At 71.1% G+C, this 57,671-nt stretch carries 45 protein-coding genes, 1 tRNA gene and 1 pseudogene (1 of these 47 running past the window's edge); 38 read left to right on the top strand and 9 right to left on the bottom strand.

Annotation, left to right across the window (positions count from 1 at the left end):
- The 19 genes from ACIQCJ_RS30145 to ACIQCJ_RS30055 all read left to right on the top strand — a co-directional run.
- Positions 1-795, top strand: partial view of a response regulator transcription factor gene (locus ACIQCJ_RS30145; protein ID WP_355337063.1) — the 3' portion only. 3 nt of this gene lie to the left of the window's left edge; 795 of the gene's 798 nt are visible here — the last part of the coding sequence; the start codon falls outside the window, past its left edge; it ends in the stop codon at positions 793-795.
- The gene (locus tag ACIQCJ_RS30140) at positions 792-1,700 is read left to right on the top strand and encodes a hypothetical protein (RefSeq protein WP_402713112.1); all 909 of its coding nucleotides are present in this window, start codon (positions 792-794) and stop codon (positions 1,698-1,700) included. The genes ACIQCJ_RS30145 and ACIQCJ_RS30140 overlap by 4 nt, the downstream gene beginning before the upstream one ends.
- Before the next feature lie 62 nt (positions 1,701-1,762).
- Complete coding sequence (locus tag ACIQCJ_RS30135) at positions 1,763-2,092, top strand: TcmI family type II polyketide cyclase (RefSeq protein ID WP_355337067.1); 330 nt, start codon at positions 1,763-1,765, stop codon at positions 2,090-2,092.
- A 61-nt stretch (positions 2,093-2,153) separates the two neighbouring features.
- Positions 2,154-3,410 carry a beta-ketoacyl synthase gene (locus ACIQCJ_RS30130; protein ID WP_188280342.1) on the top strand — a complete coding sequence of 419 codons (1,257 nt, stop codon included), beginning with the start codon at positions 2,154-2,156 and terminating at the stop codon, positions 3,408-3,410.
- Positions 3,407-4,714 (top strand): ketosynthase chain-length factor, encoded by a 1,308-nt coding sequence (locus ACIQCJ_RS30125; RefSeq protein ID WP_402713111.1) that lies wholly within the window; start codon positions 3,407-3,409, stop codon positions 4,712-4,714. Before ACIQCJ_RS30130 ends, ACIQCJ_RS30125 begins: the two co-directional genes overlap by 4 nt.
- A gap of 44 nt (positions 4,715-4,758) precedes the next feature.
- Positions 4,759-5,028, top strand: a complete 270-nt coding sequence (locus tag ACIQCJ_RS30120; protein WP_355337071.1) for an acyl carrier protein — start codon at positions 4,759-4,761, stop codon at positions 5,026-5,028.
- 232 nt (positions 5,029-5,260) lie between these two features.
- Positions 5,261-6,046: a 3-oxoacyl-ACP reductase FabG gene (gene fabG / locus ACIQCJ_RS30115; RefSeq protein ID WP_188280345.1), complete on the top strand. Its 786-nt coding sequence runs from the start codon at positions 5,261-5,263 to the stop codon at positions 6,044-6,046.
- A gap of 54 nt (positions 6,047-6,100) precedes the next feature.
- Complete coding sequence (locus ACIQCJ_RS30110) at positions 6,101-7,048, top strand: aromatase/cyclase (RefSeq protein WP_402713110.1); 948 nt, start codon at positions 6,101-6,103, stop codon at positions 7,046-7,048.
- Between the two features lies 1 nt (position 7,049).
- Positions 7,050-10,403, top strand: coding sequence for an FAD-dependent monooxygenase (locus ACIQCJ_RS30105; protein WP_402713109.1), 3,354 nt, complete (start codon positions 7,050-7,052; stop codon positions 10,401-10,403).
- A 79-nt stretch (positions 10,404-10,482) separates the two neighbouring features.
- Positions 10,483-11,163, top strand: coding sequence for a nitroreductase/quinone reductase family protein (locus tag ACIQCJ_RS30100; protein WP_355337078.1), 681 nt, complete (start codon positions 10,483-10,485; stop codon positions 11,161-11,163).
- Entirely contained in the window at positions 11,160-11,402 is a 243-nt protein-coding gene (locus ACIQCJ_RS30095; RefSeq protein WP_355337080.1) for a hypothetical protein, read from the top strand. The genes ACIQCJ_RS30100 and ACIQCJ_RS30095 overlap by 4 nt, the downstream gene beginning before the upstream one ends.
- A gap of 50 nt (positions 11,403-11,452) precedes the next feature.
- Positions 11,453-12,268: a dienelactone hydrolase family protein gene (locus ACIQCJ_RS30090; protein WP_355337082.1), complete on the top strand. Its 816-nt coding sequence runs from the start codon at positions 11,453-11,455 to the stop codon at positions 12,266-12,268.
- A 174-nt stretch (positions 12,269-12,442) separates the two neighbouring features.
- Positions 12,443-14,104 (top strand): DHA2 family efflux MFS transporter permease subunit, encoded by a 1,662-nt coding sequence (locus ACIQCJ_RS30085; RefSeq protein ID WP_391046837.1) that lies wholly within the window; start codon positions 12,443-12,445, stop codon positions 14,102-14,104.
- A gap of 421 nt (positions 14,105-14,525) precedes the next feature.
- The gene (locus tag ACIQCJ_RS30080) at positions 14,526-16,223 is read left to right on the top strand and encodes an NAD(P)/FAD-dependent oxidoreductase (protein WP_402713108.1); all 1,698 of its coding nucleotides are present in this window, start codon (positions 14,526-14,528) and stop codon (positions 16,221-16,223) included.
- A 43-nt stretch (positions 16,224-16,266) separates the two neighbouring features.
- Positions 16,267-17,775: an FAD-binding protein gene (locus tag ACIQCJ_RS30075; RefSeq protein ID WP_355337088.1), complete on the top strand. Its 1,509-nt coding sequence runs from the start codon at positions 16,267-16,269 to the stop codon at positions 17,773-17,775.
- A gap of 151 nt (positions 17,776-17,926) precedes the next feature.
- Positions 17,927-19,294 (top strand): cation:proton antiporter, encoded by a 1,368-nt coding sequence (locus ACIQCJ_RS30070; RefSeq protein WP_401853513.1) that lies wholly within the window; start codon positions 17,927-17,929, stop codon positions 19,292-19,294.
- Positions 19,291-19,839, top strand: a complete 549-nt coding sequence (locus ACIQCJ_RS30065) for a flavin reductase (RefSeq protein ID WP_391046827.1) — start codon at positions 19,291-19,293, stop codon at positions 19,837-19,839. Before ACIQCJ_RS30070 ends, ACIQCJ_RS30065 begins: the two co-directional genes overlap by 4 nt.
- Positions 19,840-19,906: 67 nt before the next feature.
- Positions 19,907-20,281 carry an antibiotic biosynthesis monooxygenase family protein gene (locus ACIQCJ_RS30060; RefSeq protein ID WP_355337094.1) on the top strand — a complete coding sequence of 125 codons (375 nt, stop codon included), beginning with the start codon at positions 19,907-19,909 and terminating at the stop codon, positions 20,279-20,281.
- A 47-nt stretch (positions 20,282-20,328) separates the two neighbouring features.
- Positions 20,329-21,816: a cation:proton antiporter gene (locus ACIQCJ_RS30055; RefSeq protein ID WP_391046824.1), complete on the top strand. Its 1,488-nt coding sequence runs from the start codon at positions 20,329-20,331 to the stop codon at positions 21,814-21,816.
- Between the two features lie 38 nt (positions 21,817-21,854).
- On the opposite strand, the gene sigJ is transcribed toward ACIQCJ_RS30055, so the two are convergent.
- Positions 21,855-22,928 (bottom strand): RNA polymerase sigma factor SigJ, encoded by a 1,074-nt coding sequence (gene sigJ / locus ACIQCJ_RS30050; RefSeq protein ID WP_402713107.1) that lies wholly within the window; start codon positions 22,926-22,928, stop codon positions 21,855-21,857.
- Between the two features lie 171 nt (positions 22,929-23,099).
- Between sigJ and ACIQCJ_RS30045 the strand changes: the two genes are divergently transcribed.
- Both ACIQCJ_RS30045 and ACIQCJ_RS30040 read left to right on the top strand, forming a co-directional pair.
- Positions 23,100-23,519 (top strand): nitroreductase family deazaflavin-dependent oxidoreductase, encoded by a 420-nt coding sequence (locus tag ACIQCJ_RS30045; RefSeq protein WP_355337100.1) that lies wholly within the window; start codon positions 23,100-23,102, stop codon positions 23,517-23,519.
- Positions 23,520-23,558: 39 nt separating this feature from the next.
- The gene (locus tag ACIQCJ_RS30040) at positions 23,559-23,918 is read left to right on the top strand and encodes a hypothetical protein (RefSeq protein ID WP_402713106.1); all 360 of its coding nucleotides are present in this window, start codon (positions 23,559-23,561) and stop codon (positions 23,916-23,918) included.
- 68 nt (positions 23,919-23,986) lie between these two features.
- Here ACIQCJ_RS30040 and ACIQCJ_RS30035 read toward each other — a convergent pair whose 3' ends face one another.
- Positions 23,987-24,478, bottom strand: a complete 492-nt coding sequence (locus ACIQCJ_RS30035) for a MarR family transcriptional regulator (protein WP_355337104.1) — start codon at positions 24,476-24,478, stop codon at positions 23,987-23,989.
- A 574-nt stretch (positions 24,479-25,052) separates the two neighbouring features.
- On the opposite strand from ACIQCJ_RS30035, the gene pstC reads away from it, so the two are divergent.
- The 7 genes from pstC to ACIQCJ_RS30000 all read left to right on the top strand — a co-directional run bounded on the left by pstC (position 25,053) and on the right by ACIQCJ_RS30000 (position 36,610).
- Positions 25,053-26,078 (top strand): phosphate ABC transporter permease subunit PstC, encoded by a 1,026-nt coding sequence (gene pstC, locus ACIQCJ_RS30030; protein WP_355337106.1) that lies wholly within the window; start codon positions 25,053-25,055, stop codon positions 26,076-26,078.
- 4 nt (positions 26,079-26,082) lie between these two features.
- Positions 26,083-27,396 (top strand): phosphate ABC transporter permease PstA, encoded by a 1,314-nt coding sequence (pstA, locus tag ACIQCJ_RS30025; RefSeq protein WP_391160452.1) that lies wholly within the window; start codon positions 26,083-26,085, stop codon positions 27,394-27,396.
- Positions 27,396-29,192, top strand: coding sequence for a phosphate ABC transporter substrate-binding protein PstS (locus ACIQCJ_RS30020; protein WP_402713105.1), 1,797 nt, complete (start codon positions 27,396-27,398; stop codon positions 29,190-29,192). The genes pstA and ACIQCJ_RS30020 overlap by 1 nt, the downstream gene beginning before the upstream one ends.
- Complete coding sequence (locus ACIQCJ_RS30015) at positions 29,189-31,945, top strand: hypothetical protein (protein ID WP_402713104.1); 2,757 nt, start codon at positions 29,189-29,191, stop codon at positions 31,943-31,945. The genes ACIQCJ_RS30020 and ACIQCJ_RS30015 overlap by 4 nt, the downstream gene beginning before the upstream one ends.
- 193 nt (positions 31,946-32,138) lie before the next feature.
- A complete protein-coding gene (locus ACIQCJ_RS30010) occupies positions 32,139-34,391 on the top strand; it encodes an Ig-like domain repeat protein (RefSeq protein ID WP_402713103.1) in 2,253 nt (750 codons plus the stop codon).
- Positions 34,392-34,710: 319 nt separating this feature from the next.
- Entirely contained in the window at positions 34,711-35,709 is a 999-nt protein-coding gene (locus ACIQCJ_RS30005; RefSeq protein ID WP_401715603.1) for a sortase, read from the top strand.
- A gap of 109 nt (positions 35,710-35,818) precedes the next feature.
- The gene (locus ACIQCJ_RS30000) at positions 35,819-36,610 is read left to right on the top strand and encodes an ATP-binding cassette domain-containing protein (RefSeq protein WP_391047183.1); all 792 of its coding nucleotides are present in this window, start codon (positions 35,819-35,821) and stop codon (positions 36,608-36,610) included.
- A 167-nt stretch (positions 36,611-36,777) separates the two neighbouring features.
- On the opposite strand, the gene ACIQCJ_RS29995 is transcribed toward ACIQCJ_RS30000, so the two are convergent.
- The 3 genes from ACIQCJ_RS29995 to ACIQCJ_RS29985 form a co-directional block, all read right to left on the bottom strand.
- A complete protein-coding gene (locus ACIQCJ_RS29995) occupies positions 36,778-38,235 on the bottom strand; it encodes an aldehyde dehydrogenase family protein (RefSeq protein ID WP_401715601.1) in 1,458 nt (485 codons plus the stop codon).
- 41 nt (positions 38,236-38,276) lie between these two features.
- The gene (locus ACIQCJ_RS29990; RefSeq protein WP_402713102.1) at positions 38,277-39,656 is read right to left on the bottom strand and encodes an MFS transporter; all 1,380 of its coding nucleotides are present in this window, start codon (positions 39,654-39,656) and stop codon (positions 38,277-38,279) included.
- Positions 39,657-39,848: 192 nt separating this feature from the next.
- Complete coding sequence (locus ACIQCJ_RS29985) at positions 39,849-40,673, bottom strand: nuclear transport factor 2 family protein (protein WP_402713101.1); 825 nt, start codon at positions 40,671-40,673, stop codon at positions 39,849-39,851.
- Positions 40,674-40,803: 130 nt separating this feature from the next.
- Here ACIQCJ_RS29985 and ACIQCJ_RS29980 point away from each other — a divergent pair, with 130 nt between their 5' ends.
- Positions 40,804-42,993: an ATP-binding protein gene (locus tag ACIQCJ_RS29980; RefSeq protein ID WP_402713100.1), complete on the top strand. Its 2,190-nt coding sequence runs from the start codon at positions 40,804-40,806 to the stop codon at positions 42,991-42,993.
- A 130-nt stretch (positions 42,994-43,123) separates the two neighbouring features.
- On the opposite strand, the gene ACIQCJ_RS29975 is transcribed toward ACIQCJ_RS29980, so the two are convergent.
- Both ACIQCJ_RS29975 and ACIQCJ_RS29970 read right to left on the bottom strand, forming a co-directional pair.
- Complete coding sequence (locus tag ACIQCJ_RS29975) at positions 43,124-44,029, bottom strand: NADP-dependent oxidoreductase (protein ID WP_355337125.1); 906 nt, start codon at positions 44,027-44,029, stop codon at positions 43,124-43,126.
- Positions 44,030-44,248: 219 nt separating this feature from the next.
- The gene (locus tag ACIQCJ_RS29970; protein WP_402713099.1) at positions 44,249-44,890 is read right to left on the bottom strand and encodes a TetR/AcrR family transcriptional regulator; all 642 of its coding nucleotides are present in this window, start codon (positions 44,888-44,890) and stop codon (positions 44,249-44,251) included.
- A gap of 183 nt (positions 44,891-45,073) precedes the next feature.
- Here ACIQCJ_RS29970 and ACIQCJ_RS29965 point away from each other — a divergent pair, with 183 nt between their 5' ends.
- Positions 45,074-45,811 carry an SDR family oxidoreductase gene (locus tag ACIQCJ_RS29965; protein ID WP_402713098.1) on the top strand — a complete coding sequence of 246 codons (738 nt, stop codon included), beginning with the start codon at positions 45,074-45,076 and terminating at the stop codon, positions 45,809-45,811.
- A 255-nt stretch (positions 45,812-46,066) separates the two neighbouring features.
- On the opposite strand, the gene ACIQCJ_RS29960 is transcribed toward ACIQCJ_RS29965, so the two are convergent.
- Positions 46,067-46,139 (bottom strand) — tRNA-Arg (locus tag ACIQCJ_RS29960).
- A 339-nt stretch (positions 46,140-46,478) separates the two neighbouring features.
- On the opposite strand from ACIQCJ_RS29960, the gene ACIQCJ_RS29955 reads away from it, so the two are divergent.
- The 4 genes from ACIQCJ_RS29955 to ACIQCJ_RS29940 all read left to right on the top strand — a co-directional run bounded on the left by ACIQCJ_RS29955 (position 46,479) and on the right by ACIQCJ_RS29940 (position 52,397).
- Positions 46,479-48,176, top strand: a complete 1,698-nt coding sequence (locus ACIQCJ_RS29955) for a dynamin family protein (RefSeq protein WP_402713192.1) — start codon at positions 46,479-46,481, stop codon at positions 48,174-48,176.
- A 5-nt stretch (positions 48,177-48,181) separates the two neighbouring features.
- On the top strand, positions 48,182-50,068 hold the full coding sequence (locus tag ACIQCJ_RS29950; protein WP_402713097.1) for a dynamin family protein: 1,887 nt from the start codon (positions 48,182-48,184) through the stop codon (positions 50,066-50,068).
- Between the two features lie 125 nt (positions 50,069-50,193).
- Positions 50,194-50,718, top strand: coding sequence for a single-stranded DNA-binding protein (ssb, locus tag ACIQCJ_RS29945; RefSeq protein WP_402713096.1), 525 nt, complete (start codon positions 50,194-50,196; stop codon positions 50,716-50,718).
- 248 nt (positions 50,719-50,966) lie between these two features.
- Positions 50,967-52,397 (top strand): LAETG motif-containing sortase-dependent surface protein, encoded by a 1,431-nt coding sequence (locus ACIQCJ_RS29940; RefSeq protein ID WP_402713095.1) that lies wholly within the window; start codon positions 50,967-50,969, stop codon positions 52,395-52,397.
- Positions 52,398-52,708: 311 nt separating this feature from the next.
- On the opposite strand, the pseudogene ACIQCJ_RS29935 reads toward ACIQCJ_RS29940, so the two are convergent.
- A pseudogene (locus ACIQCJ_RS29935) lies at positions 52,709-53,824 on the bottom strand (tyrosine-type recombinase/integrase).
- A 159-nt stretch (positions 53,825-53,983) separates the two neighbouring features.
- Here ACIQCJ_RS29935 and ACIQCJ_RS29930 point away from each other — a divergent pair.
- From ACIQCJ_RS29930 to ACIQCJ_RS29915, 4 genes are all read left to right on the top strand, one after another.
- Entirely contained in the window at positions 53,984-54,292 is a 309-nt protein-coding gene (locus tag ACIQCJ_RS29930) for a transposase (protein WP_402713094.1), read from the top strand.
- A 502-nt stretch (positions 54,293-54,794) separates the two neighbouring features.
- Positions 54,795-56,459 (top strand): energy-dependent translational throttle protein EttA, encoded by a 1,665-nt coding sequence (ettA, locus tag ACIQCJ_RS29925; protein ID WP_355337137.1) that lies wholly within the window; start codon positions 54,795-54,797, stop codon positions 56,457-56,459.
- Between the two features lie 16 nt (positions 56,460-56,475).
- Positions 56,476-56,895, top strand: a complete 420-nt coding sequence (locus tag ACIQCJ_RS29920) for a thioesterase family protein (protein WP_355337139.1) — start codon at positions 56,476-56,478, stop codon at positions 56,893-56,895.
- Positions 56,892-57,575 (top strand): hypothetical protein, encoded by a 684-nt coding sequence (locus ACIQCJ_RS29915; protein ID WP_402713093.1) that lies wholly within the window; start codon positions 56,892-56,894, stop codon positions 57,573-57,575. Before ACIQCJ_RS29920 ends, ACIQCJ_RS29915 begins: the two co-directional genes overlap by 4 nt.
- Positions 57,576-57,671: the final 96 nt, after the last annotated feature.

Raw genomic sequence — 57,671 nt, 5'->3', positions numbered from 1 at the left:
AGCCGGATAGACCTTCTGAAGCCTCATATACCAGCCCCACGTGCGTCCGCAAACGTCAATCGCACCGAGATACGTACCGCATCGCCGGTACGGGGAGTGCCGGGGCCGTCCGTGAGCTGGCGGGTACTTGTGGTGGAACCTCATGCAGACGACGCCGAATCCCTGGTCAGGGGGTTACGGCGGCACGGACACGAGGTCGCGTCGGTCGGCACGGGCGGCGCGGCACTCCAGACGTACGAGGACGCGGACCTGGTCCTGCTCGACCTCGACCTGCCCGACCTGGACGGACTCGAGGTCTGCCGGAGCATCCGGTCGGTCTGCGACGTGGCGGTCATCGCCGTCACCGCGCGCGGCACCGAACTCGACCGGGTGCTCGGCCTCCAGGCAGGCGCCGACGACTACCTCGTCAAGCCGTACGGCTTCCGCGAGTTGATGGCCCGGATGGACGCGGTCATGCGCCGCGCCCGCCCGGAACCCGCCTCCGCGCGGGTCATCTCCTGCGGACCGCTGCGGATCGACGCCGGATCGCGCGAAGTGCGGCTCGGCGGACGGCATATAGATGTGACCCGTAAGGAATTCGACGTGCTCTACCTGCTGGCCTCGCACCCGGACATCGTCATCACCCGGAAGCGGCTCATGCAGCAGGTGTGGGGTGACTCGTGGTCCCGGCGGACCGTCGACACCCATGTCAGCAGCCTGCGGACGAAGCTGGGCGCCAAGGAGTGGATCGTCACCGTCCGCGGTGTCGGATTCCGGCTCGGTCTGGGGCTCGAACGGTCCGGGTCCTCCGCATGAGCCGCGCGGCCGTGCGGTGCGAAGGACACGAATGCGGTACGCGGCAGGCCGAGCCCCGCGACGGGGGCCGGCACCCTGGCCGTCCGGTCGGCGGGAACCGGCTGTGCGCCGCCTGCCACCGTCGGCTGACCACCGGCATCGGCATGCTCCCCGAGCTGTACCGGGACTGCGAGCGGGTGCTGGGCGGCGCCGCGGCCAAGGGGCTGCGCGAACGCACCAGCGGCGGCCCGCTGCCCGGCATGCCGTTCAACCCGGCGGCGGCCGAGACACGCGCCGCGATCCTCGGGGTGCTCGGCTCCTGGAGCGGCCTGATCGCCCAGCAGCGCGGGCTCGTACCGCCCGAGCGGTCCGTCGGCACCCTGTCGGTGTTCCTGCTGCGGCACGCCGACTGGCTGGCCGGGCACCCGGCCGTCGCCGAGGCAACCCGCGAGGTGGCCCGGCTGGTCAGCAGGGCCCGCCGCGTCGCCCACCCCGAGCAGGTCCGCCGGATCGCGCTCGGCGACTGCGTCGAACCCGGCTGCGAGGGGCGGCTGTCCGCCGTCGTACGCGTCGGGGCGACGGCCGCGCACCCGGCCGTGCAGTGCGACGCCCAGGCCGGGCACACCTGGGCCGGGCCCCAACTCACCCATCTGCGCCGCCTGATGCCCGCCGAGGACACGGCCCCGGGCACAGCGGCCGACACCTCCGCCGGTCCCGCCGCCGTCACCCCCGCCGTCGCCGAGCGCTGGCTCACCGCCGCCGACATCTCGCGGCTGTGGAGCACCCCGGTCGGCACGGTCTACCGGCTGGCCAGCGAGCAGAGCTGGCGCCGCAGGCACGGCTCGGGCCGCACCTACTACTCGGAGGCCGACGCACACGCGTGCTTCAGCCGCCGCGCCGAGCGATCTGCCGAACGATCCCGCTAGGACGGCCTGTTTCGACGACCAGCGGACGACCCCTCCATCACTCCCATCACCAGGAGCGAACGATGCACAGCACGTTGATAGTCGCGCGCATGCTGCCGCAGTCCGCGGAGGACGTGGCCCGGATCTTCGGGGAATTCGACCAGACCGGGATGCCCGACCTGATGGGCACCCGTCGACGGGAGCTCTTCTCCTACAACGGCCTCTACTTCCACCTCCAGGACTTCGACACGGAGGCCGGTAACACGACCATCGAACAGACCAAGGACCACCCGCTCTTTGTGCAGGTCAGCGCCGACCTGAAGCCGCACATCGAGGCCTACAACCCGGCGACCTGGCGGTCGCCGAAGGACGCGATGGCCACGCGTTTCTATCACTGGGCCAAGTCCGAGTGACGGACCTGATCTCAAGCCTGTCCTCAAGAATTCACGAAATTCCGAAGGGAGCGGCGTCCACATGGGACGGCGAGTGGTGATAACCGGCATTGGGGTCGTGGCGCCGGGGGGTGTCGGCGTGAAGGACTTCTGGAGTCTGCTGAGCGACGGCCGAACCGCGACCAGAGGCATCACGTTTTTCGATCCCGCCCCGTTCCGTTCCCGCGTCGCGGCCGAGGTCGATTTCGACCCGGAGGCACTGGGACTGAGCCCGCAGGAGATCCGCCGCATGGACCGCGCCGCGCAGTTCGCGGTGGTCACGGCCGCGGAGGCGCTCGCGGGCAGCGGACTGGAGATGTCCGACCTGGACCCGTACCGGACCGGGGTGACCGTCGGCAGCGCCGTCGGCGCGACGATGGGCCTGGACCAGGAGTACCGCGTCACCAGTGACGGCGGGCGTCTCGACCTCAACGACCACCGGTACGCGGTACCGCATCTGTACGACTTCTTCGTGCCCAGCTCCTTCGCCAGCGAAGTGGCCTGGTCCACCGGGGCCGAGGGCCCGGCGACGGTGGTCTCCACCGGCTGCACCTCCGGCCTGGACTCGGTGGGCTACGCGACCGAGCTGATCCGCGAGGGCAGCGTCGACGTGATGATCGCGGGCGCCACCGACGCCCCGATCTCCCCGATCACCGTGGCCTGCTTCGACGCCATCAAGGCCACCACCTCGCGCAACGACGACCCCGAGCACGCCTCGCGGCCGTTCGACAACTCCCGCAACGGCTTCGTCCTCGGCGAGGGTTCCGCGATGTTCGTGCTGGAGGAGTACGAGGCGGCCAAGGCGCGCGGCGCGCACATCTACTGCGAGATCGCCGGGTACGCCACCCGCTCCAACGCCTTCCACATGACGGGTCTGCGGCCCGAGGGCCTGGAGATGGCCGAGGCCATCAGGACGGCCCTGGACGAGGCGCGGATGAACCCCGACGAGATCGACTACGTCAACGCGCACGGCTCGGGCACCAAGCAGAACGACCGCCACGAGACCGCCGCCGTCAAGCGCACGCTGGGCGACCACGCGTACCGGACGCCGATGAGCTCCATCAAGTCGATGGTCGGGCACTCGCTCGGCGCCATCGGCTCGATCGAGATCGCCGCGTCCGCGCTGGCCATCGAGAACAACCTGGTCCCGCCGACGGCCAATCTGCACGAGCCGGACCCGCAGTGCGACCTGGACTACGTACCGCTCAAGGCCAGGGAGTGGACCACCGACGCCGTGCTCAGCGTCGGCAGCGGCTTCGGCGGCTTCCAGAGCGCGATGGTGCTGCGGAGGGCGGCATGACCACTTCCGAAGGCACGGCCGCTTCCGCGGACACGACCGCTTCCACGGGCCCGGCCGCTTCCGAAAGTACGGCCGCCTCCTCTGGCGCCGCCAGTTCCGTCGTCGTCACCGGTATCGGCGTCACCGCGCCCAACGGCCTGGGCACCGAGGAGTTCTGGGCCGCGACGCTCGCGGGGAAGAGCGGCATCGGACCCGTCCAGCGGTTCGACGCCACCGGCTACCCCGCCAAACTCGCCGGTGAGGTACCGGGCTTCGTCGCCACGGACTACCTGCCGAGCCGGCTGATCCCGCAGACCGACCACATGACCAGGCTCGCCCTGGTCGCGGCCGACTGGGCGCTGGCCGACGCGGGCGTGAAGCTCGACGAGTGGAAACAGTTCGACATGGGCGTCATCACCGCCAGCTCCTCCGGCGGTTTCGAATTCGGCCAGAACGAACTCCAGAAGCTGTGGTCCAAGGGCGGCCAGCACGTCAGCGCGTACCAGTCCTTCGCCTGGTTCTACGCGGTCAACACCGGCCAGATCTCCATCCGCAACGGCATGCAGGGCCCCAGCGGGGTCGTCGTCTCCGACCAGGCGGGCGGCCTCGACGCGCTCGCGCAGGCCAGGCGGCAGATCCGCAAGGGCACCCGGCTGATCGTCTCCGGCGGCGTCGACGGCTCGATCTGCCCCTGGGGCTGGATCGCGCAGGTCGCCGCGGGACGGCTCACCGACAGCGACGACCCGGACAAGGCGTACCGGCCCTTCGCCGCGGACGCCGACGGCTATGTGCCCGGCGAGGGCGGCGCGTTGCTGATCCTGGAGGACGCCGGGTCCGCGCGGGAGCGCGGCGCCAAGGTCTACGGGGAGATCGCCGGATACGCCTCGACCTTCGACCCCAGGCCCGGCAGCGGCCGGGAGCCCGGTCTGCGGCGGGCCGTCGAGGCGGCGCTGGCCGACGCGGGCCTGACGGCGGGCGACATCGACGTCGTCTTCGCCGACGCGGCGGCCGTCCCCGAACTGGACCGCGCGGAGGCCCACGCGATCACCGCGGTCTTCGGACCGCGCGGCGTGCCGGTCACCGCGCCCAAGACGATGACCGGACGGCTCTACTCAGGAGCCGCGTCGCTCGACACGGCCGCCGCGCTGCTGTCGATCAGGGACGGGGTCATCCCGCCCACCACCCATGTCGCCCCCGCCCCCGAGTACGACCTCGACCTGGTGGTCGACCGGCCCAGGACCGCGCCGGTGAACGCCGCGCTGGTGCTGGCCAGGGGCTACGGCGGCTTCAACTCGGCGATGGTCGTGCGCGGAGCAGCCCGGTGACGGGCCCGCGCACCGCCGTCGCCACACCTCAGGAAGGGACCGAGATGGCCGGACCGGAACTCACGATCGAAGACCTCAAGCGCATCCTCCGGGAAGCCGCGGGCGAGAGCGAGGGCATCGACCTGGACGGCGACATCCTCGACCAGACCTTCGAGGACCTCGGCTACGACTCGCTGGCGCTGCTGGAGACCGGCAGCCGGATCGAGCGCGAGCACGGGATCGAGCTGGAGGACACCTCCATCACCGTCGTCGAGACGCCGCGGGCGCTGCTCGCCGTCGTCAACGAGCAACTCGCCGCGGAACACGCGGCCTGACGCTCCCCCCACCCGGTGCCGCCGCCGTGCTCCAAAGGCGCGGCGGCGGCACCCCCAGCCCACACCCCCAGCCCACACCCCCAGCCCACACCCCCAGCCCCCACGTACAGCGCACCCGTCCAGCCCACACGCCCAGACCACACGTACAGCGCACATGAACGCAGCACTTGAAGAGCGCACGTGAACGCAGCACATGTACGCAGCCGAGCGGTACCGAGTCGGAGGAGCAGTCATGTCGGCAGAGGGACAGCGGGTCGCTCTCGTCACCGGGGCCACCAGCGGAATCGGGCTCGCCGTCACCAGGGCGCTGGCCGCACAGGGACACCAGGTGTTCATCTGCGCGCGGACGCCCGAGAGCGTGGAAGTGACCGTCAAGGAACTACGGGACGAGGGCCTGGACGTCGACGGCACCGCCTGCGACGTCAAGTCGGGCGACGACATCAAGGCGTTCGTGCTCGCCGCCGTGGAGCGGTACGGGCCGGTCGACGTCCTGGTCAACAACGCGGGCCGCAGCGGCGGCGGCGTCACCGCCGACATCGACGACGAGCTGTGGTTCGACGTCGTCAACACCAACCTCAACAGCGTCTTCCTGATGACGCGCGAGGTGCTCAACACCGGCGGCATGCGGTACCGCGACCGCGGCCGGATCATCAACATCGCCTCCACCGCCGGGAAGCAGGGCGTGGTGCTCGGCGCCCCGTACTCCGCCTCCAAGCACGGCGTCGTCGGCTTCACCAAGGCCCTGGGCAACGAGCTGGCGCCGACCGGGATCACGGTCAACGCGGTCTGCCCCGGCTACGTCGAGACGCCGATGGCCGCGCGGGTCCGGCAGGGCTACGCGGCGGCCTACTCGACCACCGAGGGCGAGATCCTCCAGAAGTTCCAGTCGAAGATCCCGCTCGGCCGCTACTCCACGCCCGAGGAGGTCGCGGGCCTGGTCGGCTACCTGGCCACCGACACCGCGGCGTCGATCACCGCGCAGGCCATCAACGTGTGCGGCGGCCTCGGCAACTTCTGATCCGCCGCCACCGACCCCGTCCTACGACGTCCGACTCGCGTGAGGGGAACGAGAATGACGCAGACTGGCCACCGCGAGGTGGAGCACGAGATCACGGTGAACGCCCCGGCCGCCGCGGTGTACCGGCTGATCGCCGAGGTGGAGAACTGGCCGCGGATCTTCCCGCCGACCGTTTTCGTCGACCATGTGGAGCGCTCGGAGAACGAGGAGCGCATCCGCATCTGGGCCACCGCCAACGGCGCGGCCAAGAACTGGACGTCGCGCCGCGTCCTGGACCCGGGGGCGCTGCGGATCGAATTCCGCCAGGAGGTCTCGGCGCCGCCGGTCGCGGCGATGGGCGGCACCTGGGTGATCGAGCCCGTGTCCGACACCGAGTCGCGGGTGCGGCTGCTGCACGACTACCGCGCCATCGACGACAAGCCGGACGATCTCGCCTGGATCGACGAGGCCGTGGACCGCAACAGCCGCTCCGAGCTGGCCGCGCTCAAGACCAACGTCGAACTGGTCGTCGGCTCCGCGGACGAACTCCTGCTGTCCTTCGCCGACACCGTCCACATCGACGGATCGGCCAAGGACGTCTACGACTTCATCAACGAGGCGCAGCTCTGGAAGGAGCGGCTGCCGCACGTGGCGCGGGTCTCGCTGGAAGAGGAGACGCCGGGACTGCAGATCCTGGAGATGGACACCCTCACCAAGGACGGCTCCTCGCACACCACCAAGTCGGTGCGCGTGACCTTCCCGCACAGCAGGATCGTCTACAAGCAGATCACCCTGCCCGCGCTGATGACGCTGCACACCGGCTACTGGCTGTTCGAGGAGGAGGGCGACGGCGTCGCCGCCACCTCCCAGCACACCGTGGTGATCAACACCGCGAACATCACCAAGATCCTCGGCCCGGACGCCGGGGTCGCCGAGGCGCGCGCCTTCGTGCAGAACGCGCTGAGCACCAACAGCCGGGCCACCCTGGGCCACGCCAAGGACTACGCCGAGGGCCGGCGCTGAGATGGACACCGACGTCATCATCGTCGGCGCGGGGCCTGTCGGCCTGATGCTGGCCGGTGAACTCCGGCTCGGCGGAGCCCGGGTGACGGTTCTGGAGCGGCTCGCCGCCCCCACCACCGAGTCCCGGGCGTCGACCCTGCACGCCCGCACCATGGAACTCCTCGACCAGCGCGGCCTGTTGGAGACGCTGGGCACGCCGCCCAACGAGCCGATGGGCCACTTCGGCGGTCTGCCGCTCGACCTGAGCGAGCCGACCACCCGCTACCCCGGCCAGTGGAAGGTCCCGCAGGCCCGGGTCGAGGAGCTGCTCGCGGAGTGGGCCACGGGGCTGGGCGCGGAGGTCAGGCGCGAGCACGAACTGCTCGGCCTGACCACGGGCGACGGCGGCGACGAAGGTGACGTGGGCGCGGAAGGCGTGGAGGTCGAGGTCGCCACCCCGGACGGTGTCACCCGTCTCACCGCCGGCTATCTGGTCGGCTGTGACGGCGAGGAGAGCACCGTACGGCGGCTGGCGGGCTTCGACTTCCCCGGCTCCGACGCCACCAAGGAGCTGCTGCGCTGCGACGTGCTGGGGCTCGACATCCCCAACCGCCGCTTCCAGCGGCTCCCGAACGGGGTGGCCATCGCGGCCACCCGCGACGGCGTCACCCGCGTCATGGTGCACGAGTTCGGCCGCGAGGTGCGGCCGAGGACCGCGGAACCCGAGTACGCCGAGATCGCGGCCGTGTGGGCCAGGGTCACCGGCGAGGACATCACCCACGGCACCCCGACCTGGCTGAACGCCTTCGGCAACACCAGCCGCCAGGCGGCCTCGTACCGCCGGGGCCGGGTGCTGCTCGCCGGGGACGCCGCCCACCGGCAGATGCCGGTCGGCGGCCAGGCGCTCAACCTCGGGCTCCAGGACGCGGCCAACCTCGGCTGGAAGCTGGCCGCGCGGGTCACCGGGCGCGCGCCCGACGGGCTGCTGGACACGTACCACACCGAGCGGCACGCGGTCGGGCGGCGGGTGCTGGCCAACATCGAGGCGCAGACCGTCATCCTCTTCGGCGGTCCCGAGACCGGGGCGGTCCGCGGCACCGCCGCCGAACTCCTCACCCGCACCTCGGTCGTCCGCGGCCACCTCGCCGGCATGATCAGCGGCCTCGACATCCGCTACGGCGATCCCGACACCGACACTCTCCCCGACGCGGCCGGTGAGTTGACCGGCCGCCGCGTGCCCCACATCGCGCTGACGACCGCGGACGGGCCCACCGGCACCACCGAGCTGCTGCGGCCCGGCCGCGGTGTGCTGCTCGACCTGTCGGGCGACACCAGGCGCCGGGCCACGCTGGGCAGGGCCGCCGAGGGCTGGGCGGGCCGGGTCGACGTGGTGTCGGCGCGCCCGGTGCCCGGCACGCTCCTCGACGGGCAGAAGACCGTACTGCTGCGGCCCGACGGACACATCGCCTGGTCGGCGCCGCGCGCGGCCGACCCGGCTCCGGCGCTGCGGCGCTGGTTCGGCGCCGAGGACGTCCCCCGGGTCCCCGTCACGCCGATCGCGGCTCCACGGAAGGGCGTTGCGGAGACGGCGGCGCCCCAGGCAACCGCGCCCCAGGCAACCGCCCCTCAGGCAACTGCCCCTCAGGCAACCGCCCCCAAGGCGAGCGCCGTAAAGGCAGCCGCACCGAGACCGGCCGCACCGAGACCGGCCGCTCCGAAGCCGCCCGTCCGCACCTGTGACGTCCTGATCGTCGGCGCGGGTCTGGCCGGTTCGGTGAGCGCGGCGATCCTCGCCCGGCAGGGCAAGAGCGTCGTGCTGGTCGACTCCCAGACGCATCCGCGGATGGCCATCGGCGAGTCGATGACCCCGCAGCTCATCGAGTGGCTGCACATCCTCGCCGTACGGTTCGACCTGCCCGAACTGCTGCATCTGCTGGACCACCGGTCGGTCACCGAGCACATCGGCCCGACCCACGGGAAGAAGCAGAGCTTCGGCTTCGTCAAGCACGACAAGGGCCAGGAACCGGACCCGCGGGAGACGACGATGTTCGTCATCCCCAAGGCGCTCACCCAGGCCAGCCACCTGTTCCGGCAGGACACCGACGCGTACTACTTCCACGTCGCGGCCAAGTACGGCGCCACGACGCGGCAGCACTGGCGGCTGTCCGACCTGGACTTCGACGACGACGGCGTCACCGTCACCGGGCAGAACGGCGAGGTCTTCAGGGCCCGCTACCTCATCGACGCCAGCGGCCACCGGTCGCTGCTCGCCGAGAAGTTCGGCCTGCGGGAGCAGCCCGCGCGCTTCAAGCACCACTCGCGGTCGCTGTTCACGCACTACATCGGCGTCAAGCCGTTCGACGACGTCAGCCACCACCCGGAGAGCCTGCGACCGCCCAAGAACGCGCCCTGGAGCGGCGGTACGCTCCACCACCTGATCGAACGCGGCTGGTTCTGGATCATCCCGTTCAACAACCACAAGGGCGCGGCCAATCCGGTCACCAGCGTCGGCCTCACCATGGACGAGCGGGTCTACCCGCGCCCCCGTGACATCAGCCCCGAGCAGGAGTTCACCCGCTTCCTCGACCAGTACCCGGCGGTGAAGCGGCAGTTCGAGGGCGCCACGCGGGTGCGCGAGTGGGTCTCCACCGACCGGCTCCAGTACAGCTCGAAGGAGTCGATCGGCTACCGCTGGTGCCTGATGTCGCACGCGGCCGGCTTCCTCGATCCGCTGTTCTCGCGCGGCCTGTCCAACACCTTCGAGGTCGTCCACTCGCTCATGACCCGGCTGCTGCCCGCCCTGGACGACGACGACTTCGCGGTCGAACGCTTCGGTTACGTCGACCGGTTGGAGCGCGGCCTGCTGCACTACAACGACGAGCTGGTGAACAGCGCGTACATCTCCTTCGGCCACTTCCGGCTGTGGAACGCGGTGTTCCGGGTCTGGGGCGGCTTCGCCACTCCCGGTGTGATGCGGCTGGCCCGCGCGCGGATCAACTTCACCCTCACCGGCGACCCCGCGCACCTGGACGCGCTGGAGGACGCGCCGTATCCGGGCCTGTGGTGGCCGGAGCCCGCCGTCCGGGAGATCGTCGACCTCACCGCGGAGACCTGCGAGAAGTACGAGGCCGGGCAGATCGACGGCGACCGCGCCGCGGACATCATCTTCGACCGGCTCCGGCGCTGCGAGCTGCTGAACCCGGCCTTCGGCTGGCGCGACCCCGAGGACACCCGGCTGATCACCCCGACCACGGCGACGATGGCGAAGTTCATGTACTGGGCCGTGCGCACGGCCCCGCCGCAGATGCGGGACCTCGGCTCCGCCCTGCTGTCCGGCACGGTCCGCGCGGGTGTCAAGGGCAAGAAGGTTCTCTGAACAGACGGCCTTGCGACGAAGCGACGCGTTCCGACACAGAAGTCCTGAGAACACCGGATCTCGCGAAAGGGCACCACACATGCAGACCACCCCGAAGCCCATGGAGGACTCGATGGCCGAGCCGATGGGTGACACCTCGGTGATCCAGGACACCGAGGCGCTGTCGTCCTTCAGGACGACGCGTCCCGACCAGGGTCTGGACGCGGGCCCGATCACGCGGGCCTTCATGCGCGTCAACGTCTACATCTACTCCAAGCCGCCGAAGAAGGTGCAGAAGTCGCTCAGCAAGGGCGCGCTCAACGTGCACATCTGGCTGTACGAGCGGTCCAACGGCCGCATCGGCGGCAAGATGGGCAACCTCGACGCGCTGCTGCTGCACACGCTGGGCCGCAAGACCGGCAAGGAGCGTGTCGTGCCGGTCGGTTACATCTACGAGCGCGGCTTCTTCTACGCGGTCGCCGTGCCCGGCCACTTCGACATCCCCGGCGGCCCCAAGGGCCTGCACCCGGCCTGGTACCTCAACTTGAAGGCCACGCCCGAGGTGACCATCAACATCGGCCGCGAGCAGATCGTCGCCCTCGCCGAGACCCTGTCGGGCCCCGAGCGGGACCGGATCTGGGCGAAGTACTCCGAAGTCCTGCCGTTCATCAACGAGTTCCAGAACCGGGCCAGTCGCCTGCTCCCGGTGGTGAAGTTCACCCCGAAGGACATGCTGGCGGCGGTGGCGCCGTCGGACGGCGAGACGGACGCCGTACGGTGAGCGCCGCCGGGCCGCGGGCGGGTCGGTCCGGGCCGCCCGCCGCGCGGGGAGCGAGCCCGCTGCGGACGGCGGTCACGGTCGGTACGCTGGCCGCCAACTTCCTCGCCGTCACCAAGAAGATCCGCAGGGCGAACGGGTCGCCGCACGCCATCGACCACATCGACCTGATCGCGAGCATCACCACCTTCGTCGTCCTCGCCGTCCGGGCGCGGCAGGGACGGGAGTCCGGGGGCGGCTGACCGCCCGTCCGCCCGCCCGGGCCGAAGAACCGTCTGAAGGAGAACCCCTCGTGACCGGTACCGCACCGACCTCTGATCTCACCGGCTGGCGCGCGGCCCCGTTCACGGGAGCCGGGCTCACCCACGACGTGTACGAGAAGGGCGCGGGGCCGGGAGTGGTGCTCGTCCCGGAGATTCCGGGCATGACGCCCGAGGTGCTGGGCCTGGCGGACCACCTGGTCGACCAGGGCTTCACCGTGGCGATGCCGTCGCTGTTCGGACGGCCCGGACGTAAGAACTCCACGCCCTACACGCTGTCCACCGTCGCCAAGCTGTGCGTGTCCGCCGAATTCCGGGCCTTCGCCGTCGACGCGCGGCGGCCGGTCGCGGACTACCTCAGGGCGCTGGTACGGGATCTGGCCGCGCGAACCCCCGGGCCCGGTGTCGGCATCGTCGGCATGTGCTTCACCGGCGGGTTCGCGCTGGCCGCCGCGGTGGAGGACGTGGTGCTCGCGCCGGTCGTCGCCCAGCCCGCGGTGCCGTTCCCGGTCAGCGCCAAGCGGTCCGCGGACCCCGGCCTCTCGCGGGGCGAGCTGGACACGGTGGTGAGCCGTACCAAGAACAGCGGACTGTGCGTGCTGGGCATGCGCTTCAGCGGGGACAGCGCGTCCCCGCGGGCCAGGTTCGACACCCTGCGGCGCAGTCTGGGCGACGCCTTCGAGGTGATCGAACTGGACTCCTCGAAGGGCAACGAGGGCGGCTTCCCCAAGGGAGCCCACCCCGTACTGACCGAGGAGATGCGCGAGATCCCCGGACACCCGGCGTACGCCGCGCGGGAGCGGGTCGTGAGCTTCCTGCGGGAGCGTCTGGCGCCCGCGGCCCTCTAGGGCCCGTCCGGCGGACCGGCCCCCGCGGCCGGGACTCGCGGACCTCCTCGGTGACGGTTGCGTCTCGACCGCCCCACCGATGTCACACCCACGGCCCCCGCTCACCTCTTGGGGGGCAAGGGGCTGTGGGTCGTGCAACGCCGTGCGGCCCGACGCGCGCGGCAAGGAGGAACCGTGAACAAATGGCGTGGTAATCCGTGGGTCATTCTGGCGATCCTGTCCTTCGGATTCTTCATGACCCTGCTCGACCTGACGATCGTGAACATCGCGATCCCCGACATGGTGGACAGCCTCGACGCGTCCCTCGACCAGATCCTGTGGGTCGTCAACGCGTACACCCTCGGGCTCGCCGTCCTGCTGATCACCGCCGGCCGGCTCGGTGACCTCGTCGGCAAGAAGAACCTGTTCATCGCGGGTGTGGCGCTGTTCACCCTGGCGAGTCTCGCCTGCGGACTCTCCCAGTCCCCGACCCAGCTCATCATCTTCCGGGCGATCCAGGGCATCGGCGCGGCACTGCTGCTGCCGCAGACCCTGTCCATGATCGCGGACGTGTTCCCCGACGAGAAGCGCGGTGTCGCGCTCGGCATCTGGGGCACGGTCGCGGGCCTGGCGTCGGTCGCGGGACCGAGCCTGGGCGGCCTGCTGGTCACCAAGCTCAACTGGCGCTGGATCTTCTACGTCAACGTGCCGATCGGTGTGCTGGCGATCATCGCCTCGTTCATGTTCATGCCGTCCGCGGCGCGTACGGTGCGGCACCGCTTCGACATCCCCGGCGTCGTCCTGACCACCATCGCCCTGTTCCTGCTCGCCTTCGGTCTGATCGAGGGCCAGAAGTACAGTTGGAACGGCGCGATCTGGGGCACGATCGCGGCCGGTGTCGTGGTGCTGGCGATCTTCCTGGTCTACCAGCGCGGTCAGCAGGACAACGAGCCGCTGGTGCCGTTCGTGCTGTTCAAGGACCGTAACTTCTCGGTGGTCAACTTCGTCGGTATCGCCGTCTCGTTCGGCGTCGTCGGCCTGCTGCTGCCGCTGACCATCTACCTCCAGTCGGTGCTCGGCTTCAGCGCGCTGAAGGCCGGTGGCGTGCTGGTGCCGATGGCGGTCGGCTCGATGCTCACCGCCGGGCCCTCCGGTGTGCTGGCCGAGAAGTTCGGCGGCAAGTACATCCTGATGGGCGGTCTGCTCGCGTACATCGGCGGTGTCTTCTGGATCGTGCGGACCGTCGAGGTCGGCCAGAGCTGGACCGGGCTGATCGCGCCGGTCGTGATCGTGGGCGCCGGTATGGGCTGCACCTTCACGCCGATGGCCACCGAGGTCATGCGCAATGTGCCGCCCAAGCTCACCGGCGCCGCGTCCGGCGTCAACAACGCGCTGCGGCAGGTCGGTTCGGTCATGGCGGGCGCCGTCATCGGCGCGGTGCTCCAGAACCAGCTCGCCTCCTCCCTCAAGGACCAGGCGGCGCAGCGCGCGGGCGCCGTGCCGTCCGACTACCGCGCCGGTTTTCTGAAGAACTTCGACAACGCGGGCAAGCACCTCGAGGTCGGCGGCCAGTCGAGCAGCGCCATGAAGTTCCCGTCGAACGTGCCCGCCGACATCGCCCACCGCATCCAGGACACCGCCGCGGCGGTCTTCGGGCACGGCTTCGTCGACGCCATGAAGCCGACCATGTACGTGCCGATGGCCGTGCTGTTCGTCGGTGTGATCGCCTGCCTGATCATCGTCGGGCCGAAGAAGTCGGCCACGCCGGAGTCGGGTGCGGCCGTTCCCGGTCAGACGGACGGCGCGGGGTCTCCCGCGGCGGATTCGGCGGCCGATTCCGGAGCCGCCCACCGGTAGGCCGCCCCTCGGGAAAGCCGTCCATCGGCAAGCTCCCGCGGTTCTCCGAGTAGCCCTTTAGGGAGGGGTGAGTTGCCCTTTAGGGAGGGGTCGGGAGAGTCCGGACAATAACACCGGCGGCACTCGCGTCACTTCCGGTACACCATTACCGGGGTTGACACCGAGTGTCGCCGCGTGTCACGCTTTATTGGGCAGTAGAAGTATGCCCAATTGCGGTTTGACGCCGGCGGACCACCGCCGCGACGCCGCCGCGTCTCACATCTTGGTCACCTCTTCTCGATCGCCGGGCCGACCCATCGGGGTCGGCCCGGCGATTGTTTTGCACGCCCTTTTTCAGATGCCCGCGTGTGCCCTGGGAATTCGGCCACACACCCGTCGTTGATTCTCCGCGCCGTCCGCGCCGGAGAGAGAGGGGCGCTCCGTGCCCAGCAAAGCCAAGGAATCCGTTCCGGTGAACAGCGCCTCCAAGACGCAGAACTGCGACGTCCTGATCATCGGGTCGGGCCTCGCGGGTTCGGTGAGCGCGGCGATCCTCGCCCGGCAGGGCAAGAACGTGGTCATGGTGGATGCCGCGACCCATCCCCGGATGGCGATCGGCGAGTCGATGACCCCGCAACTCATCGAGTGGCTGCACATCCTGGCGGTGCGCTTCGACGTACCGGAGATCAAGCACCTGCTGGACGTCAAGGCCGTCACCAAGAACATCGGCCCGACCCACGGCAAGAAGCAGAGCTTCGGTTTCATCAAGCACGAGAAGGGCCAGGAGCCCGACCCGCGCGACGCCACGATGTTCGTCATTCCCAAAGCGCTCACCGAGGCCGGTCACCTGTTCCGGCAGGACACCGATATGTACTTCTTCAACGTGGCGGCCAAGTACGGCACCACGACGCGGCAGAACTGGCGGGTCGCCGACCTGGACTTCGACGACTTCGGAGTGACGGTCACGGGGCAGAACGGCGAGGTCTTCCGGGCCCGTTACCTGATCGACGCGAGCGGCTTCCGCTCCCTGCTGGCCGAGAAGTTCGACCTGCGCGAGAAGCCCGCGCGCTTCAAGCACCACTCCCGGTCGATGTTCACCCACTACATCGGCATCAAGCCGTTCGACGAGGTCAGCCACCACCCGGAGAGCCTGCGCCCGCCGGCCAGCGCGCCCTGGCACGGCGGCACGCTGCACCACATGATCGAGCGCGGCTGGTTCTGGATCATCCCGTTCAACAACCACAAGGACTCCAAGAACCCGATCACCAGCATCGGGCTCACCATGGACGAGCGGACGTATCCCAAGCCGAAGGACCGCACCCCCGAGGAGGAGTTCCAGGGCTTCCTCGACCAGTACCCGGCGGTGAAGCGGCAGTTCGAGGGCGCGACGCGGGTCCGCGAGTGGGTCTCCACCGACCGGCTCCAGTACAGCTCCAGCAAGTCGATCGGCTACCGCTGGTGCCTGATGTCGCACGCGGCGGGCTTCCTCGACCCGCTGTTCTCGCGCGGTCTGTCCAACACCTTCGAGGTCGTCTACGCCCTGTGCTCCCGGCTGCTGCCCGCCCTGGACGACGACGACTTCTCCAACGAGCGATTCCAGTACGTCGAGGACGTCGAGCGCGGCCTGCTGCACTTCAACGACGAACTGGTGAACAGCTCCTACATCTCCTTCAGCCACTTCCCGCTGTGGAACGCGGTGTTCCGTGTCTGGGGCTCCTATCTCACGCCCGGCGCGCTGCGGTTGATCCGGGCGCGGGCGCGGTATGAGGAGAGCGGCGACGTGAAATGGCTGGACGATTTGGAGAAGACCCCCAATCCGGGTCTTTGGTGGCCGAACAGCCCGGATTTCAAACAAACCGTCGAAATCATGGCGGAGGCCTGCGAGAAGTACGAGGCCGGTGACATCGACGGCGACGCGGCGGCCAAGCTGATCATGGACAGTCTCCGTGCTTCGGATGAACTCAACCCCGTTTTCGGATGGGAGGACCCAGAAATCAAATTCGTGTACCCGACCACCGCGATGATGGCTAAGTTCATGTACTGGGCCAACTTCAAGGCTCCGGGCGAGATGCGCGAACTGGGTCGCGACATGGTAAGCGGAATTGTGCGGTCCGGTCTGCGTGGGCAGAAGTTCGTCTGACCCCGCCCGGCAATTTCCATCTGACCGAAAGTTGAACAGCACCATGATCAGTCGCAGAAAAGTCCTCGGTGCGGGCGCGACCGCGGTGGCTCTGTCAGGACTTGGGGCCACCGCCGGATTCGCCGGCAGCGGGGCACCCTGGAGTCAGTTGCGCGCGCACCTCCAGGGCCGGCTCGTCCTGCCGACCGACTCCGGTTACACGACGGCGAAGCAACTCGACCTGCAACAGTTCGACGTGATCAACCCGCAGGCCGTCGCCTACTGCGTCAGCGCCGCCGATGTGGCGCTGACCCTGAAGTTCGCGCAGGACAACTGCATACCCTTCGCCGTGCGCAGCGGAGGGCACAGCGGCGGCGGGTACTCCACGAGCACCGGCCTGGTGATCGACGTCTCCGGGCTCAACTCCATATCCGTCGGCCAGAACACGGTGACCGTCGGCACCGGCGTCCAGGGCGTCGACGCCATCGACGCGCTCGCGCCGCACGGCAAGGCCATCATCGGCGGCTACTGCCCGACGGTCGCCGTCGGCGGCTTCTACCAGGGCGGCGGCCTGGGCGTGCTCACCCGCTCCTACGGCGTCGGCTCCGACCGGATCGCCTCGGCGAAGGTGGTGCTCGCCAACGGCGACGTCGTCACCGCCTCACCCACCCAGAACCGGGACCTCTACTGGGGCATACGCGGCGGTGGCGGCGGCAACTTCGGCGTCGTCACCTCGTACGACATCACCACCGTCAACGTCTCGCAGCTCGCCGTGGTCAATCTGAACTGGACCTTCGACAAGGCCGCCGACGTCCTGGACGGGTACGCGCGCTGGTCCGTCAACGCGCCCCGCACGCTCAGCGGCGGCGCCTTCCTCCAGCTCTTCGACGCCTCGCCGGGCGCGCCGGTCAACGTCATGGTCTTCGTCGCCTCCACCGGCACCACGGCCGAACTCACCAGCGAGGTCGCCCGGTTGGTGGCGCTGACCGGAGCGCCGGCCAGCCAGACGCCCGCGAGCGTCGTGCCGTACCAGCCGCTGATGATGGGCTTCTTCCGGTGCGCGGCCGATGTGACCGCCTGCCACCGGGCCGACACCACGCCCGGCGGCACGCTTCCCCGGTCGGCGTTCGGCCTCCAGCGCAGCCGGTTCTTCAACCGGCTGCCGTCGCGCAGCGTGTGGGACAACGCGGCGGCGCTCTTCGAGACCCTGCGGGTACCCGGCCAGGCGCACCTCATGGAAGTGCTCCCGCTGGGCGGGGCGGTGAGGGATTTACGCCGTACCGACACCGCGTTCGTCCACCGCGACGCGCTGTTCACGGTGAACTTCCTCGTCGACATCGGGTCCCCCGACGCCGCCGACTCCGCGGGCAGGGCGGCGGGTCAGGCGTTCGTCGACAGCGGCTTCCGCGTCATCGACCGGCAGTCCTCCGGCGAGACCTACCAGAACTTCATCGACCCGGAACTGCCCGACTGGCGGCAGGCGTACTACGCCGAGAACTACCCGCGGCTGTCCGCCGTGAAGCACCGCTACGACCCGCACGGCGCCTTCAGGTTCGCCCAGAGCATTCGCTAGGGGCCTGACGGCGACACAGCGACATCCCTCTCACGACAGCGGGGTGGCCACGGACTTCCGTGCCACCCCGCTGTCGTGCGTCCGGACACCGCCCGGACGCGTACCGCTCGAGTCCGCATCTCCCAGCCGCTCCCGTCCCCGGAGGACTGCGATGACAAGCATCGCGCTGCACAGCCTCGCGCCCCACAACGACCTCCAGGTCGCCACCATGCTGGCGGGCATCGCCTTCGTCCTGCTGGTCGGCGTGCTGCTCGGCACTCTCGCCAAGCGGGTCCGCCAGCCCGCGGTGATCGGCGAGATCCTCGCCGGCATCGCGCTCGGCCCCAGCCTGCTCGGGCTGCTGCCCGGCGACCTGTCGCACAAGCTGTTCCCCGCCGACGTACGGCCGCTGCTGTCCGCGGTCTCCAACGTCGGCCTGATGCTCTTCATGTTCATGGTGGGCTGGGAGTTCGAGAAGCGGATGCTGCGTCCGCACCGCGGTCTGGCCGCGTCGGTCTCGCTCTCCTCGGTCGCCTGCGCCTTCGGACTCGGCGTCGCGGTGGCCGCGCTGCTCTACCCGCACCACAACACGGTGGCCGGGCACCACATCTCCTTCGTCACCTTCTCCACGTTCATGGGCGCGGCCATGTCGGTGACGGCCTTCCCCGTACTCGCCCGGATCCTCACCGACAACCGGCTCACCCACTCGCGGGTCGGCACCCTCGCCCTGGCCAGCGCCGCCGTGGACGACATCCTCGCCTGGTGCATGCTGGCGTACGTCTCCGCGCTGGTCACCTCCAGCGGCGCCGGTGACCTCTTCCAGGTGCTCGGCCTGAGCGCGGCCTACGTGCTCGGCATGTTCGTCCTCGTGCGGCCCGCGCTGGCCGCGGTGGTCAGGTTCTTCAGCGAACGCCAGCAGTGGCGGGCCCTGTTGGTGGTCATGGCGGCCGGTACCTTCCTGTCGTCCTACCTGACGACCTGGATCGGCATCCACGGCATCTTCGGCGCCTTCCTCTTCGGCTTCATCATGCCGCGCGAGCCCGCGCTCCAGCTCGCCGAGCACCTGCGCAAGCCGCTCGACCACGTCAGCCTGATCCTGCTGCCGGTGTTCTTCATCGTCACCGGCCTCGGCGTCGACATCAACGGCCTGCACGCCCGGCAGTACCTGGAACTGTCCGCGATCCTGGTCGTCGCCTGCGCGGGCAAGCTGCTCGGCGCGATGGTGCCCGCCCGGCTGTTCGGCCTGTCCTGGCGGGAGTCCAGGGCGCTCGGCCTGCTGATGAACACCCGAGGGCTGACCGAGCTGATCATCCTCAACACCGCCGTCCAACTCGGCGTCCTGGACAGCCAGATGTTCACCATGATGGTGATCATGGCGCTGGTCACGACCGCGCTGGCCGGTCCGCTGCTGCCCAAGAGCAGCGAGCTGATGGCCACTTCGACGGTGGGCGTCGAGGTCGGCGAGGCGGAGGCGGCGGGCAAGGCCGAGGCGGGGGCCGGCGCCGGGGCGGCAGCCGCGGGCGAGAAGGGGCGCTCGTGAGCGCGCCCTCCGATCAGGTGCTGCACCAGCCGGAGCCGGTGGAGGGCAGGCTGCTGCGCAATGTGTGCGGCCTGTTCGTCACCGGCGTCACCGTCATCACCAGCGGCGCGGAAGGGCGTTCGGAGGGAACGACGGTCAACTCGTTCACCTCCGTCTCACTCGACCCGCCGCTCGTGCTGTTCTGCCTGCACAAGGAGTCGCGGCTGCGCGCGGTCATCGACGAGGCCGGCTCCTTCGTGGTGAATTTCCTGTCGGGGCCGCAGGAGCCGCTGGCCCGCGCCTTCGCGGGCAAGGACACCTCGGCGGTCAAGGACGTGCCCCACCACCACTCGGCCGAGGGCATGCCGGTGCTCAGCGAGGCACTGGCCTTCCTGGCCTGCCGCCTGGACAAGGAGTTCGACGGCGGCGACCACACCATCTTCGTCGGCCGCGTCGTCGAACTCGGCGTGCCCCGCGAGTACCAGGAACCGCTCATCTTCTTCCGCGGCTCCCTGGGCGCGCTGGAGGAGGAGCCGCGCGGAGCACACCCGATCTTCGACGGCTGAGCGGACCCGCACGTCAGCCATCCACGTCACGTCACGCACCGCCCATGACGACGAGAGGACACACACCATGGCGTTCGCATTCGAGGCCGTCGACCCGAAGGTCTCCTTCGAGACCCAGCTCCAGCAGGAGGACTCGGGCACCGTCGTACTCATCAACACCCTTGTCGTGCCCGAGGGGCAGATGGACAAGACCCTGGAGAGCTGGGCGCTCGACGCCGCCTACATGAAGTCCTGTGACGGCTGCATCTCCACCCAGCTCCACCGCGGCACCGCGGGCAGCAACACCCTGGTCAACATCGCGATCTGGGAGTCGACCTCCTCGCTGCTCGCGGCCTTCATGTCGGCCGAGTTCCAGGAGAAGGCCGGCGCCTACCCCGACGGTCTGCTCGCGCGGCCGTTCATCGCGGAGAAGGTCGCCGTCCAGGGGATCTGCGTGGCCTAGGGCCTGTCCGCCGACCCGGCCACCGCGCATCAGTGAGGAGCTCTTCGATGAGTGCGATCAGCATCGCCGCGGAAACCGTCGATCCCCTTCCGCAGCACACACTGCTGGTGTTCCTGCTCCAGATCGGCGCCCTGCTCGTCCTGGCACTCGTGCTGGGACGGCTGGCGAGCAGGCTCGGCATGCCGACCGTCGTCGGAGAACTGGCCTCGGGCGTCTTACTCGGGCCCTCGCTCCTGCTGCACGTGGCGCCGGGCCTGTCCGGCTGGCTCTTCCCCCGCGACCCCACCCAGATGCACCTGCTGGACGCCGTCGGGCAACTCGGCGTGCTGCTGCTCGTCGGCTTCACCGGCATGCACCTGGACCTGAAGGTGGTCCGCAGACAGGGCGGCAAGGCGGCGGGCGTCAGCGCCGCCGCCCTGCTGCTGCCCCTGGCGCTCGGGGTGTGGCTCGGTTACGCGCTGCCGGGTGAACTGCGGCCGGGCGACGCCGATCCGGCGGTCTTCGCCTGGTTCGTCGGCGTCGCCATGTGCGTCAGCTCGATCCCGGTGATCGGCCGGGTGCTGGTCGACATGAAGCTGATCCACCGCAATGTCGGCCAGATGATCCTGGTCGTCGGCACCATCGACGACGCCGTGGGCTGGCTGCTGGTCTCCGTCGTCACCGCGATGGCCACCACCGGGGTCGGCGCGGGCGAGATCGCCACCCCGCTGTGGCACCTCGCCGTCGTCATCGTCGTCCTGCTGACCGGCGGCCGGTGGCTGGTCGGCTGGGTGCTGCGCTGGGCCGAGCGCTCCGGTTCGCGCGGCGTGACCATCTCCGCCACCGTCATCCTGCTCGTCCTGTCGGGCGCGGGCGCCCAGGCGCTCGGTTTCGAGGCGGTGTTCGGCGCCTTCCTGTGCGGCATCCTGATCGGCTCGCGCGGCACGGACGCGCAGGCACGGCAGTTGGAGCCGCTGAACGCCACCGTACTGTCCTTCCTGTCCCCGCTGTTCTTCGCGCTCGCCGGGCTGCGGATCGACCTGACGTCGCTGACACGTCCGAAGATCGCGCTGTGGGGACTGGCCGCGCTGGCGATCGCCGTCGCCGGGAAATTCCTCGGCGCCTTCATCGGCAGCGCCTTCAGCCGCCTCACCCGCTGGGAGGCCCTGGCGCTCGGCGCCGGGATCAACGCGCGCGGGGTCATCCAGGTGGTCATCGCCGTGGTCGGCGTACGGCTCGGCCTGCTGACCACCGCGATGTACAGCATCATCGTGCTGATCGCGATCCTCACCCCGCTGATGGCGCCGCCGATCCTGCGGGTCGCGATGAAGCGGATCGAGAGCACGGCGGACGAGGAACTGCGCGAGCAGCGGGTACTGGCCCTGCAAGGGGTGCCCGAGGGGGGTACGGACGGGCGGCCTGACGAACTCGCCGACGCACGCGCGGACGGCCTGACCGACGGACTGACCGACGGGTTCGCGGACGCCGGAGAATCCGATCCGGCCGCCGATACCCCCGTCACCCAGGAACGCGGCGTCCCGGTCCACCCCACGTGACATGCCCCACGTGGGGAGGGCCGGGACAGCCGCTCGGCTCAGCCCGCGCGCGGACCGGACTCGTCGCGGCCGTCGCGGCCGTCGTCGCCGGGCTCGATCGCCTTCCTCGGCTCGGCGGCCTCGATCTGTCCGGCGGCCGCGTCCTCGTCCCCGTCGTCCAGACCGTCCAGCCGTACGCGGGAGAGCTTGTCCGGGTTGGTGACCAGATAGATGTCGGTGACCTGGTCGTTGCTCGGATTGAGGTCCATGACCATGACCGCGTAGGGGGAGTCGCCGGAGAAGACCACGGCGGACGGATCGCCGTTGACGTGCCGGTAGCGGATGTCGAGGGCTTCCGGCAGCCGGCTGGTGGCGTAACCGTTCAGCAGCCGGGCGACCTTGTCGCGGCCGGTGACCGGGCGCAGCGCGGAGCGGACCTTGCCGCCGCCGTCGGTCCACATCGTCACGTCCGGCGCGAGCAGGCTCATCAGGTCGGCGATGTCGCCGCCGAGCGCGGCGGCCACGAAGCGCTCGGTGACCTGCTGCTGGAGGTGCGGGTCGGCCTGGTAGCGGGGCCGCCTGGCCTGGACGTGTTCGCGGGCCCGGTGCGCGAGTTGGCGAATCGCGGACGGGCTGCGGCCGAGAATTTCGGAGATCTCGGTATGCGCGTAACCGAACACCTCGTGCAACACGAACACCGCGCGTTCCAGCGGGGTCAGCGTCTCCAGAATGACCAACAGTGCCATGGACACGGATTCGTTGCGCAGCGCGGATTCCGCGGCGTCCGTCGCCTGCGCCGCCTGCGGGGTGTTCCGCGCTTCCGGAATCTGCGTGATCAACGGCTCGGGCAGCCAGGGCCCGATGTACGTCTCGCGGCGGCGGCTGATCGTGGCCTGCCGGGCGAGCGCCTGGTTGACCGCGATCCGCACCAGGTACGCGCGCGGGTTGTCGATCTCCTCGGCGTGCGGCTGGCGGACTCTCCGCGCCCAGGCCAGCCAGGTCTCCTGAAGGACGTCCTCGGTGTCCGAGACGCTGCCGAGCAGGTTGTAGACCACCGAGAACAGTAACTCCCGATGACCCACGAACACCCGTGTGGCGGTGTCGTCGGGCAGCTCCGCCGGGTTGTCGGACATGGTGGGCCTCCCAGTGTGACGCGCGCTCCTGTCACCTGAGATGAAGGGCCCCCGTCCGAGTGTGACATCGGCCGGTAAAGATGTTGCGCTATTACCGACCGCTGTCGTTTTTCTTCTCTCTTTTCTCCGTTCTTTTTCCCCGGGCGAGTCCCTCAAAGAAGGAGCACAGTCATGTCCGTTAAGCGGCGGCTGGCGCGCGTGAACAAGTATTTCGGCAATCGGATCGTCGGCCGGATCCTCCCCGCCATGCCGGGGTTCGGCGCGGTCTACCACAAGGGCCGCAAGTCCGGCCGGGAGTACCGCACACCGGTCAAGGTCTTCAAGAAGAACGGCCACTTCATCCTGTCCCTCCCGTACGGCGCGGAGTCCGACTGGGTCAAGAACGTGGTGGCCGCGGGCGGTTGTGAGATCAAGACCCGCGGCAAGCGCGTTCCGGTGGTCGCGCCGCAGGTGTACATCGACGACAACCCCGACATCCCCGCCGTGCTGCGCTGGGCGCTCCAGCGGCTGCGCATCGACGAGTTCATCTCGCTGAAGATCGTCGAGACCACGGCGCAGACCGGGACCGGGGTCACGGCCGAGCGCGTCTGAGCACGATCGGTGAAGACGCGTGAGGAGGAGTGATCGCGCATGCCCGCACCGAATTGGCGCGCCTTCGGCCGGGCCGCCGGCCGGTTCTGCGGGGACCGGCTGCTGCGCGCCCTGATCTCGCTGGGCTCGACGACCGTCGGCGTCTCGTCGTCCGAGTGGTGGCGCGGGCGCGGCGAGCACTGGTGGGAGGGTGCGGCGCCCACCGAGGGCTCAGGCCCGCGCGCGGTCGCCGCGGCGGCCCGTCGCAAGCCCGGCGGCCTCGACGATCCCGGCGTGCTGCGCAAGCTGCGGGCGCTGCGCGGCAGCCAGGACCTGCCGGGTCCCGGCGACCCGTACGACGGCTGCCTGGACGCGGCGCCGCGCTGGCACCCGGAGCGCCGCGCGGCCGGCGGCAGGTGAGGTGAGGACGGCCGGCGGCCTGTGAGGTCGGGTGAGGTGAGGACGACCGGCGGCCGGCCGTCAGCCCGTCAGCGGTCGGCGAGTTCGTCGGTCGCCTCACGTCCCGCCCGCGCCGCGCGGGACAGGAAGTCGGCGATCAGCACCAGTTCGGCGTCGTCGTAGTCCGCGCAGATCACGTCCATCGATTTGTTGAGCCCGGCGAACATCTCGGCCGTCTCGGTCTCGCGCTCCTTGATGACCTGGACGAGGACCGCCCGCCGGTCGCTGGGGTTGGGCGTACGGACCACCCAGCCGCCGCGCTCCAGCCGGTCGAGCACGCCGGTCAGCGTGGCCGGGTGCAGGCCCGCGTGCTTCGACAGCGCGGTCGGTCCGATCGGCCCGAAGCGGCTGACCAGGTCCAGGCACTCCAAGTCGGCGTCGCGCAGGCCGAGATGAGTGCCGACCCGATGGTTCAGCAACGCCATTTGGACGGAGAGATCGCGCAGCGCGTCCTTGATCCTCGTGTTCAGTCGCCTCCGCCGCCGTATTGTCGACGCGGCTCCGGGCAGTGTGGAATCCATACGCAACGTTCCTCGCATCGATAGCACGCGGAGATATGAAACTACCCCAACCCCCGATTCGGTCCGCTGGTCGACCGCTGGAGCCTTCGGCCCCGGTCGGGCGGCGAATATCGGCGGGGTTCAGGCGGACACCCTCTCACAGGTCCTTTACAAACTCGTAGGGCTCTCCCCGAATCCTCCGCGCCTCGCGCGGTGCCCGTTGCCGGTGGCAGGCGTGCGCCTCCCGGCAACCGTGGGCTCGTGCCCCAATGTGGCCGGATCGAGCCCCCTGTCGCTCGTCACCCTCCGTGCTCACATCGCCCGCCAACACCACCGGTCCCGCCCGTATCGCGCGTCGAGCGCCCTCTCAACACCCCTTCTGGGCAGGCAAGTTGCTAGGTGCATAAGGCAACCGAGCGGGAGATGGGTAGTTTTGTCGGACATTGGACAACCTCCACAGGCCACTCACAACTTCTCACTATCTGTTGTTCATTTTCTCCTCAGGTGAACAGTGTCATTCGGCCATTGAGGCCCCGTTCACTCCTCGCAACGCGACGCCATTCGGCGCGCGGGAGCGCTGGGGGGAGAACGACACGTGACATCCACACAAGTGGTGTCCCGCACGCCCGAGTCGGTCGGGGGCGACGACGCCCCCCGGCGGCTGCGGGCGGCCAAGGGGATCGGGGACCGGATATTCCGCGGGCAGCTCACGGCCGCCGGTGTCGCCGTACTGGCGATCATGGCGGCGGTCGGCCTGTTCCTGCTGCTACGGGCGAGCCAGGCGCTGCGGGTACGCGGCTTCGCGTTCCTGACCACCGCGCAGTGGCAGCCCGACGTCCACAACTTCGGCATCGCCGCCGTCCTCACCGGGACCGTGCTGATCGCCGCCGTGGCCGTCTGCTTCGCGCTGCCGCTCGCGGTCGGCACCGCGCTGTTCATCTCGGAGATCGCGCCGCGCCGGGTGCGCCGCACCCTGGTCGCGATGGTCGACCTGATGGCCGCCGTGCCGTCCGTCGTCTACGGCCTGTGGGGCCTGTTCTTCTTCCAGGGCCATGTGATCGGCCTGTCCCGCTGGCTGTCCACCTGGTTCCACTGGGTGCCCTTCCTGCGCGTGGACGGCGTCGAGCCGGGCGAACCCCTCTCCTCCGCCAGCGTGTACACCGCCTCCACCTTCATCGCCGGAATCGTCGTCGCGATGATGGTGGCCCCCATCATGTGCTCGGTCATGCGCGAGGTCTTCGCGCAGGCCCCGGCCGGTGAGCGGGAGGGCGCCTACGCGCTCGGCTCCACCCGCTGGGGCATGATCCGCTCGGTGGTGCTGCCGTACGGCCTGGGCGGCGTGATCGGCGGCACGATGCTGGGGCTCGGCCGGGCGCTGGGCGAGACCATCGCGGTCTACCTGATCATCTCCCCGGTCTTCCAGATCCAGCCCCACATCCTCCAGACCGGCTCGAACTCCGTCTCCTCGCTGATCGCCCTGCACTACGGCGACTCCTCGGACTTCGGCATGTCGGCGCTGATGGCCGCGGGCCTGGCCCTCTTCCTGCTCACCCTGGTCGTCAACTTCACCGCGTCCACGATCGTCGCGCGGTCCCGCTCCGGCTCGCTGAGCGAGGGGTGACGACATGACGGACCTTCTGGCCGAGCCCGCCACCGCCGCCACGAACGCCGCCGCAGCCGCCGCCACAACGGCCGCCGCCGACCCGCCCGCCGCCACCACCGTCGTCGTACGGCAGCCGGCCGACGCCCCGGACGCCGCGCAGCGACGGCGCGCCCTGGGCGGCGTCGCCCGCGGCGCGGTGCTCAACGTCCTCGGCGCCGCCGCCACCGGCCTGTGCACCGCCCTCCTCCTCTTCGGCCGACTGGCCCCGCTCTCCGGCCCGCTGGGCTTCGCGGCCGTCACCTACCTGGTCTTCCTCGCCGCGTACGCCCTGCTGTGCTCGCTGGAGCACGACGGACCCGCGGTCCGCGACCGGCTCATGACCGTCGTGCTCTGGTCCGCCGCGGGACTGCTGTTCTCGGCCCTGGTCCTCGTCGTCGGCTTCACGCTGTGGCGGGGGCGCGAGGCGCTGCCGCACGGCAACTTCTTCACGCAGGACATGCAGCTCGCGGGCCCGCTCGACCCGATCACGGTCGGCGGCATCACCCACGCGATGCTCGGCAGCCTGATCATGATCGCCATCGCCCTGGCCGTCACCATCCCGCTGGGCATCGCCTGCGCGGTCTACCTCAACCAGACCCGCGGCCGGTTCGCGCGCTTCGTGCGGACCATCGTCGAGGCGATGACCGCCCTGCCCTCCATCGTGGCCGGACTGTTCATCTACGCCACCTGGATCCTGATCCTGCACTTCCCCAAGTCCGGTCTCGCGGCCGGACTCGCGATCAGCGTGATGATGCTGCCGATCATCATCCGGGCCTCGGACGTCGTCCTGCGCCTGGTCCCCGGCAATCTCACCGAGGCCGCGGAAGCGCTCGGCGCCCCCCGCTGGCGCACCGTCTGGCACGTGGTGCTGCCCACCGCGCGCTCCGGGCTCGCCACCGCCGTCATCCTCGGCACCGCCCGCGGCATCGGCGAGACCTCGCCCGTCCTGCTCACCGCCGGATACGCCACCGCGGTCAACGCCGACCCCACCAACGGCCCGATGCTGTCGCTGCCGCTGGCCGTGTTCACCTTCGTCAAATCCCCGGAACCGGCCATGGTGGCCCGCGGATTCGGCGCGGCGGCCGTGCTGATGCTGCTGGTCCTGGTGCTCTTCACCATCGCCCGGCTGATCGGCGGGCGTGGCCCCGGCCAGCTCTCCAAGCGCCAGGGCCGCCGCGCCGCCCGCGCCTCCCGCCGCGACGTCGAGCGCTTCGACGACCTGCGCGCCCCCCGCCCCTCGCTGTTCGCTCCCGCCGCAGACCCGGCCGGATCCCCGCTTCCCGGAGAGAACTCCTGATGCCCCGCCGCACCTCAGCCCCGGCCGCCCTGCTCATGGCCCTGCTCGCCCTGCTGGTCACCTCGGTGTTCGGCCCCGGCGTCCAGCGCGCCGCCGCGGCCGACAGCTACGTCCCGCTGTCCGGCGCCGGATCGACCTGGGCGTTCAACGCCGTCGACCAGTGGCGGCGCAACGTCAAGCAGTACGGCATGGAGATCCAGTACGCGCAGACCGGCTCCTCCGACGGCCGGCACCAGTTCCTCAACGGGACGGTGGACTTCGCGGTCTCCGACATCCCCTTCCAGACCAACCCCACCGACGGCTCCGCGCCCGAGCACCCGACCAACGGCAGTTACGCGTACATGCCGATCGTGGCCGGCGGCACGGTGTTCATGTACAACCTCAAGGTCAACGGGAAGCGGCTGACCAATCTGCGGCTGTCCGGCGAGAACGTCACCAAGATCTTCACCGGCGCCATCACCAACTGGTCCGACCCGGCCATCGCCGCCGACAACCCCGGCCTGCGACTGCCCGCCAAGAAGATCGTGCCGGTGGTCCGCTCCGACGGCTCGGGCTCCAGCGCCCAGTTCACGCTGTGGATGGCCAAGCAGCACACCGCGCTGTGGAACACCTACTGCGCCAAGGTGGGCCGCGCGGGGGCCTGCGGCTCGACGTCCTACTACCCGCCGGTGCCCGGCATGATCTCCCAGGCGGGCGACCTCGGCGTGGCGGGCTACGTCGCCCAGGACTACGGCGACGGCGCGATCGGCTACGTCAACTACTCCTACGCCAAGAACGCGCACTTCCCCGTCGCGAAGGTGCTCAACCACGCGGGCTACTACACCGAGCCGACGCCCGCCAACGTCGCGGTGTCGCTGGTCAAGGCGCGGATCAACACCGAGAAGAACTCGCCCGACTACCTCACGCAGGACCTCAGCGGCGTCTACACCGACACCGACAAGCGCAACTATCCGCTGTCCAGCTACTCGTACATGATCCTGCCGCTCAAGGTGCAGGGGCAGTTCACCCAGGCCAAGGGCACCACGCTGGCGGCCTTCTCGTACTACTTCATGTGCCAGGGCCAGCAGTACGCGCCCAAGCTCGGCTACTCGCCGCTGCCGATCAACCTGGTGCAGGCGGGCTTCGACCAGATCCGCCGCATCCCGGGCGCGCAGACCCAGACGATCAACGTCAAGGGCTGCCACAACCCGACCTTCAGCACCGACGGCACCAACACCCTGGCCAAGTCGGCGCCCTTCCCGCAGGACTGCGACAAGCAGGGCGCCGCGCCCTGCACCACCGGCAGCGGCGGCGCGTCCACCGGCGGCTCCGGCGGCTCGTCCGGCGGCTCCAACGGCGGCGGTACGAGCGGCGGTTCGGGCAACGGCACGGGCGGTTCGGGCAACGGCGGTTCGGGCGGCGGCGGTTCGGGCGGCGGCTCCGGCGGTACGGGGAACGGCGGCACCGGCGGATCGGGCAGTGGGGGCGGCGGCAACAGCTCGGGCGCCGTCGACCCGGACACCGGCCTGCCCGTCGACGCGTCCAACGGCGGCTCCCCGGACGGCGGTTCGTCCGGCGGCGGCTCAGGTGACGGCGGTGCGAACGGCGGCGGCAACGGCAATCAGGTCGTGCTCGCGCAGCCGGTCGCCGTCGGCGGCCACAACGGCTGGGGCGGCACCCAGACCCTGATGCTCCTCGCGGCGCTGCTCGTCGTCGGGCTGGTCCTGGCACCGGCCGCGACCTCCCGCGCCCTGAGCGCCCGCAAGGCCCCGGCCGACCGCACCGCCTCGACCGACCGCAAGGAGGACACGCCGTGACGACCCCGCGACAGTCCCTCGGCCGCCGGCTCGTCCGGCGCCTGCTCACCGGCGCCCTGCTCGGCGCAGTCCTCGGCGCGGCGGCGGCCCAGGCGGCCCCCGCCCTGCTGACCGACCTGCGGCCGGTCGCCGCGCAGTCGGCCGCGTCGGTGCGGGCGGCCCAGTCGAGCCCTTCCGCCCAGTCGTCCGCCGTGACCGTCTCCGGCCGCGGCGAATTCGCCGACATGCGCTTCCGCGTCAGCCAGACCCGCGACCTCGCCAACCAGGCGATCAGCGTGTCCTGGACCGGCGGGGTGCCCACCACCTTCGCCGGCACCCAGTTCAACACCGACTTCGTCCAGATCATGCAGTGCTGGGGCGAGGACGACGGCGCCGTCCCCGGCAACCCCGGACCGCCGCGCACCCAGTGCCAGTTCGGCGCGTCGCCCACCACCGGCCGTAACACCTGGCCCGGCAATCAGGCGGACGACACCCGGCAGGTCTCGTACAGCGCGGACCCCGGCAGCTACGGCGAGGACGACAAGTACGGCGCGGGCCGCCCCTTCGGCCGCGGCGAGGTGCCGTTCAAGTCCATCGACGGCACCGTCGTCACCAGCGACACCCAGAACAACCGCTTCTACAGCTACAACACCACCAACGAGATCGACTTCGGCCGCACCGGGGCCGACGGCACCGGGCAGGAGTACGTCGAAGCGCAGACCAAGGAGGAGGCCCCGCACCTGGGCTGCGGCGCCCCGGTCAAGCACCCCGACGGCAGCGTCACCGGCCGGTCCTGCTGGCTGGTGATCGTCCCGCAGGGCCACCTGGACCTGGACGGCAAGCCCTACCAGGACCGCACCCAGGTCAACGCGGGCTCCCCGGTGTCCTCCACGAACTGGCGCAACCGCATCGCGGTCCGGCTCGACTTCCAGCCGGTCGGCGCGACCTGCGCGATGGGCGCGCGGGAAGTCGACACCACCGGCAGCGAGTTGGTCTCCGACGCGATGGGGAGCTGGCAGGCCAAGCTCTGCGGCACCGGCACGGTCTTCGGCTACACCACCGTCGGCGACTCCGAGGCGCGCGGCCAGCTCACCGACTCCGGCGACAGCCTGGTCTTCACCACCCTGCCGGTCACCGGCGAGACCCGGCCCGCCGACACCATCACCTACGCGCCGGTCGCGCTGTCCGCCGCCGTGATCGGCTTCAGCATCGAGCGCCAGCCCCGCTCCGACGCGCCCGCCGACGTCAGGAAACGCGCGGGCACCCGGGTCGGCTCACTCGACCTCACCCCGCGGCTGGTCGCCAAACTGCTCACCGAGTCGTACCGCAACTCGCCCTGGGGCGCGGTCCGTACGACATACGACGACGGCGGACCCCGGCTGACCGCGGCCAAGGGCTACGACTGGGCGCTGCACAATCCGGGCGGACTGCTCACCGACCCCGAATTCCTCGCGTACAACAAGGAGTTCGCGGACCTGTCGGTCGCCTCCAACCCGAGCACCGACACCGACCTGATCACCGCCTTCGGCCACAGCGACCTGGCCAGGCAGGTGTGGACGTGGGTGCTGGCCGACCGGCAGGCCCGGCAGTTCCTCGCGGGAGTGCCGGACGACTGGGGGATGCGCGTCAACCCCTTCTTCAGCTCCAACGGCGACCTCAACCCCACCGGTTACGCCTTCTCCGCCGACCGCGACGACTTCCCCAAGAACGACAACTGGGAGACCGTCCCGCCCGGCAGCGGCGCCCCGGACAGCCAGAAGCAGAAGATGACGGACTTCCACCCGTACGTGGACGACCTCTACACCGGCGCGCTGCGCACCCGCCGCGGCGACCAGCTCTGGAAGTCCAACTGGGACCCGCTGGCCACCCCGCCGGTCTGGAAGACGCCGGGCCCGCAGGTCGCCGGGCAGCGCTTCATGCTGACCATCACCGACGCGGCCTCCGCCGCCCGCTTCGGCCTCCAGACCGCGCGGCTGCGCAACCCCGCGGGCGAGTTCACCGCACCGACCAGGGCCGCCCTGGTGGCCGCCGCCGACAAGGCGAAGGCCGCCGACGGCGTACGGCGGATCGACCCGACCGCGAACGCCAAGGGCGTCTACCCGCTGAGCATGCTGGTCTACGGCGCAGCCCGCCCGGCCGAACTGGCGCCCACCGCCCGCAAGCAGTACGCGGACCTGCTGCGGTACGCCTCGGGCGGCGGCCAGGTGCCCGGCACCGCCCCCGGCACGCTGCCGGTCGGCTACGCGCCCCTGCCGTCCGCGCTGCGGGCCGAGGCGGCCACGGCCGCGACCGCCCTGGAGACCTGGAAGCCGGCCCCCGGCCCCGGCGGCTCCGGCGCCCCGCAGACCGAACCGGGTGCCGCGGACGGCGGCACCGGCTCCGGCGGCGGCACGGGCGGTGACGGCGGCGGCAGCGGTACGGCCGGCGGCTCCGACGGCGGGAGCGGGAGCGCGGACGGCGGCACCGGCGGCCACACCGCCCCCGGCGGCAAGCCCGGCGCGTCACCCAGCCCCACCGCCGCGACCGGTTCCCCGGCGACCGTGCCGGTCGCGGGTGGCATCACGCCCTCCGACCCCGGTTCCGCGCTGCGCTTCGCGGTGCCGATCGGGGCCGGCCTCGGGCTGCTCGCCGCGCTGGGAGCGCCCTTCGCCGCCGGTACCCGGCTGCCGCTGCGCCTGAGCCTGCCCGGCGGACGCTCCCTCACCATCCCGCGGCCGACCGTCCCCGCCCGGCTGCGCGGCTTCCGCCCGCCACGTCGGCGACCGGGCGGCTGAACCGGCCCGCGCCCGCCACGTCGGCGACCGGGCGGCTGAACCGGCGCGCGCGCCGGGCCACCCACCAGACACGTCGTTCGCCCCGAGTCTCAGTCGGGGCGAACGACGGGCTCCACCCTGCCAGACCGGCCATCCGGCTCCGGCGGGTCCCCACCCGTCACGCAGTACGAGTCCCCGATCAGGAGACAGAGATATGCGCACCAAGCGCCCCATCGCCACGATCGCGGCGGTCATGACCGCGGCCATCGCGGCCGGTACCCTCACGGTCGCCGCACCGGCCTTCGCCGACCCCGCGCCCGGCACCTTCGGCACGTACGTGGGCGTCGGCTCCGACACGACGCAGGACGTGCTGAACGCGCTGGCCGGCACGGCGCTGCCGGACGTCGCGTCGTACGACGCCACGGGCTCGGCCACCATCAAGACCCGTGCGAACGGCGTGACCTTCACCCGTCCGAACGGCTCGGGCGCGGGACAGAAGGCGCTCAGCGCCTCGCTGATCGGGGACACCGACCCGGGCGGCACCGTGAACATCGCGGGCCAGGTGGACTTCGCGCGCTCCTCCGGCGCCCCCTCCACCGCGGGCACCACCCTCACGTACATCCCGTTCGGCCGGGACGCGGTCGGTTACGTCGCCAAGGGCGACTTCCTGAAGAACCTGACGCGCACCCAGCTCAATGAGATCTACTCCGGCACGGTCACCACGGTCGCGGGACACCCCGTGCGGCCGTTCATCCCGCAGTCGAGCTCCGGCACGCGGAAGTTCTTCCTGAGCGCCATCGGCGTCGTCAACCTCGGCAGCAACGTCAAGGGCACCGACGACAACGGCAAGACGGTCGAGGAGAACCAGGCCAACGGCGTCATCCTCAAGGACGGCGACCTCGTCCCCTTCTCCGCCGCGAGCTGGATCGCGCAGAACAACCACACCGCCCCCGACCGCAGCACCGCCGCCGCGCAGAACGGCGCCTTCATCGGCGCCCTCGACCTCGGCGCGGGCACCCCGGTCAGCCCCGTGGTCAAGGGCGCGGACGACAAGCTGTCCCCGTTCGGCGGCTACTACGACGACCCGACCTTCGGCCGCGACGTCTACAACGTGGTGCCCACCCGCGCCATCGACAGCTCCAGCGCCTTCTTCGACAAGGGCCTGTACGACACCTTCGTGAGCGCCGGCGCGCACAAGGCGGCCATCGCGTCCGACGTGGCCGAGAAGACCATCGCCGCGTTCGGCTTCCAGAACGAGCCCTACAACGGCAGCATCGACACCTCCGTCCGCGGCCACGCCAAGGCGGGCGGCCTGGAGACCAACAGCTCCTCGCTCATCAAGCCCGCCGCGGTCGGCGCGCTGGCCGCCACCGCCCCGGCCCCGCGCCAGCTCACGCTGAGCTGGACCGCGCCCGCCGACCCGGCGCTGCCGGTCACCGACTACCGCGTGCGGATCACCGACAGCGCGGGCGACGTCGCCTTCAGCACCGACCTCAAGGCCCCGGCCACCTCGGTGACCGCGACCCTGGCCCCCGGCGCGTACACCGCCGAGGTCTACGCCTCCAACCTGGTCGGCGACGGCCCGAGCGTGACGGTGGCCGGCACGGTCAGCGAGGTCCCGAAGGGCGCCTCGAAGATCACCCCCGCCGTCTCCCCGGCGAGCGTCCCGTACGGCACCGCCGCCAAGCTCGCCGTCGCCGTCAGCGGCCCGTCCGCCGCCACCGGCAAGGTCACCGTCAAGGACGGCGCGGCCACCCTCGGCACGCTGACCCTGGACGCGGCGGGGAAGGCGTCGCTGACGCTCCCCAAGACCCTCGCGGTCGGCGCCCACACCCTGTCCCTGTCCTACGCCGGTGACAGCAGGCTCGACGCCTCCGCCGCCACCGCCAAGGTCACCGTGACCAAGGCCGCCGCCCGCGTCGCCGTCGGCGTCTCCCCGGCGAAGCCGGCCTACGGCACCTCCGGCCGGCTCTCCGTCGCCGTGACCGGCCCGGCCACCGCCACCGGCAAGGTCGTCGTCAAGGACGGCAAGACCACGCTCGGCACGGTCGGCCTGGACAAGACCGGCCGCGCGTGGCTGACGCTGCCCAGGACGCTGAAGGTCGGCACGCACACCCTGTCCCTGTCCTACGGCGGTGACAGCCGCCTCAACACCGCCGCCGCCACCTACAAGGTCACGGTCGTCAAGGCCGCGCCGCGCATCGCGACGAAGGCCCCGGCCAGCGTCAAGACCTCGGCCCGCGGCAAGGTGACCGTCGCCGTCACCGCCAACGGCGTCACCCCCACCGGCTTCGTCCGGATCTACGACGGCAAGAAGGTCGTCGGCACCGCCACCCTGAAGAACGGCAAGGCCGTCGTCACGCTGGCCAAGCTCACCAAGAAGGGCAAGCACGTCCTGACGCTGCGGTACTCGGGTTCGGCCACCGTGAACACCGGCAGCAAGTCGTTCGCCGTCACCGCGAAGTGACCCCGGCTCCCGCCCCGGCGGACGGCACCCGTCCGCCGGGGCGGGAGACCCGCGCACGGGTGCCGCGCGCACGGGTGGCCGCCGCCCGCTTCCGGTATCGCCCGGTGCGCCCCTGTCGCGTGAACCGCCGTGACCCCATGGACCTTTCGCCCCGCACACCACCGTCCAGCCCCGCACGCTCCCATCCGCTGCGCACGCCACCATCCAGCCCCATACACCCCCATCCAGCCCCCATACACCCCCATCCAGCCCCCGTACACCCCCATCCAGCCCCGTACACCCCCATCCAGTCCTGGACATCCCGAGGAGGCAGGCCGCCGTGACGGTCACCGACCAGACTCCGCCGCGGGCGGCGCGTTCCGCCGAGGCACCGGCCGAGACGCCCGAGGAGGTGACGCGGGCCGAGACGCCCGGCGGCGCGCCCGCCGAGGAGCCCGCCGCGGTCGCCGCCCCGGCCCCCCGGCCCCGGCGGCCCGCCGCCCGTCAGCTCGCCGCAGGCGCGCTGCTCGCGCTCGCCGTGCTGCTGCTCGGCCTGGCCGCCAACCTCGTCGTACTCAGCGGGGTGCAGCACAGGTCCGCGCAGCAGGACCGGTTCGACGCGCTGCGCGCCAGCCTCGCCGAAGGCACCGTGCCGGTCGGCCAGACCGACGAGCGGGGCCGGCTGCTCGCGCCCGGCACACCGCTCGCGCTGCTGGAGATCCCCCGGCTGCACCTGCGCGAGGTGGTGGCGGAGGGCACCTCGGCCGACGTGCTCACCGGCGGCGTCGGCCACCGCCGCGACACCCCGCTGCCCGGCCAGTCCGGCAGCAGCGTGCTGATGGGCAGGGCGGCGGCGTACGGCGGACCGTTCGGCGCGCTCGACCGGCTGCGGCCGGGCGACACCTTCACCGTCACCACAGGACAGGGCCGCCACCGGTTCCGGGTGCTCGACGCCCGCCGCGCGGGCGACCCGGCCCCGGCGCAGCCCGCCGCGGGAGGCGGCCGGCTGGTGCTGGTCACCGCCGACGGCCCCGCGTATCTGCCCAGCGGCGTGCTGCGCGTGGACGCCGACCTGGTGTCGAAGACCGCCGACACCCCCGACGCCGTCATCCGCCCCGGCTCCCTCCCGGCCGACGAGCAGCCGATGGGCACCTCCACCAGCGAGCTGTGGAAGCTCGTGATGTGGCTCCAGGCGCTGCTCGCGGCGTCCGTCGCGGCCGTGTGGGCCTGGCACCGCTGGGGCCGCCACCAGACGTGGATCGTCTTCCTGCCGCTGACCGCCGTCGTCGGCTTCCAGGTCGCCGACCAGGTCACCGGCCTGCTCCCCAACCTCCTCTGACCCGCCCACCGTCCGCCCCGTACTGCCCGAGGTGCCCGCCGTGACCGACATCGCCACCCCCGAAGAGACCACCGTCGCCCTGCCCGCGACCGTCCCGCCCGAGACCGCCGTGCCGCGCGGACCGGGCGCCGCCACCCTGGACGCGCGGGGCATCTCCGCCTGGTTCGGCACGCACAAGGTCCTCGACCGGGTCTCGCTGACCATGCCCGCCGGCCGCGTGACCGCCCTGATCGGCCCGTCCGGCTGCGGAAAGTCCACCTTCCTGCGGACCCTGAACCGGATGCACGAGATGATCCCCGGCGCCGCCATGGGCGGCGAGGTCCTGCTCGACGGCGACGACATCTACGCGGCGGGCCGCCCGCTCACCGAGGCCCGGCGGCACATCGGCATGGTGTTCCAGAAGCCGAACCCGTTCCCCGCCATGAGCATCTACGACAACGTGCTGGCCGGACTGCGGCTGACCGGCACCCGCGCCTCGCGGCAGACCAAGGACCTGCTGGTCGAGGAGTGCCTGTCGCGCGCGGGCCTGTGGAAGGAGGTCAGGGACCGGCTGCGGCAGCCCGGCGGCGCCCTGTCCGGCGGCCAGCAGCAACGGCTGTGCATCGCCCGCTCGCTGGCGATCCGCCCCCGCGTGCTCCTGATGGACGAGCCCTGCTCCGCCCTCGACCCGACGTCCACGCGCCGCGTCGAGGAGACCATCAGGGAACTGGCCGACGAGGTCACCGTCGTCATCGTCACCCACAACATGCAGCAGGCCGCCCGCGTCTCCCAGAACACCGCCTTCTTCCTCGCCGAACAGGGCACTCCCGGCGGCATCGTCGAACACGGCCCCACCGAGGCGATGTTCGCCAACCCCCAGGACACCCGCACCGCCGACTACGTCAACGGCCGCTTCGGCTGACCTACCGCGCCGCCCTCGTCGTCACACGCGTCCCGGACCGGATGTTCGCCGCCGTCCCGACGGGCCTGACGCGGTCGCGGGTGACGTGCGCGACCGAACAGCCGCAGTCGCCGGGCGTGCCGACGCCGGTCCGCCCAGCCGCGGGGGCAGCTGGGCGGACCCACGCGTCACGACACGGGGACGTAGACGACCTTGTTCTCGACGAACTCCTTCAGCCCCTCGATCCCGAACTCCGCACCGATACCGGATTCCTTGATCCCGCCGAAGGGCACGTCGGGAAAGCCCCCGACGTGGGTGTTGATCCACACGGTGCCGCTGTCGAGCCTCGCGGCGACCTCGGCCGCGGCCTCGATGTCCGGTCCCCAGACGGAGTTGCCGAGCCCGTAGCCGGTGTCGTTGGCCCGGGCCACCGCCTCGTCGAGATCGGCGTAGCGCAGAAGCGCGCGCACCGGGCCGAAGGTCTCGTCCCGCACCAGGGGGCTGTCATCGCTGATGTCGCGGACCACGGTCGGCGGGACGAAGTAGCCGGGGCGCGGGTCCACGGCCCCGCCGGCGATGACCGTGCCGTCCTTGTGGGCCAGTTCGAGGTACTCCTTGACCCGCTCGAACTGGGCGCCGTTCTGCACGGGACCGAACGCGGGATCGGCCTCGGGGTCGAGGCTGTGACGCAGCTCCTTGGACGTCGCGAGCTCCGCGAAGATCTCGGCGAACCGCTCGTACATCGCGTCCGGGACGAAGATCCGCTTGATGCCCACGCACAGTTGCCCGGCGTAGGAGAACGTCCAGGTGAAGATCTCGGGTGCCACCTTCTCCACGTCGGAGTCGGGCATGATGATCGCCGAGTCGTTTCCGCCGAGCTCCAGCACCACTCGTTTGATCGTCGTGGCCGAGGCTTCCAGGACCTTGCGCCCGGCCGCTGTCGAGCCCGTGAACGACACCATGCCGACGTCCGGGTGGTTGGCCAGCGCGGGGCCGACGCTCTTGTCGGGGCTGTTGTCGCCGAGGATGTTCACGACACCCGCCGGCACGATCTCCCGCAGCAACTCGCCCAGGTACAGGGCGTGCAGAGGCGAGGTCGGCGCGGTCTTGAGGACGGCCGTGTTGCCCGCGAGGATGGCCGGCACGACCTTGTACAGGCTCTGGAAGAGCGGCATGTTCCACGGGACGATCGCGGCGACGACACCGATCGGCTGGTAGTGGCGCTCCACCCTCCATTGCGCGTCCGAGTGCACCACGTCGGGCGAGAGGTCGAGTTCGGCGAAGTGACGGACCCACCTGAGCGTCCAGTCCAGATCCAGCTCTCGCAGCATCGGCAGGGGCTTGCCCAGTTCGAGCGCCAGGATGCGCAAGAATTCGTCGTAGTGCTCCTCGACCGCGTCGGCGATCCTCCGTACGACCTCGGCGCGTTCGGCGAACGGCGTCGCGCGCCAGGCCGGGAAGGCGGTCTTCGCGGCCTTGACCGCGAGCTCGAGCTGGTCCTCGTCGGCGGCCGCGGCGGTGGCGATCACCTCCCCGTTCCCGGGGTCGATGATCTGCGAGGCGGCGGCTCCGGGCACCAGCTCGCCGTCGATCAGGTGGGCGAACGTGTGGTGAAGGAGGTTCGTCTCGTTCGAAGGGAAAAGCATCGTTGCTCCTTCTCTGATGGATGTTGCGGTTCCTCGCGGGGTCACGACGTCTCGCTCGGCTCAAGGCGGGACGAAGGCTGCTTGCCGGTGTCCCCGGAGCGCAGCCGGAGCCCGACCGCGGCGACACCGGTCAGGAGAACGGCAGCGATGGACAGGGACGCGGCCAGGGAGCCGGTGGCCTTCCAGGCGGCGCTGACGAGCGCGAAACCCACCGCGTTGGCCACCTGCGTGGTGGTGAGCAGGACACCCGACGCGGCGCCCTCGTCCCCTTCCCGTACACGGGCGAGTACGGAGGCGATGATCGCCGGGTAGGCGAAGCCCATCCCCGCGCCGAAGCCCGCCGTCATCAGCGCGATGACGACCGCTCCCGCTCCGGCAAGCGCGGCGCAGATCGCGGCGACGAGGCTGGCGAACATGACCAGTGAGCCCCACAGCATCGCCGGGGGACCGGTGGGGGCACCGGGCCGACGGGCCGCGAGAGTCGTCGCCATGTACGCCACGCCGAGCGGAAGGTACGCCAGCCCCGCTCCGAGCGCGCCGATCCCGAGCCCCTCCTGCAGGTACAAGGTCATTCCCAGCAAAGTCGCGCTGTTGCCCACGTAGAACGCCACGGTGGCGACGAGCCCGAGCCGGATCGACCTCTGGCGCAGGAGCTGCCTCGACAGCAGCGGAGCGGCGGCCCGGCGCTCAACTCGGGGCATCGCCGTCGCGATCACGGCACCCCCGCCGAGCAGCACCCACGCGATCCAGGGCCAGCCGTGGTCGGGCCCGAGGCCGAGGCCCAGCAGCAACGGGATCAATGCGCCGGCCAGTACGCCGCCGCCGAGCACGTCGACCGGCACCGGCTCGGGCGCGCGCGTCTCCGGGATCGCCCTGGTGACGAGAAGCAGCGCGGCAAGGCCGATCGGCACATTGATCGCGAAGAGCGCACGCCAGCCCACGCCGGCGATGTCGACGGCCAGCAGCCCGCCGCCGATCAGCTGACCGAGCGTCGCGGCAGCGCCGAGCACCGTCGTATAGGCCAGCACCGCACGGCGACGCGGCTCGCCCTCGTACACCGCCTGGATCGTGGCGAGCACCTGGGCCAGCATCACCGCGGCCGCGAAGCCTTGAAACGCGCGCATGGCGACGAGCACCAGGAGGCTGGGAGCGAGTGCGCAGCCCAGGGAGAAGAGCGTGAAGGCCGCCATCCCGATGCCGAACATCAGGCGCCGGCCGAACCGGTCTCCCAGCCGTCCGCCGATCACCAGCGCGGCTCCGTAGGTCACGACGTAGATCGAGAGAACGAGCTGCGTGTCGGCAATCGAGGCTTTCAGGTCCTCGGCGATCGACGGAACACCGACGATCACGATGAAAGAGTCCAGGAATCCCATGAAGGTTCCGGTCAACAAGACCGGCAGGGCCAACCGATGAGATGTCATGTTTGGCCTTCGCTTTCCGTCCTGAGACTGGCGATCGCGCCTTCTCGGGCACGTGAGATCCCGCCACCTGGCCATCGGACCCCGCGGATCACGAACCACCGAGGAACGGCAGGTCGGCGGGGTGATCCGCGGGTCCGATGTCCGCTGTGACGACGTCGCCGTCGAGACTGAGTCGCGGGTCTCGGATTACGGCTACGACGCGACGTCGCGCGCGGGTGGGACGACCGCGGCCAGGCGGGTCAACGACCCCTCGAGCTCGTCGGCGGAGACCATCGGCAGGCGGGGCACCACTGCCGGGTCGGTGACCGCCGTCCAGTCGTACGTCTGGGTCACCTCGGTGTGGCCCTCGCCGGTCGGGGCGAGCTTCCAGGTGAAGCGGTGACCTTGCGGGCGCTGCCCCGGGTGGCCGGGCGCCCAGGCGATGACACGGTCCTCGGTGAAGGCCACGACGTGGTTCTCGGTCCGGTAGTCACCGAGCTCGCTGTGCATGGCCATGACGAAAGTGTCACCGACGGCGTCCACCGGGCGGGAGGTTTCGGCGTGCCTGAGGCGGCCGGTGGCGTCGAATTCGACGTGGCGCCGGGGGTCGCGCAGCACCGCGAAGATCTGTTCGGCCGGCGCGTGCAGCACTCGGGAGACGGTGGTGTGGGTCGGACCGCCGTCCGTGGTGACCGGGTCCGGGTAGAACCGGGCCCATGCGATCCGTCCGTCGCGGACGGTGAGGATTACCGGGCCGCGCAGTACGACCGTCGCCCCGGCCGGGGCGGTGCCCCGCATCTCCCATTCCGACCACGATTCGTCGCCGTTCTGCGCATGGCGCAGGACCTCGGCCCGTATGTCGGGCAAGCCGGCCAGGATCTTCGTCCAGTTCGCGGCGACCTGGTCGGAGCCGACGAATCCCTCGGCCGGTCGCAGCGGTCGTTCGGCCACGTAGTCGTCGGTGAAGCAGTCGGCGATCCGCTCCGGCACGTGGGAGTTGATCGCTTCGCGTAGTGCGTGGAGGGCCTGGGGGAGCATGCGGCGATCTCCTAGTTCTGGTTCGCTCTGTCACCGTCGAGCATGGAGGTCCGGGGTGCCGCCGGGCGACCTGACACCGCCCGGACACTGCCCGGACGGCGTCCCGGCCCTGACAGGCATAATCGAAGTCATGAACGACTGGCCGGGGCCGAAGACGACCAGCTTCGCGGCCATGCTGCGCGGCCTGCGGGAAGCCCGGTCGCTGACCCAGCAGGAACTGGCCTCCGCCGCGGGACTCTCCGTCGAGGCGGTCAGCGCGTTGGAACGGGGGCGGCGGACCCGGCCCCAGCCGCACACGGTGCGGTCGCTGGCCTCGGCGCTCCAGCTCCGCGAAGCGGACCGCATGGCGCTGCTGGCCATCCTGGGCCGGGCCGGGGACGGGACGTCCGAAATGCCGGCCCGCACGTTGACACCCCGCCCGCCCTCACCCCCGGCCGTCCCGGTGATCGGGCGGGACGGCGAGGTCGCCGAGATCGTCGCCGCCCTGCGCACCGCGCCGGGCCGGCTGGTGACGCTCACCGGCCCCGGCGGGGTGGGCAAGACCACCGTCGCGCTGGCGGCCGCGGACGCGGTGGCCGCGGACCATCCGGGGGCCGTGTACTTCGCGGACCTGACCGACGTCACCGACCCGGACGACGCCATCGCCGCCGTGTCCCGCTCCGCGGGCTCCCACAGCGACACGGTGACCGGCCTCGCCGCGCACCTCACCGGCACGTCGGCTCTGCTCGTCCTCGACAACCTGGAGCGCGTCACGGCCTGCGGCCCGCAGCTGGCCGAGCTGCTGACGGCATCCCACGACGCGGTGATCCTGGCCACCAGCCGCGTCCCGCTGCGGGTACGGCGGGAACGTGAGGTGCGCATCGCTCCCCTCGGCCCGGCCGCAGCCGTCCGGCTCTTCGGCGAGCGGCTCACCGCCGCCGGCGCGCCGCCGACCGGGAGCGGGGACGACGGCGCCGTCGCGCTGCTGTGCCGACGGGCCGACGGGCTGCCGCTGGCCATCGAGCTCCTGGCTGCCGCCGCCGCCCGACTCGGACCACGGGAACTGCTCAAGCGGGTCGATCAGCTGGCGGATCTGCCCGTGGCCGGCCCGCGGGACCTGCCGGCGCGGCAACGCACCATGGCGGCCACCGTCGAGTGGAGCTGCCGGATGCTCGGACCCGCGGCCCGGCGACTGCTTCCCCGGCTCGCCATGGTCCCGGGCAGCTTCTCCCTCGACATCGTCGAGGCGGTCGCCGCGCCGGATGCGTCGGACGCGGTGGGGGCGCTCGCCGAGTTGGTCGAGCACTCCCTGGTCACCCGCGGCGCCGACGCGGGACCGGTCGCGCGGTTCCGGCTGCTGGAACCGGTCCGCCGGTACGTGTTCGAGGCACTCGGGCCGAACGACCGGTACCACATCCGTCGGAGCGTGGCCCAATGGGCCTTGCGGGCAGCGCGCGAACAGGGTGCGCGAATCCGTGGCCGCGGCGATTTGACGGCCGTCGTGGAGGTTGAGGCGGATCGCCATGTGCTGCGGCTCGGCTTCGATCACCTCGTCGATTCCCGCAGGCACGACGACGCCGCCGAACTGCTGTGGTCGGTGTGGCTGCCGCTGTGGATGACCGGGCACACCCACGAGGGGCTCGACTGGGCCGACCGCTTGCGTGAGCACGACCTGAGCGAGCGGGGCCGGGCCCGCTGGCTGGTGGCGCGTGCCGGGTTCCACCGCGTCGCCGCGGACCTGTTCGCCACCGCGGAGCGGGCGATGCGGCTGGCCGAGCGGATCGACGACACCTCGCTGGCCGCGGAAGCGGCGATCTTCGCGGCGGCGGCGGCGCTGCGTCTGGAGGACTTCGACGCTTCGGTGTCTTTGCTGGCCAGGGCGGAGGCCCACGTCAAAGCGCGCCTCGACGTCGAACGCGACGTGTGGGCGGCTGTGCACGTGCTCATCGGCCGCGGGGACGGCGCGCTGCTGCGCGGTGACCGGTCCGCGGCGGCGCGGCACTGGCGCGCCGCCGCGGCCACGGCGCGGGAGCTGGGCAGCGAGTTCTCGGTGGCCGCGGTCCTCGCGGAGTGCGCGCAGGCGGCCCGCGGCGAAGGGCGCCTGACCGACGCGGCCTCGATGCTCGCCGTCGCCAGCGAGCTGGGCCCCCAACAGGACGGGTACCGGGCGCGCCTGGCGGGCGTGGCCGCGGCCGTGGCCACGGACCTCGATGACCTGGCGTCAGCGCGGTGGTGGGAGGACGCGGCGGGGCCGGACGCACCCCTGCGGGACACCGATGAACTGGGCGAGCGGTTCCGGGAGCTCGTCCGGCGCGCCGACACCGTCTCCGGCCGGGACTGAGCTGAGCCGTCCGGCCGTACCGGCGGTGTCCGGTCGGTGTCCGGAGGTTTCCCGCGAGGGGGGGCGGCGGGATTCGAGACCGTCGACGGCGCCGGGGAGCCGCGCCCCCTCGGACCGCGTACGGCCGACGTCAGATGAGGATCACGATCTTTCCCCGCACATGTCCGCGCTCGGAGAGGGCATGGGCCCGCGCGATCTCCTCCAGCGGGAAGGTCCGTTCGACGCGCGGTGCGTACCGGCCCTGCTCGCCGAGCGCGGCCGCTTCGGCGAGAAGCGTGGAATCGTTCACCGCGTTGGCCATACGGACCCCCAGACGTTCCGCGTTCGCGTAGTCGGCGACCGTCAGCACGCGGGCGGGGTCGCCGGCGATCTCGATGAGGTCGGGGAGGGAGCCGGAGGCGGCGGCGTCGAGTACGAGGTCGACCCCGTTCGGGGCCAGGTCGGCGAGACGTTCCGACAGGCCGGCACCGTAGGTGGTGGGAAGGGCCCCGAGTGAGGTGAGGAAGGCGTGGTTGCGCTCACTGGCGGTTCCAATCACGGTGGCTCCGAGGGCGACCGCGATCTCCACCGCCGCGCCGCCGACGCCTCCGGCGGCGCCCTCGACGAGCAGGGTGCGCCCCGCGAGCGGGCCGAGCGCCTTGAGCCCGCTCAGCGCCGTCACGGACACCAGACCCGCCCCGGCCGCCTGCTCGTCGGTCCAGGCGGCGGGCGCGGGCGCCCACGCCGAGAGCACGGCCAGCTCCGCCGTCGCCCCCGTGACTCCGCCCAGCCCGAAGACGCGGTCACCCACGCTCACTCCGGTGACGCCCTCCCCGATCATGTCCACCAGGCCCACGGCGTCGCGGCCAGGTATCGCGGGCAGGTCCACTGGGAGTACGTCGCGCACCTCCCCGCTGCGTACTTTCCAGTCGACGGGGTTGACGCTGGCCGCCACGACGGCGACGCGGATCTCTCCGGGACCCGGCAGCGGGTCCTGGACCTTCTCGACCGTGAGGGTCTCCGTACCGCCGTACTCGTGGTACCGGGCTGCGCGCATGATGTCCTGCCTTGTTCGTCCCGACGGCTTGGTGTGCCTTGACATCGACCACGCTAAAACCTGACATCAGTGTCAGAGGCAAGTCGGGCAGCCAGGGGGCAGAGCGCGCGTAGGCCCGCGGTGTGGAGCCACGGACGGTGATCAGACCCTTGACGGCCTCGTCTCCGGTGATCTCCGGGTAGGCGTCCGGCCGGGCGACAGAAAGCCAGGGTCCGCGAGCTAGGACCGCGCGGCGGCGTTCTCGCCGAGGTCCAGGTGGTCCGGGCGATGCGGCAGCGTACGGGCGCCGGTGGCACGGAGCCCGTCGAGGGCGAGTTCGAGGTAGCGGCGCCACGCCTGGGGCTGTGCGGCCAGCAGGGGCGCCGCCGTCTGATGGATGCCCGCGAGGAGCAGCACGATGTCCGTTCCCGTGACGTCCCCGCGGACGGTGCCCTGCTCCTGCGCCCTGGCCGTGAGCACGTCGGCCGCGTCGCGGAGGCGGCCGATCCCGTCCCGCACCCCGGCGTGATCCAGCGAGGGGCGTCCGATCACTTCACAGAAGGCGCGGTCGGCGGCCAGCGCCCCGACGCCGTCGGCCATGAACTCCGCCAGTGCCCGCGCCGCGTCGTCCGCGTCGGCGAGGCGCTCCGCCGTGCCGGTCAGCCGGTCGAGAAGTCGCAGCATGATGGCCGCGAGCAGGTCCTCCTTCGAGGCGAAGTGCCGGAACACGGTGCCTTTGGCGAGGCCGGCACGCTGGGCGATCTCGCCCATCGACACATCCGTGCCCCGCTCGGCGAACGCCTCTGTCGCGGCCTGGAGCAGCAGACGCCGGTTGCGGACCATGTCCGCCCGCCGACCTGCGGTCTCTGTCGTCTCGCTCATGCGTACTCCCTGGTCAGGAGGTCCAGCCTACCAGCAAGGTGACCGCTGGGTCAGCTTAGGTGTACGGTCAATATGACCCGGCGGTCACCTTCTGTCGGGCCGGCCGCGCCGTCGCCATGACGCCTCGCGGATCACCGCCGCTTCATCACGCGCCGTCTTCGCGGCGCACCACCGGAGGAAGACATGAACAGCACCCTTGACGGCAGGACCGCACTGGTCACCGGCGCCTCCTCGGGCATCGGCCGGGCCACCGCGCTCGCCCTGTCGAAGGCGGGCGCCCGGGTGGCTGTCGGAGCGCGCCGGGCGGACCGTCTGACGTCGCTCGCGCAGGAGGCGCCGGGTGAACTCCTGGTCCTGGAGCTCGACGTCACCGACCGTCAGTCCGTACAGGACGCGGTCGCGGCCGCCGTCGACCGCTTCGGCGCCCTCGACGCCCTCGTGAACAACGCGGGCGTCATGCTCAACGGACCGATCCTGAACGCGGACACCGCCGAGTGGCGCCGCATGGTCGACACCAACCTGCTCGGATCGATGTACACCGCCCATGCCGCCCTGCCCCACCTGCTGGAAAGCAGGGGCGCCGTCGTCCAGATCTCCTCGACCTCCGGGCGCACCGCGTCGGCGGGCGGCGGTGTGTACGCCGCCACCAAGTTCGGCGTCACCGCCTTCGCCGAGTCGTTGCGGCAGGAAGTCACCGCCCAGGGCGTACGGGTGATCGTCGTCGAACCCGGAATGGTCGCGACCGAACTGCTCACCCACATCACCGACCCCGCCCTGCGGGACTACGCCAAGACCTATGCCGAATCGATGCGGACGCTCAACGCCGAGGACATCGCCGACGCCGTCCTGTACGCGCTCACCCAGCCCGACCACGTCGCGGTCAACGAGATCCTGATCCGACCGACCGATCAGACCCGCTGATTCGGACGAGGAGTTGAGCCCGGTGTCCTCGCCGGTCGGCGGCCGCGCGGCGTGGTGGGCGAGTTCGAGGGCGAGGCGGGCAACCATGCGGGACGGCCGGCCGTAGATGGCCGGATCCAGCCAGCATCAACCGGACTTCCCGGACATGAGGGCGGTGGCACACCGTCTGTCGCGTCACCGGTTCGACGGAAGCGCTGAAAGGGCCGACCTGCGGAAATATCCTGGGACGGGCCGAAGGGTCCGTTCGGATAGGAGTGCCCCCGGCAGGACTCGAACCTGCGGCCAAGCGCTTAGAAGGCGCCTGCTCTATCCACTGAGCTACGGGGGCCGGACAGTGGCCGCGGCTGTCTCCGCCCCTGGGTGGTTCCGTGACCTTGTACCGAGGTCAAGGATAGGGCGCTACATGCCTGCCGCCGGTTGCTTCACCCGCGTGACACGTTGTGGAGGTTCGGTGAAGTGGTCCGATAATCGCAGGCATGTGCAGAACGTGCATCGCTTTTGACGCCTCGGATCGCTGCTGTTGTGCACTCGTTATGCCGATGGCTCATTCTGCCCCATCGACACCATGGGCCGCCCCATTTCATGTAGTGCGGGCCGAATGGGGTGATTTACCCGAAATACGCTTCAAAAATGCTCCAATATGGGGCATTCTGCGGGTGTGGCGATCTTGGACGTACGGCCCGAGCTGCTCGACGCGCTGTCCGCGCTGCGCGACCGCGTCGACGCCGCACGCTTCCCCTTCCCACTGCGCGGAGCCGCCCGCGCCCGGCGTACCCGACAGGAGTTGCTCGCCCAGCTCGACGACTACCTGGTGCCCCGGCTGAAGGCGCCCGAGGCCCCTCTGCTGGCCGTCGTGGGCGGTTCGACGGGCGCGGGCAAGTCGACCCTCGTCAACTCCCTTGTCGGCCGCCGCGTCAGCGAATCCGGGGTGCTCCGGCCGACCACCCGCACCCCGGTGCTGGTCTGCCACCCCGAGGACCGCGCCTGGTTCGCGGACCCGCGCGTCCTGCCCGGCCTCAACAGGGCCTGGGCGGTACGCCAACGGGTGGGTCCGGGCGGCGCGGCCGGGGGCGGCAGGCCGGGCCGGGGCGACAGCGGGGACCGGAACGGCGACCGGAACGACGACCGGCGCGGCCGGGGCGACCGCACCGACCGCGGCGAATCCGGGCGCGCCGAACTGCGCCTGGAGACCGACGACAGCCTGCCCCGCGGCCTCGCGCTCCTCGACGCCCCCGACATCGACTCCCTCGTCACCCGTAACAGGGAACTGGCCGCCGAGCTGATCTGCGCCGCCGACATCTGGGTCCTGGTCACCACCGCCTCCCGCTACGCCGACGCCCTGCCCTGGCATCTGCTGCGCACCGCCAAGGAGTACGACGTCACGCTCGCCACCGTCCTCGACCGCGTCCCGCACCAGATCGCGGACGACGTCGGCAGGCACTACGCGGCGCTGCTCGGCAAGGCGGGCCTGGGCGACGTACCCCGCTTCACCGTCCCCGAACTGCCCGAATCCGCGGGCGGCGGCGGCCTGTTGCCGCAGACCGCGGTCGCCGCGCTGCGCGAATGGCTCGCGCACTGCGCCCAGGACCCGGCCGCCCGCCAGCACGCCGCCCAGCGCACCGCCGTCGGCGTACTGGACTCCCTGCGCGGCCGGTTGCCCGCCCTCGCCTCCGCCTCCGCCGCCCAGCACGCCGCCGCCGTACGCCTGGCGCGCGGCGCGGAGGACGCGTACGAACAGGCCGGGGAGCGGATCGACACCGCGATCGGCGCGGGCGTCCCGCTGGCCGGTGAGGCCCTCGCGCACTGGCAGGGCTACCCCGCGTGCGGCCCCGACGCCCTCCAGCACGCGCTCGCCGAGGAGTTCGCGGCCCTGCTGCGGACCGAGACCGACGCCGCCGACGAACGCGTCGTCGCCAACTGGCAGCGCGACCGCGCCGGATCGGCGCTGCTCGGCGAGCCCTCCGCGCGGCCCGACCGCGACCGCGTCGCCGTCGCCGCCCGGATCGACAAGGGCGTACGCCGCTGGCGCCGCGGTCTGACCGAACTGTCCTACGCGCAGGCGCGGGCCGCCCGCGACGCCGACCGGCCGCCCGTCGACCCCGAGGACGTGGCCGCGCTGCTGGCGACCGCGCTGCTCGGCGGCAAGCGCGGGAGCGCCGCGGGTGAGCGCCTGGCCGAGACCGTCGGCGTACAGGCCGCGCTGCGGCTGCGCGACACCGCGCGCGACCGGCTGGACGACGCCGTCGCAGGGCTGCTGCGCGCCGAGCGGGACCGGCGGCTGGCCCCGGTCGACGGCTACGACGTGACCGCGCGGCAGCAGTCGTCGCTGATCGCGGCGCTGTCCGTACTCCAGAGGGAAAGGTGACCACGGTGGCCACGACGACCGGCAGTTCGGCACGATCGGCGGCGAGCGGGTCCGCGGACGCGGCGGGGGACGGGCCGGGACGTGTCCCGGGCCCGTCGTCCTCCGCGTCGTCCGCTTCTCCGTCCGCCGTTTCTTCGTCGGTCGCTCAGGGGCGGGAGAGCGCTACGGACGCGCTGACCGTGCGGGTGGACGCGCTCGGCGAGTTGCTGGGGCTGTCCAGGACGCGGATCAGCCCGGACGCGCTGGCCGAGACCGGCGAGCTGCTGGAACGCCTGGGCGAGCGGCGGCGGTTGTCGCTCGACCACACGGTGGTGGCGCTGGCCGGGGCGACCGGCAGCGGGAAGTCCACGCTCTTCAACGCCCTGGCGGGGCTCGCGCTCTCCGAGACCGGCGTACGGCGGCCGACCACCGCGAAGCCGGTCGCCTGCGCCTGGCAGCCGGAGCGGGCGGCCGGGCTGCTCGACCGGCTGGGGATCGCACCGCAGGACCGTTACGCCAGGCGCGGCGCGCTGGACGCGGCGGGGGAGTGGCCGGGGGACCTGTCGGAGGAGCTGTCGGGGACCGAGGGCGCCTTCGCCGCCGACGGCGCCACCGGGCGCGCGGAGAGCCTGGACGGGCTCGTCCTGATCGACCTGCCCGACCACGACTCGGCCGCGACCGGCCACCGCGATCAGGTGGACCGGCTGCTGGGCCTGGTGGACGTCGTCGTCTGGGTGCTCGACCCGGAGAAGTACGCCGACGCGGCCCTGCACGAGCGCTATCTGCGCCCGCTGTCCGGGCACGCCGACGTGACCGTGCTGGTGCTCAACCAGATCGACCGGCTGCCCGGCGACTCGGTCGACCTGGTCCTCGACGACCTGCGGCGGCTGCTGGACGAGGACGGCCTCGCGGTCGGCGAGCACGGCGAGGACGGCGCCGTGGTGCTCTCCGCGTCCGCGCTGACCGGCGAGGGCGTCGCGGACCTGCGCGCCGTACTGGCCCAGCTCGTCACCGACCGCGCGGCGGCCGGAAGGCGGCTGGCGGCCGACATGGACCGCACGGCGAGCAGGCTGCACCCGCTCTACGTCGGCGAGGGCGGCGCCGGGCTCACGGACTCGGCGCGCGAGGAATTCGTGGACCGGCTCGCGGACGCGGTGGGCGCGGCCGGGGCAGGGCAGTCGGCGGAACGGGACTGGGCGGGAGCGGCGGAGGGGGCCTGCGGTACGCCGTGGGGTCGGCTGATCGGTGAACGGGCCGCGGGCGGCGCCGGTTCCCGCGGTGAGCGCCCGGCGCAGGGTTCACCCGTACGAGCGACCCGTACGGGCGGCGGCGGGCTGTCCGCGTCCCGGCCGGTGGTCGACGAGGCGGTGCGCGGCGTGGCGGCCGACGCGTCCCGCGGGCTGCCCGCGCCCTGGGCGCAGGCGGTACGTGACGCGGCCCGGCGCGGCGGTGACGGGCTGCCGGAGGCGCTGGACGGCGCTGCGGCGCGGGCGCGGCCGGGGGCGCCGGAGCGGCCCGGCTGGTGGTCGGCGGCCGGTGGCGCGCAGTGGCTGCTGATGGCGCTGGCCGTGGCCGGCGCGGTCTGCCTGATCTCGGTCGCGGTGGGTTCGCTCGATCTGACGTGGTGGCTGCCGGTCGTGATGATCGCGGTCGGCGGACTCGGCGGCCCGGCCCTCGCCGGTGCCTGCCGGTTCGCGGCCCGCGGGCCCGCCCGGCGGTACGGCCAGGCCGCCGAGCGGCGGCTGCGGGACGCGGCGGCGGACTGCGGCAGGGCCCGGGTGCTCGAACCGGTGGCGGCCGAATTGATGCGGTACCGCGAGGTGCGCGAGCAGTACGCGGTGGTCGCCGGGGCGCATTCCGCGCACGCGGCGCATTCCGTCCGCACTTCTCTGGGAGACCACTCGTCCGAGTGACGAAGTTATCCACAACCGGCCGGTAATCCACAGATTCCGGCCGGTTTCTCCATGCCTGGTCGAATTCCTGCACGATGTCCTTACGGCGTCCCGCGGGGGGCGCGATCGGCAGGGAGGGCAGAGAAATGAACGAGACGCTTGTGACCGTGGTGGGAAATGTGGCCACCGAGCCGGAGACCCGGCAGACCGCGACCGGTGTGGCCGTCACCCGCTTCCGGCTGGCGACCACCTCGCGCCGGTGGGACGCCGAGCGCGGCGCGTGGACGGACGGGGCCACGAGCTTCTACACGGTGTGCGCGTGGCGGACGCTGGCCTGGCATGTGAAGGAATCGGTCGGAGTCGGTGAACCCTTGCTCGTCCAGGGGCGGTTGAGGATCCGTGAGGAGGAGCGTGAGGGTCGGCGCTATCTGACCGCGGAGATCGAGGCGGTGGCGGTCGGGCACGACCTGGCGCGGGGCGTCTCGCGGTTCAGCCGGGTCGCGGCGAGCATGACCGGGGCGGGGGCCGCGTCCGCGTCCGGAGCGGCGGGGGCCGTGGTGGGGAACGCGGTCGGGAGCGCGGCCGGGAACACGGTCGGGAACGCGGCCGAGACGCCGCCGGTGGTCGCCCGGCCGGATCCGGCGCCGCCCGTTCCCGCGGGGGCGCCCTGAGTATCCGGAGTATCCGCTTTCGGCGGCATTTCCCGGGATGAATTCTGTCGATGACTTATCGACAAACACGGAATCATGCAATTGTGCCGATAACGATTGGGATTCGAAAAGGCGCTGCGGGGACTCTCTTGGTGAGCGTGTGACGCCTGGTTCCTAGGATCTCCTCGTTCAGCACGCACGGGGGCCGGAACTGCGCAGGCAAGGCGATCCTCTGAACGACCAACGCGCCTTGCCCGGAGGGGAAATCCATGTTCAAGACCTACAGGCGGGGCGCCGCCCGCCTCGCGGCGGCCGGCATTGCCACGGGCCTGCTCGCGGCGGGCGTGATGGCGGGCGCGGGCGCGGCCGTCGCCGCCCCGAACGACGGCACGACGCCGTCGGCCACGGGCGCCACCGCCGTGCTCGGCGGCATCGAGAAGGACAAGGCCGACCAGGCCGTCGTCAACCCCGGTGCCAAGGACGAGTACGACGTCACCGCCGGGCTCTTCTCGATGGCCGTGACCGGTGGCGGCACCATCGAGACGTACTGCATCGACTTCAATCACCACACCGTCGACAAGGCGACCTACAACGAGGTCACCTGGGACAACTCGACGCTGAAGGACAACAAGGACGCGGGCAAGATCGCCTGGATCCTCAACAACTCCTACCCCAAGGTCGACGTGGCGGCCGTCACGGACACCCTCAAGGCCGCCGGGGTCACCCTCGACCACCCGCTCACGCCGGGCCTGGCCGCGGCCGGTACGCAGGTGGCGATCTGGCACCTGTCCGACCCGGGGGTGAACGTGCAGGCCAAGGACAGCGACGCCAAGGCGCTCGCGGAGTACCTGGACAGCCACGCGCAGACCCTTGAGGAGCCCAAGCCCTCGGTGACGCTCGACCCGCCCGCTGTCTCCGGCAAGTCCGGCGACCGGCTCGGTCCGGTGACCGTGCACACCACCGCCGACGCGGTCGACGTCAAGCTCGGCGCCGACGCCCCGGCGGGCGTCAAGATCGTCGACAAGGACGGCAAGGCGATCAGCGGTCCGGTCAAGAACGGCACCGCGCTCTACTTCGACGTTCCCGCGGGCACCGCGGACGGCACCGCCCCGGTGACCGTCGCGGCCACCACCGAGATATCCGTCGGCCGTGCCTTCTCCGCCACGGACACCTCCAGCCAGTCGCAGATCCTCGCCGGTTCGCAGAGCACCACCGTCACCGCGGCGGCGACCCTGTCCTGGGCCAGGAAGGGCCCGATCCCGGCGCTGTCCGCGCAGGTCGTCTGCGCCAAGAACGGGGTCGACGTCACCGCCGCCAACCAGGGCGACGAGGACTTCACCTTCGAACTCGAAGGCAAGAGCTACACGGTCGCGCCCGGCAAGTCCCAGACCGTCACGGTCCCCGTCCAGGAGGACCAGAAGTACAAGATCGACATCACCCTGCCCAACGACCAGGTGAAGACCTTCGAGGGCGTCCTGGACTGCAAGACCGCCACCACCCCCGGCCCCACCCCGACGGCCACCCCCACCAACGCCCCCAGCCCCGCCACCTCCGGCAGCACCACGGGCGGCACCGATCTCGCCGAGACCGGTAGCAGCAGCGCCACCCCGATGATCGCGGGCATCGCCATCGCCCTCGTCGTCCTCGGCGGCGCCGCCGCCTTCTTCTTCCGCCGCAAGAAGAACACCCCCACCGCCTGACCCGGGGCACCCCACCGCGAACGGGTCCTGCCGCACCGGAGGGTGCGGCAGGACCCGTTCGCACACCCGCCCCCGTCCGGCCCGCGCCGCCTACCGCGACGCTCGTGCGAACAGCGGCTTCCGTCGGCGCTCAGCAGGCACGCGAGACGTACACGACGTACACGTGGTCAGAACCTTCTTCGTCAGCGTGCTGATGCTGGGCGGCGTCGTGCTGACCCACCGGGAGGCCAAGCGCCAGGCGGCCGCCGGGCGGGGTGGGGGAGGGACCCGTTCGCACGGATGGGTGGACGTACGGCAAGATGTGGTGTTTCTCATCCCAGCCGGGCACGAAGTAGCCCCCCACCAGCGGTTTCCCGTTGATGAGGGGCCGTCTCATGCGGCGTGGGCGTCTCTGGGCCGTCATGGGCGTGACCGGCGGCCCGGTACATCGCGCTGATGGCGCTCCCGGTCCGGGTCTCGCTACTCGGCATCAGGTGCCTGTACACCCGCAACGTGAACCCCGGTCGCTGTGCCCGAGGTGCAAGCTCAGCGCCTTGACGTTCTCTCCGGCGTCGAGGAGCACCGAGGCGTAGAAGTGCCGCAACGCGTGCATACCGTGCTCTCGGGCAGCTTCGTAGCGCTTCCCCTTCTCCGGTACCGGGATGATCCCGGCGGACGCCAGAGCGGGCTTCCACGCCTGATCGTTGAAGGCGTTGCTCCAGACCGCCGAACCCGCACCGCTGGTGAAGATCAGACGATGCGTCACCTTCGGTCCGGTCGGCGTCAGCCAGGGCAAGGTCACGTCGACCGGCGGGAAGCGCTTGATGTGCTCGGTCAGCGCGGCCAACACCTCGGGATCGAGCGGGACGTCACGGATCTTGCCCCGCTTCGAAGGTGCGAACACGAGGCCGCCCCGGAGCTTTGACCTGCTGTCGCACGTACAGCCACCCGAGATCGCCGATGTTGTCGACGGCAAGGCCGAAGATCTCACCCTGCCGGAGACCGCAGCCTCCGCCGACATCTGCCGTCGCCTGGTAGCGATCCGGCAGGCCCTCACGGACTCCGAACACCTGCTCCGCCAACCACGGGTGCACTCGGGTCGGAGCCGGACGAGGAGCTTTCACCGACCGGGCACGGCACGGGTTCGTCGGCAACAGGCGGTCGTCCACAGCCGCATTGAGCACGGAGGACACTGCATCGAAGATCAGCCGCCGATACGACGAGGCCGTCACGGGGTCCTCAAGCTCACGAAGCCACTCGCGCACGTGCTCAGGCTGGAACGATCCGATCGGACGGCTGCCCAGGTACGGCAAGGCGTGAAGGCGCAGACGCCCCTCAAGCGCGGCCCGGCTGGTGAGGTCGGTCGTCAGCGCGGCGAGCCAGCGTTCCGTGTACTCCCGGAAGGTCGTCCGAGACGTACGGGGGTCGATGTACTGGCCCCGACTCATGTCGGCTTCCAGGTTGGTCAACCAGGCTTCAGCCGCGCGCTTCTGCCGGTCGGGGAAGCTCTTGCTCTTCTCCGTACCGTCCGGGCCGACGGGTCTGCTGCACGATCGGGTGACGTCTGATCTGGCTTGCCCTGTGGGGCGGGTGGGAAGGATGTCGCTGTGCCCACGCCTTATCCGGAAGAGTTCCGCGTGGATGTTGTGCGGGTCGCGAGAAACCGTGGCCCGGGCGTGACGGTGGAGCAGGTGGCCGCGGACTTCGGAGTCCACGCGATGACGCTTGGGAAGTGGATGCGCCGGGCGGACATCGACGATGGCTCCAAGCCCGGAACGACCGGCCAGGACAATGCGGAGCTGCGGGAAGCGCGTCGGCGCATCAAGTTGCTGGAGCAGGAGAACGAGGTTCTGCGCCGGGCCGCTGCCTATCTGTCGCAGGCGCATCGGCCGGGAAAAGGATCTATCCGCTCGTGAAGGAGCTGGCCGGCGGCGGGGTGCCCGTCACGGTCACGTGCCCGAACGAGATCGCCATGACGCACGACCCTGCCTCAACGCGCCCGCAAACGATGGGGCAATCGAAGCTCAGGCCGCGTGGCTGTCAGAGCTATAAGCGAACCCGTCGAACCGACCCCGGGAACTTGGAAGAACCTCGCGCAGAAGTGATGAGGCAGACGGCCCTTTCCGCACCCCGGGTCCCGTCCTTTACCGTGCGGGCGACCTCATCAGGCAGCAGTGTAGGCGGGCGAGGTGCCGGGTCGTGGGGCCGTCTGTGGGCCGTGCGAGGGTGACCGGGTGGGTGACCGAGAATGACAGGCGGTCACGGAGGGTCGCGGGACGGGCCGCAGGTCAGGGGCGGGGGAGGGGGCGGTGAGGTACCCATTCGCCCCGTGGGGTGGACGACTGGCAAGATGGGGTGTATCTGCCCTCACGCGGCGGTGCCGCACTGTGGCCCTACTCGATTGCCGGACGGTTTCTCTTGGCTGAGTTCATTTACACCATGCGCAAGGCCCGCAAGGCCCACGGCGACAAGGTGATCCTCGACGACGTCACGCTGAGCTTCCTGCCGGGAGCGAAGATCGGCGTCGTCGGGCCGAACGGCGCCGGTAAGTCGACCGTCCTGAAGATCATGGCGGGCCTGGAGCAGCCGTCGAACGGTGACGCGTTCCTGTCGCCCGGCTTCTCGGTGGGGATGCTGCTCCAGGAGCCGCAGCTCGACGAGTCCAAGACCGTGCTGGAGAACGTGCAGGACGGCGCCGCCGACACCATGGCGAAGCTCACGCGGTTCAACGAGATCGCCGAGCTGATGGCGACCGACTACTCCGACGCGCTGCTGGACGAGATGGGCAAGCTCCAGGAGCAGCTCGACCACGCCAACGGCTGGGACCTGGACGCGCAGCTCGAACAGGCCATGGACGCCCTGGGCTGCCCGCCCGGCGACTGGCAGGTCACCACGCTCTCCGGCGGCGAGAAGCGCCGCGTCGCGCTCTGCAAGCTGCTGCTCGAAGCGCCCGACCTGCTGCTCCTCGACGAGCCCACCAACCACCTGGACGCCGAGTCGGTGAACTGGCTGGAGCAGCACCTGGCGCAGTACGCCGGCACCGTCGTCGCCGTCACCCACGACCGGTACTTCCTGGACAACGTGGCCCAGTGGATCCTGGAGCTGGACCGCGGCCGGGCGCACCCCTACGAGGGCAACTACTCCACGTACCTGGAGAAGAAGGCGGCCCGCCTGAAGGTCGAGGGGCAGAAGGACGCCAAGCGCGCCAAGCGACTCAAGGAAGAGCTGGAGTGGGTCCGCTCCAACGCCAAGGGCCGTCAGGTGAAGTCCAAGGCCCGCCTGGCCCGTTACGAGGAAATGGCCGCCGAGGCCGACAAGGTGCGGAAGCTGGACTTCGAGGAGATCCAGATCCCGCCGGGCCCGCGCCTGGGATCCATCGTGGTCGAGGTCAACAACCTCTCCAAGGCGTTCGGCGACAAGGTGCTGATCGACGACCTGTCGTTCACGCTCCCGCGCAACGGCATCGTCGGCGTCATCGGCCCGAACGGCGCGGGCAAGACCACGCTGTTCAAGATGATCCAGGGCCTGGAGACCCCGGACTCCGGCTCCATCAAGGTCGGCGAGACGGTCAAGATCTCCTACGTCGACCAGAGCCGCGCCAACATCGACCCCAAGAAGACGCTGTGGGCCGTCGTCTCCGACGAGCTGGACTACATCAACGTCGGCCAGGTCGAAATGCCGTCCCGCGCCTACGTCTCGGCCTTCGGCTTCAAGGGCCCGGACCAGCAGAAGCCCGCGGGCGTGCTCTCCGGCGGTGAGCGCAACCGCCTCAACCTGGCGCTCACCCTCAAGGAGGGCGGCAATCTGCTGCTCCTCGACGAGCCCACCAACGACCTCGACGTCGAGACCCTGTCGTCGCTGGAGAACGCCCTGCTGGAGTTCCCCGGCGCGGCCGTCGTGATCTCCCACGACCGGTGGTTCCTCGACCGGGTGGCGACGCACATCCTCGCGTACGAGGGCGAGAGCCGCTGGTACTGGTTCGAGGGCAACTTCGAGTCGTACGAGAAGAACAAGGTGGAGCGGCTCGGCGCCGACGCGGCCCGGCCGCACCGCGCCACGTACAAGAAGCTGACCCGCGGCTGAGGGCACGGTATCTGTGATGGCACGGCACATCTTCCTCTGCCCGCTGCGCTGGGCGGACATGGACGCCTTCGGGCACGTCAACAACGTGGTCTTCCTGCGGTATCTGGAAGAGGCGCGGATCGACTTCATGTTCCGGCTGGCGCCGGGCGAGGGAAGCGTGTCGTTCACCGGCGGGTCCGTCGTGGCCCGCCACGAGATCGACTACCTGCGTCCGCTGGTGCACCGGCACGAGCCGGTCACCGTCGAGACGTGGGTCTCGGACATCAGCGCGGCGTCGCTGACCGTCCACTACGAGGTCAAGGACGGCGAGACGGTGTACGTGCGGGCCTCCACGGTCGTCGTCCCGTACAACCTCGCCGCCGGACGGCCGCGGCGGATCACCGCGGAGGAGAAGCTGTTCCTCCAGCGGTATCTGGACGGGGCCGTCACCGTATGACCGCTCCCGCGCGGTCGACGCTGACGCTGGCGCGAGCGGGGGAGGCGGCCGATCTGGCCGCCTTCCTCGGCCGGCTGATCCGCTGGGACAAGGCGGCGGTCGTACGGCTCAGGTCCGCCGAAGGGGAGGCCGCCCTCGGGGTCTTCGGCCACCCGCCCTTCGGGGGCGTCCTCGCGGTCCGCACCGCGGCGCTGGCCGAGGATGGGGTCGGGGCGGCGGTCGACGCGACCGTGTCGGCCGGGCAGCTCCTCGACGCCGTGCCTCCGCCGGAGGGGGGCGAGTTGGTGCTGCCCGGGTCCGTCACCGGGCCCTCCTGGGCCGGGCTGCTGCCGCCGCGCGGCGGCTGGCTGCGGGTCACCGAGGTCGACGGTGACGCCGTGCGGGCTGCTGCCGCCCGCGTGATCGGGGAATTCCGCACGCGTACGGAGGAGTTGGGCGACGCCGGGCGTACGCGGGCCGGACTCGACGCGCTCGCCGAGGAGCTGTGGGCTCGGCCGCTTCCCGGTACCGGCTTGCCCTTGCGGGCGGTGCACGCCGCCCATGCCCTCGGGTTTCTGCGGGGGGCCGAGGACGCCGTGCTTCTGTCCGCCGGGCCCTGGCTGCGGCTGCGCACCGCGCTCGGTTCCGTGGCCGTACGCGCTGCCGCGCCGGCCTCCGGTCTGACCGTCACTCCGGCCTAGGTGTATTGATCACGAGCGTTGTTGACATGTGCCGGTGCTTGATCATGGCGAAGACCTCCGGTGTGGTGGAGCTGTCTAGGACTGCACCGCACGGAG

The sequence above is a fragment of the Streptomyces sp. NPDC093221 genome (genome assembly GCF_044753885.1).
Lineage (GTDB): Bacteria > Actinomycetota > Actinomycetes > Streptomycetales > Streptomycetaceae > Actinacidiphila.
Note: the sequence above shows the minus strand (reverse complement) of the source record. Positions and strands in the feature narration are given on the sequence as shown.

What these genes read in the sequence shown, in the direction of transcription:
- ACIQCJ_RS30100 (WP_355337078.1), top strand. Translation starts at nt 10,483, where the DNA reads ATGCAGACCACCCCGAAGCCCATGGAGGACTCGATGGCCGAGCCGATG.
- sigJ (WP_402713107.1), bottom strand. Translation starts at nt 22,928, where the DNA reads ATGTCCGACAACCCGGCGGAGCTGCCCGACGACACCGCCACACGGGTG.
- ACIQCJ_RS29985 (WP_402713101.1), bottom strand. Translation starts at nt 40,673, where the DNA reads ATGCTCCCCCAGGCCCTCCACGCACTACGCGAAGCGATCAACTCCCAC.
- ACIQCJ_RS30120 (WP_355337071.1), top strand. Translation starts at nt 4,759, where the DNA reads ATGGCCGGACCGGAACTCACGATCGAAGACCTCAAGCGCATCCTCCGG.
- pstA (WP_391160452.1), top strand. Translation starts at nt 26,083, where the DNA reads ATGACGGACCTTCTGGCCGAGCCCGCCACCGCCGCCACGAACGCCGCC.
- ACIQCJ_RS30040 (WP_402713106.1), top strand. Translation starts at nt 23,559, where the DNA reads ATGCCCGCACCGAATTGGCGCGCCTTCGGCCGGGCCGCCGGCCGGTTC.
- ACIQCJ_RS30140 (WP_402713112.1), top strand. Translation starts at nt 792, where the DNA reads ATGAGCCGCGCGGCCGTGCGGTGCGAAGGACACGAATGCGGTACGCGG.
- ACIQCJ_RS30110 (WP_402713110.1), top strand. Translation starts at nt 6,101, where the DNA reads ATGACGCAGACTGGCCACCGCGAGGTGGAGCACGAGATCACGGTGAAC.
- ACIQCJ_RS29995 (WP_401715601.1), bottom strand. Translation starts at nt 38,235, where the DNA reads ATGCTTTTCCCTTCGAACGAGACGAACCTCCTTCACCACACGTTCGCC.
- ACIQCJ_RS29920 (WP_355337139.1), top strand. Translation starts at nt 56,476, where the DNA reads ATGGCACGGCACATCTTCCTCTGCCCGCTGCGCTGGGCGGACATGGAC.
- ssb (WP_402713096.1), top strand. Translation starts at nt 50,194, where the DNA reads ATGAACGAGACGCTTGTGACCGTGGTGGGAAATGTGGCCACCGAGCCG.
- ACIQCJ_RS30130 (WP_188280342.1), top strand. Translation starts at nt 2,154, where the DNA reads ATGGGACGGCGAGTGGTGATAACCGGCATTGGGGTCGTGGCGCCGGGG.
- ACIQCJ_RS29975 (WP_355337125.1), bottom strand. Translation starts at nt 44,029, where the DNA reads ATGCGCGCAGCCCGGTACCACGAGTACGGCGGTACGGAGACCCTCACG.
- ACIQCJ_RS30135 (WP_355337067.1), top strand. Translation starts at nt 1,763, where the DNA reads ATGCACAGCACGTTGATAGTCGCGCGCATGCTGCCGCAGTCCGCGGAG.
- ACIQCJ_RS29980 (WP_402713100.1), top strand. Translation starts at nt 40,804, where the DNA reads ATGAACGACTGGCCGGGGCCGAAGACGACCAGCTTCGCGGCCATGCTG.
- ACIQCJ_RS30045 (WP_355337100.1), top strand. Translation starts at nt 23,100, where the DNA reads ATGTCCGTTAAGCGGCGGCTGGCGCGCGTGAACAAGTATTTCGGCAAT.
- ACIQCJ_RS29915 (WP_402713093.1), top strand. Translation starts at nt 56,892, where the DNA reads ATGACCGCTCCCGCGCGGTCGACGCTGACGCTGGCGCGAGCGGGGGAG.
- ACIQCJ_RS29965 (WP_402713098.1), top strand. Translation starts at nt 45,074, where the DNA reads ATGAACAGCACCCTTGACGGCAGGACCGCACTGGTCACCGGCGCCTCC.
- ACIQCJ_RS30075 (WP_355337088.1), top strand. Translation starts at nt 16,267, where the DNA reads ATGATCAGTCGCAGAAAAGTCCTCGGTGCGGGCGCGACCGCGGTGGCT.
- ACIQCJ_RS29970 (WP_402713099.1), bottom strand. Translation starts at nt 44,890, where the DNA reads ATGAGCGAGACGACAGAGACCGCAGGTCGGCGGGCGGACATGGTCCGC.
- ACIQCJ_RS29990 (WP_402713102.1), bottom strand. Translation starts at nt 39,656, where the DNA reads ATGACATCTCATCGGTTGGCCCTGCCGGTCTTGTTGACCGGAACCTTC.
- ACIQCJ_RS29940 (WP_402713095.1), top strand. Translation starts at nt 50,967, where the DNA reads ATGTTCAAGACCTACAGGCGGGGCGCCGCCCGCCTCGCGGCGGCCGGC.
- ACIQCJ_RS30060 (WP_355337094.1), top strand. Translation starts at nt 19,907, where the DNA reads ATGGCGTTCGCATTCGAGGCCGTCGACCCGAAGGTCTCCTTCGAGACC.
- ACIQCJ_RS30010 (WP_402713103.1), top strand. Translation starts at nt 32,139, where the DNA reads ATGCGCACCAAGCGCCCCATCGCCACGATCGCGGCGGTCATGACCGCG.
- ACIQCJ_RS30020 (WP_402713105.1), top strand. Translation starts at nt 27,396, where the DNA reads ATGCCCCGCCGCACCTCAGCCCCGGCCGCCCTGCTCATGGCCCTGCTC.
- ACIQCJ_RS30055 (WP_391046824.1), top strand. Translation starts at nt 20,329, where the DNA reads ATGAGTGCGATCAGCATCGCCGCGGAAACCGTCGATCCCCTTCCGCAG.
- fabG (WP_188280345.1), top strand. Translation starts at nt 5,261, where the DNA reads ATGTCGGCAGAGGGACAGCGGGTCGCTCTCGTCACCGGGGCCACCAGC.
- ACIQCJ_RS30105 (WP_402713109.1), top strand. Translation starts at nt 7,050, where the DNA reads ATGGACACCGACGTCATCATCGTCGGCGCGGGGCCTGTCGGCCTGATG.
- ACIQCJ_RS30125 (WP_402713111.1), top strand. Translation starts at nt 3,407, where the DNA reads ATGACCACTTCCGAAGGCACGGCCGCTTCCGCGGACACGACCGCTTCC.
- ACIQCJ_RS30035 (WP_355337104.1), bottom strand. Translation starts at nt 24,478, where the DNA reads ATGGATTCCACACTGCCCGGAGCCGCGTCGACAATACGGCGGCGGAGG.
- ACIQCJ_RS30070 (WP_401853513.1), top strand. Translation starts at nt 17,927, where the DNA reads ATGACAAGCATCGCGCTGCACAGCCTCGCGCCCCACAACGACCTCCAG.